The sequence below is a fragment of the Massilia haematophila genome (assembly GCF_042647645.1).
GTDB lineage: Bacteria > Pseudomonadota > Gammaproteobacteria > Burkholderiales > Burkholderiaceae_D > Telluria > Telluria haematophila.
The window spans coordinates 4615893-4672400 of sequence record NZ_JBHRVV010000001.1; the positions used below are offsets into that span (position 1 = coordinate 4615893).

Consider the following 56508-nt stretch of genomic DNA (forward strand, 5'->3'; position numbering starts at 1 on the left):
GCACACCACCGCCCCGGCCAGCGCTTTCACCCCCCGAATGAAAGTGCTATCCTGCTCAGCTGTCCTCCCCGGCGCCAGACCGGGCCGCTTCACCATCGACGAGACACCATGAAAACCACCTCCCTGCTGCGCGCCACCGCGTGCGCCATCCTCGGCACGTGGAGCGCGCATGCCTTCGCGCTCGACCCCCTCAGCTACGCCAACTACGACCAGGTTCGCACGCGCGCCCTGCACATGGACCTGAAGGCCGACTTCGCGAAGAAGACGCTGTCCGGCTACGCCGAGCTCTCCCTCGACTGGCTCGACAAGTCGGCGCGCACGCTCGACCTCGACACGCGCGAACTCACCATCGCGAAGATCGAGGCCCAGGACGCCAAGGGCCTTTGGTCCCCGGTGAAGTACACCCTGGACAAATTCGACGAGGAGAAGGGACAGGCGCTGCACGTGCATCTCGCCAGCCAGGCGCCCAAGGTGCGCATCCACTACCGCACCGCGCCCACCGCCAGCGCCCTGCAGTGGCTGACGCCGGCCCAGACCCTGTCCGGCAAGCGTCCCTTCATGTTCAGCCAGTCGCAGTCGATCAACGCGCGCTCCTGGGTGCCGGTGCAGGACACGCCGTCGGTACGCTTCACCTATACGGCGCGCATCGAGGCGCCCGAGGGCCTGCGCGTGGTGATGAGCGCCGACAACGACCCGAAGGCCACCGGCAAGGGTGGCTGGAAGTTCAACATGCCGCAGCCGATTCCATCCTACCTGCTGGCGATCGGCATCGGCGAGCTGGAAGCGCGCACCCTGGGCGGCCGCACCGGCGTCTACGCCGAACCGCAGCGCATCGAGGCCGCCGCCTATGAACTGGCCGACACCGAGAAGATGGTCGAAGCCGCCGAGTCGCTCTACGGCCCGTATCGCTGGGGGCGCTACGACATGCTGGTGCTGCCGCCTTCGTTCCCGATCGGCGGCATGGAAAACCCGCGCCTGACCTTCCTGACGCCGACCATGATCGCGGGCGACCGCAGCCTGGTCGACCTGATCGCCCACGAGCTGGCGCACAGCTGGTCGGGCAACCTGGTGACCAACGCCTCGTGGAAGCACTGGTGGCTGAACGAAGGTTTCACCACCTACGTCACCACGCGCATCCTCGAAGTCCTGTACGGCGAAGAAGTGGCGCTGATGAACCTGCAGCTCGAGCAGGAAGAGGCGATCGAGTCGCTGAAGGACATCCCGCCGGCGAAGCAGGCGCTGCTCACGCGCGACCCGGACAACGGATCCGCCACCTACACCGACGAAGGACTGGCCTATCCGAAGGGCGCCTGGTTCCTGCGCACCCTCGAAGAGCGTGCCGGCCGCGCCGTGTTCGATCCCTTCCTGCGCGGCTGGTTCGACGGCCATGCCTTCCAGAGCGTCACCACCGACCAGTTCGTGGCCTACCTGCGCACCAACCTGCTGGCCAAGCATCCGCAGGTGATGAGCGAGACCGAACTGGCCGAGTGGCTGCACGGCCCCGGCATCCCGGCCAGCGCGAAGTACGCGAAGTCGCAGCGCCTCAGCGCCCTCGACGCGACCACCGCCGCCTGGCTGAAAGGCGAGCTGCCGACCGTCAAGCTCGACACCAAGGGCTGGACGGCGGCTGAATGGATGAAGTTCCTGAACGATATCGACAACAAGACGGATGCCGCGCGCCTGAAGGAGCTCGACGCCGCCTTCGGCCTGGCGAAGACCGGCAACAAGGAGGTCGCGTTCCGCTTCTACCGCGCGGCCGTGCACGCCGGTTACCGCGACGTCCGCCCGCAGATGCAGGAGTTCTTGATGAGTGTCGGCCGCCAGAAGTTCGTGGTGCCGCTGTACACGGCGCTGCGTGCTAATACGGAAGATCGCGCCTGGGCGGAAACGGTCTATAAAGCGGCGCGCGAACGCTACCACCCGGAGACGCAGAGCAGCGTCGACAAGACGATGGCCAAACAGTAAAAAAGGACACCAGAGTGCAGAACATGAAACACCTCGCAGCCGCGATCCTGATCGCCTTTTCCGCCGCCGGCGCCTGCGCGTCGGCTACCGCGCAAACGGCGGTCGCGCCGCCGATCGCGCGCCCGGCCGCGTCAAACTACAACCTCGAACAGGACGTCAACCGCACCATGAAGGCCTTCGACGTGCCGGGCATCGCGATCGCCGTGGTCAAGGACGGACAAGTGATCGCAGCGCGCGGCTTCGGCGTGCGCAAGCTCGGCGAGCCGGCGAAAGTCGACGGCAAGACCCTGTTCGAGATCGCCTCCAACTCGAAGGCCTTCACCGCCGCCGCGCTGGCGATGCTGGTCGACGAGGGCAAGCTGAAATGGGACGACCCGGTCGTCAAGCACCTGCCGGACTTCCAGATGTACGACGCCTACGTCACGCGCGAGATGACCGTGCGCGACCTGCTGACCCACCGCAGCGGCCTGGGCCTGGGCGCCGGCGACCTGTTGTGGTGGCCGACCACCACCTTCAGCACCGACGAGATCATCGAGAAGCTGCGCTACATCCGCCCGGCGACGAGCTTCCGCAACAGCTACGCCTACGACAACCTACTGTACATCGTCGCCGGCAAGATCATTGCCCGGAAGTCCGGCAAATCCTGGGGCGACACGGTGCGCGAGCGCATCCTCGCACCGATCGGCATGAACACGACTACCACCAGCCTGCTTGAGAACGAGGGCAACCCGAACGCCTCGAACGCGCACAGCAAGGTCAAGGACAAGATCACGGCCGTCAAATCGATGCCGGTGGCGAACGCGGTCGGCGCGGTGGGCATCAACACGAATGCCGAGGACATCGCCAAATGGATGCAGGTGCTGCTCGATAACGGCCGCGTGGCCGGCGCCAAGGGCGCGGACGGCAAGGAGCTGCGCCTCTGGTCCGACGCCCAGGCGCGCGAGATGTGGACCGCGCAGACGCCGATGAAGATCAACACCCCGAAGCCGCCCCTGGCTGCAACGAAGCCGAACTTCTACGCCTACGGGCTGGGCTTCCAGCTGCGCGACTATAAAGGCCAGCTGGTCGCCATGCACGGCGGCGCGCTGCAGGGCTTTTATTCGCGCGTGCTGCTGGTGCCGGAATCGAAGCTGGGCATTGCCATCCTGACCAACGCCGAGAGCGGCGGCGCACTGAGCGCCCTGCAGTACCGCCTGCTCGACCAGTACATGACCGGCGCTACGCCGACCGACTGGATCAAGCTGGTCGCCGACCTCGAAGAGGAAGCGCATGCCAAGGAACTGGCGCGCCTGAAATCGGCCACGGATACGCGCGCGTCGGGCTCGAAGCCGTCGCTGGCGCTGGCGTCGTATGAAGGCCAGTACGAGGACCCGTGGTATGGCATCATGAACATCAAGCGCAACGGCAACAAGCTGCGCATGTCGTTCTCGCGCACGCCGGACCTCACCGGCGAGATGGAGCACTTCCAGCACGACACCTTCATCGTGCGCTGGAAGGAGCGCAACTTCAACGCCGACGCCTACGTCACCTTCTCGCTCGACCACGACGGCAGCATCGACAACGTCAAAATGAAGGCGGTGTCCGAGGAAACCGACTTCAGCTACGACTTCCACGATTTGCTGTTCAAGCCGGTGAAGGCAAGCGCGAAGAAATAAAGTGAAACGGGCCGATGGCCCGTTTTTTTATTGTTGGTGTTTCCCTGTAACGTCGCTTCATCGGTGAACGTGCTTGGAACGCTTTGCGGACCGTAGGGTGGGCACCCCGTGCCCACGCGGAACGCGATGTCATCGGCGGCCGTGTTCTGGACGCGCTGCGGGTGTCGAGACAGCGTGTCTCATGGAGCACACGCTAACGCCTCTCCCGGGAGACTGCCAACTCTGCGCGGAATGCCGGCATCAAATAGGAGCAGCACGCATCACGCTTCCGCGTGGGCACGGAGTGCCCACCCTACGCCATCGTCACCGCCATATCGAAAACGGGGCCATCGGCCCCGTCCTCTTTACTGCTTCACGAACTTCAGCGTCATGCGATCGCTCTCGCCGACCGCCATGTATTTTTCGCGGTCCTTGTCCTTGTTTGCCAGCACCGGCGGCAGGGTCCACACGCCTTTCTCGTGATCCGCCTTGTCCTTCGGATTGGCGTTCACTTCCGACTTGCCTGCCAGCTTGAAGCCGGCGCTTTCGGCCATCCGGATCACATACGCTTCGTGCACGTAGCCGCTCGAGGCCTTGTCGTCCTGCTTCATCGAAGCAGGCAAACGGTGGTCGACCACGCCCAGCACGCCGCCCGGTTTCAAGACCTTGTGGATTTCCTTGAAGGTGGTCTTCACCGCCTCGTCGCCGTTGCCGACCCAGTTATGCAGGTTGCGGAAGGTGAGCACCATGTCGACGCTGTTCGGCGCGGCGATGTCGTAGCGGGTCGGCGGCTCGAACACGCTGGTGACGACCTTGTCGTACAGCGCCGGGTTCGAGTCGAGCTTCTTCTTGAACGCTTCCCCGTAACGGTTGCCGGGCGCAATCGCCTGGCCCGCGCCGATCAGCTTGCCCTTGTCGCGCAGGTAGGGCGCGAGGATCTCGGTGTACCAGCCGCCGGAAGGCACCAGTTCCACCACCGTCATGTTCGGCTTGATGCCGAAGAAGGTGAGGGTTTCGTAGGGATGGCGGTAGACGTCGCGTGCGCGGTTGCTCTCGGCGCGGTGCTCGCCGGCGATGGCGGCTTTCAGCGCGTCGTCGGCCTGGGCGGCGCCGGCGATGCCGGTGGCCAGCAGGGCGGCCAGGATCAGTCGTTTCATGGGTCTAGGTCTCCGTGTGGTTGCGTGTGCTTGCAAGTGGTTGCGGGCCCGGCAGCGCCGTCGCCGTCGCGCCCGATGATCCGGCAAGCCATCTTGCCAGTCAAGCAAATCCACGCGCGCACCCCAGGCGCATGTCAATACGCCAGATAGGACGTATGTACTGTCCGCATCCCGTACGAGCGGACACTCGGACACGCCATGGACGTCCGCATGGACTGGACATTTCGAAATACGCCCGGCTGGTACAAAGATTGCCTATCCAAAATCTTTAGTTGCTGATAATGTTTAGCAGTTTGCCGTCGCGCTCGCCGCGACGACAGCCACGAGTTCTACATATACATACGCGGCTTGCCCGTGTGCGCGCCGCCCCCGAAGCAGGTTGAATTCAGGAGACACAATGGAACGTCGTACCTTTCTCAACATCGGCACCATCGCATTTGGTTCGATGCTCATCCCGGTCGCCGGACGCGCGATCGCGGCCGAGGAACTGATCAATCCCATGGCCGCATCGGCCAAGAAGGCGCTGGCCGACATCGCGCTGAACGCCGCCACCAAGGCCGGCGCTTCCTACTGCGACGTGCGCATCGGCCGCTATCTGAACCAGTTCGTCACCACCCGCGACCTGAACGTCGAGAACGTCGTCAATACCGAGTCGGCCGGCGTCGGCGTGCGCGTGATCGCCAACGGCGCCTACGGTTTCGCGGCCACGTCCGACATGACCGCGGACGGCATCGCCGGTGCCGCGCGCCAGGCGGTCGCGATCGCCCGCGCCAACGCCAAGCTGCAGTCCGAACCGGTGCAGCTTGCACCAGTGAAGGGCATCGGTGAAGTCGCGTGGAGCACGCCGATCAAGAAGGACTGGCGCACCGTGCCGATCAAGGAGAAGGCCGACCTGCTGATCGCCGCCAACAAGGCTGGCATGGACGGCGGCGCCAACTTCATGCAGTCGATGCTGTTCCAGGTGAACCAGCAGAAGTATTTTGCCTCGACCGACGGCTCCTACATCGACCAGGACCTGCACCGCCTGTGGGCCCCGATCAGCGCCACCGCGGTCGACAAGACGACCGGCAAGTTCCGCTCGCGCAGCGGCCTGGGCGCACCGGTCGGCATGGGCTACGAATACCTCGACGCCCGCCCCGAGCACAAGATCAAGGCCGCCGGCGGCGTCGCCACCCTGTACACCGATTCCTACGACATCATCGAGGATGCGCGCGCCGCCGGCCGCGACGCCAAGAAGAAGCTGACCGCGAAATCGGTCGCCCCGGGCAAGTACGACCTGATGCTCAGCCCCGAGCACCTCTATTTGACCATCCACGAATCGGTCGGCCACCCGACGGAACTGGACCGCGTGCTCGGCTACGAGGCGAACTACGCCGGCACCAGCTTCGCCACCCTCGACAAGTGGCAGTCGAAGAACTTCAAGTACGGTTCGCCGATCGTCAACATCGTCGCCGACAAGACCACCCCGGGTTCGCTCGGCGCGGTCGGCTACGACGACGAAGGCGTGCCCTGCAAGAAGTGGGACATCGTCAAGGACGGCATCCTGGTCAACTACCAGGCCACGCGCGACCAGGCTCACATCATCGGCGAGAAGGAATCGCACGGCTGCTCGTACGCCGACTCCTGGAGCAACGTGCAGTTCCAGCGCATGCCGAACGTCTCGCTGGCCGCCGGCAAGAAGAAGCTCACACCGGACGAGATGGTGAAGGACATCAAGAAGGGCATCTACATCGTCGGCGAGGGTTCGTTCTCGATCGACCAGCAGCGCTACAACTTCCAGTTCGGCGGCACCCTGTTCTACGAGATCAAGGACGGCAAGATCGGCCAGATGCTGGAGGACGTCGCCTACCAGGCCAACACCCAGGAATTCTGGAATGCCTGCACTTCCATCTGCGACGAGCGCGACTGGCGCATGGGCGGCTCCTTCTTCGACGGCAAGGGCCAACCGCCGCAGATCAGCATCGTGTCGCACGGTTCGTCGACCGCGCGCTTCAACGGCATCAACGTGATCAACACCGCTCGCAAGATCGGCTAAGGCAGGGAACGACATGACCATCTTGACCCAGGAACAAACCAAACGCATCTGCGACCGCGTGATGTCGCTGTCGAAGGCCGACGAGTGCATCGTCAGCATCGGCGGCAAACGCGCCGGTAACATCCGTTTCGCCCGCAACGCCGTTTCCACCGCCGGCCTGACCGACGACACCAGCCTGACCGTGCGCGTCGCCTTCGGCAAGCGCCAGGGCACCGCCAGCATCAACGAGTTCGACGACAAGTCGCTCGAGCGCGTGGTGCGCCGCGCCGAGGAGCTGGCGCGCCTGGCGCCGGAAAATCCGGAATTCATGCCGGCCGTCTCGAAAGCCGAATTCCGGGCCTCGAACACCTTCGTGCAGAAGACCGCCGACATCGACCCCGAGATCCGCGCCCAGGCCGCCGCCTACAGCATCGAGGCCTGCCGCAAGAAGGGCCTGGTCGCCGCCGGCTTCCTGCTCGACACCACCTCGTTCGAGACCATCGCCAATTCCAACGGCGTGTTCGGCCACCAGGCCCTGACCTCGCTCGACTTTACCTGCACCATCCGCACCGAGGATGGCCGCGGCTCCGGCTGGGTCAAGCGCTCGGCGCGCGACCTGGCCCGCTTCGACCCGCGCGAAGCGGCCGACGTCGCCATCGAAAAGGCGCTGCGTTCGGTCGATGCGAAAGCGCTGGAACCGGGCCGCTACACCGTGGTGCTGGAACCGGCCGCCACCAGCGATTTACTCGCCTTTATGTTCAACGGCTTCGACGCGCGCCGCGCCGACGAGGGCCGCAGCTTCCTGTCCAAGGCCGGCGGCAAGAACCGCCTGGGCGACAAGCTGTTCGACGAGAAGGTGAACATCTGGACCGACCCGTGGAACCCGGACGTGCCCGTGCTCCCCTGGGACAACGACATGCGCGCGCGCGAACGCGCCGCCCTGATCAAGGACGGCCGCGTGGCCGCGATGGATTATTCGCGCTACTGGGCCCAGCAGAAGAACGCGCGCTCGATCGGCAGCCCGGGCAACTTCATCATGGGCGGCACGGACAAGACCACGGCCGAGCTGATCGCGAATACCAAGAAGGGCGTGCTCGTTACCCGCACCTGGTACATCCGCATGGTCGACCCGCAATCGGTGGCGCTGACCGGCCTGACCCGCGACGGCACCTTCTACATCGAGAACGGCAAGATCAAGCACCCGATCAAGAACTTCCGCTTCAACGAAAGCCCGGTCACGCTGCTCAACAACATCGAGGAGATCGGCAAGCCGGTGGTGATCGGTGGCGACGAAGGTCCGGACCCGATGGTGATCCCGTCGATGAAGGTGCGGGATTTCAACTTCACGTCCCTCTCGGACGCGGTGTAAGAGTAGGCGCTGGCGCGCTTTTGTAGGGTGGGCACTTGTGCCCACGCGGATTGAACTTCAGAACAGCCGCGAATTCATTAGCGCCGATACGGGCGCCATGCGGAACGGTTTCGACATGCAAGCGCCGTACCGCGTGGGCTCAAGAGCCCACCCTACGAAAAACGCGGTCGCACCGACCGCCCCAACGGAGAAAAGATGGAACGACGTAGCTTCCTCAAAATCGGCGCCGGCACGGCGGGCGCCATGCTGGTACCGGTGTTCGGCAACGCGATCGCGGCCGAAGACCTGCTGAACCCGATGGCGGTCAGCTTCAAGAAAGCCCTGGCCGACGCCGCCCTGAACGCGGCAACGGGCGCCGGCGCGACCTACTGCGACGTGCGCATCGGCCGCTACCTGAACCAGTTCATCACGACGCGCGACCTGAACGTCGAAGGCATCACGAATACCGAATCGACCGGCGTCGGCGTGCGCGTCATCGCCAACGGCGCCTACGGCTTCGCCGCGACCAACAGCATGAACCCGGACGCCGTCGCCGGCGCCGCACGCCAGGCCGTGGCGATCGCGAAGGCCAACGCCCGGCTGCAGCTCGAACCCGTGCAGCTGGCGCCCGTGAAAGGCGTGGGCGAGGTCAGCTGGGCAACGCCGTTCACGAAGGACTGGCGCGCGGTCCCGGTCAAGGAAAAGGCCGACATGCTCCTCGCCGCCAACAAGGCCGGCCTGGACGCGGGCGCGAGCTTCATGACCGCGAACCTCTTCCAGATCAACCAGCAGAAGTATTTCGCCTCCACCGACGGTTCCTACATCGACCAGGACATCCACCGCCTGTGGGCGCCGATCACCGCCACCGCGGTCGACAAGGCGACCGGTAAATTCCGCTCGCGCGGCGGCCTCGGCGCCCCGGTCAGCATGGGCTACGAGTACTTCGACGTGCGCGCCCAGGACAAGGTGCGCGCCGCCGGCGGCGTCACCACGCTGTACACGAAATCCTATGACGTGATCGAGGATGCGCGCCTGGCCGGCAAGCAGGCGCGCGAAAAGCTGTCGGCGAAATCGGTCGAGCCGGGCAAGTACGACCTGGTGCTGGCGCCGGAACACCTGTTCCTGACCATCCACGAGGCCGTCGGCCACCCGACCGAACTGGACCGCGTGCTCGGCTACGAGGCGAACTACGCCGGCACCAGCTTCGCCACCCTCGACAAGTGGCAGACGAAGAAATTCAAGTTCGGCGCCGATCGCGTGAATTTCATCGCCGACCGCACCACGCCGGGCTCGCTGGGCCTGATCGGCTACGACGACGAAGGCGTGCGCGCGAAGCAGTGGGACATCATCAAGGACGGCGTCCTGGTTAACTACCAGGCCACGCGCGACCAGGCCCACATCATCGGCGAAAAGGAATCGCACGGCTGCTCGTATGCCGACTCGTGGAGCAACGTGCAGTTCCAACGCATGCCGAACGTGTCGCTGGCCGCCGGCAAGGCAAAGCTGACGCCGGACGAGATGGTTGCCGACGTCAAGAAGGGCATCTACATCATCGGCCGCGGCTCCTACTCGATCGACCAGCAGCGCTACAACTTCCAGTTCGGCGGCACGTTGTTCTACGAGATCAAGAACGGCAAGATCGCCGGCCCGCTGGAAGACGTGGCCTACCAGTCGAACACCCAGGAATTCTGGAATGCCTGCAGCGCGATCTGCGACGAACGCGACTGGCGCATGGGCGGCTCCTTCTTCGACGGCAAGGGCCAGCCGAGCCAGGTCAGCGCGGTCTCGCATGGCTCGAGCACCACGCGCTTCAACGGCATCAATGTCATCAACACCGCACGCAAGATCGGTTGAGGAGAGAAACGATGAAACAGCTGAACCAGGAAGAAGCAAAACGCATCTGCGACCGTGTCCTCTCGTTCTCGAAGGCCGACGAATGCAGCGTCGACATCAGCGGCAACCGCTCGGGCAACGTGCGCTTCGCGCGCAACAGCATCTCGACCGCCGGCCTGAACGAGGACATGGTCCTGACCGTGCAGGTCGCCTTCGGCAAGAAGTCCGGCATTGCACAGGTCAACGAGTTCGACGACAAGTCGCTGGAAAAGGCGGTGCGCCGCGCCGAGGAACTGGCACGTCTTGCGCCTGAAAATCCGGAATTCATGCCGGCGATCGGGAAGCAGCAGTACAAGCCCACGCCGACCTTTGTCCGCGCGACGGCCGACATCGATCCGGAATTCCGCGCCCAGGTCGCCGCCTACAGCATCGAGGCGGCGAAGAAAGCGGGCCTGGTCACGGCCGGCTTCTTCAACGACAACACGCGCTTCAACGCGATCGCCAACTCGAACGGCGTGTTCGGCTTCCAGGAACTCACCGATCTCACCTACACCTGCACCGCGCGCACCGAAGACGGCCGCGGCTCGGGCTGGGTGAGCCGGGCGGCGGTCGATGCGCGCCGCTTCGATGCGCGCGAGGCGGTCGGCGTGGCGATCGAGAAGGCGCTGCGCTCGGTCGATGCGAAAGCGCTGGAACCGGGCCGCTACACCGTGATCCTGGAGCCGGCCGCGACGTCCGAAGTGCTGGGCAATATGTTCTCCGCTTTCGACGCGCGCGACGCCGACGAGGGCCGCAGCTTCCTCACCAAGGCCGGCGGCAAGAACCGCCTGGGCGACAAGCTGTTCGACGAGCGCATCAATGTCTGGGCCGACCCCTGGAACCCGGAGGTGCCGGTGATGCCCTGGGACGGGCAGTCGGGCCTGGCGCGCCAGCGCACCGACATCATCAAGAACGGCCGCATCGCTTCGCTCGAGTATTCGCGTTACTGGGCGCAGAAGAAGGGCGTGACGCCGACCGCGGGCCACGGCAACATGATCATGGCCGGCGGCACCAAGTCGCTCGAGGAACTGATCGAATCGACCAAGAAGGGCGTGGTCGTCACCCGCACCTGGTACATCCGCATGGTCGATCCGCAGTCGCTCCTGATCACGGGCCTGACGCGCGACGGCACCTTCTATGTCGAGAACGGCAAGATCAAGTACCCGATCAAGAACTTCCGCTTCAACGAAAGCCCGGTCACCCTCCTCAACAACGTCGAGGAACTGGGCAAGGCCGAGGTGATCGCGCCGGACGAGGTGCAGTACCAGATGGTGCTGCCGCCGATGAAGGTACGCGACTTCAACTTCACCTCGCTCTCCGACGCGGTGTGATGGCGACCTGACGATGGCACGGTACGACTTTTACTTCACGCGCCTGATCTACGAATCGGGCGACTGGGACGTGGACATCCGCATGCCCAGCAACGTGCTCAATTCGCTGGTCGAGTACACCACCCTGAAGGTGGACCCGGCCGAGCGGATGGTGGCCTTGAGCGACCCGAAGATGCTCGAGGCCCCGTTCTGCTACCTGGCGGGGCACAAGCTGGTGCAGTTCACGCCAAGCGAGCGCAAGAACTTCGAGCGCTACGTGAAGGGCGGCGGCTTCGTGTTCGTGGACGACTGCAACCACGACATCGACGGCCTGTTCGCCAAGAGTTTCGAGGCCGAGATGGCGAAGATATTCGGACCCTCGGCCTTGAAGAAGATACCGAACAACCACCCGATCTACTCCAGCTTCTTCAAGTTCGACGGCCCACCGAACACCTCGGTGGAGCTGAACGGCTGGGGCGACGACCTGGTGCACGAATACCTGAAGGCGATCGAGGTGGGCGGGCGCGTGCGCGTGCTGTACTCGAACAAGGACTATGGCTGCGAGTGGGACTACGACTTCCGGAATAAACGGTTCCTCGCGGTCGACAATACCCGCTTTGCGGTGAACATCATTCAATATGCGTTGGGAGCTTGAGCGGTGGCTGAACAGGATGTAGTAGCGTGGAGTGAAGCGGAAGTGGCCGAGCTGGTCGCGAAGACGGCGGCCCTGAAGGCCAGCATGGGCCGGGTGATCATCGGCCAGGAACAGGTGGTCGAGCTGCTCGTCACCTGCCTGCTGGCCGGCGGCCACGCCCTGGTCGAGGGCGTGCCGGGTCTCGGCAAAACCCTGCTCGTAAAATCGCTGGCCCAGGCCACCGACATGCAGTTCCGCCGGGTGCAGTTCACGCCCGACCTGATGCCCTCGGATATCGTCGGCACCGAGATCCTGGAAGAGGACCAGGCCACGCGCCAGCGTTCCTTCCGCTTCCAGCCGGGCCCGGTGTTCACCCAGGTGCTGCTGGCCGACGAGATCAACCGCGCGCCGCCCAAGACCCAGTCCGCGCTGCTGGAAGCGATGCAGGAGCGCTCGGTCACCTTCGCCGGCCAGACCCACAAACTGCCGCGCCCCTTCTTCGTGCTGGCGACCCAGAACCCGATCGAACAAAGCGGCACCTATCCGCTGCCCGAAGCCCAGCTCGACCGCTTCCTGCTGCGCATCGACGTCGGCTACCCGACCGAGGACGAAGAGGTCATGATGGTCGCGAAGACCACCCATGCCGGCCTGCAGGATGCGGAAGCCGCGATGGACCTGGCTTCGCTGCTGCGCCTGCAGCAGCTGGTGCGCGACATCGAGATCGGCGACCACCTGGTGCGCTATGCCACCCGCCTGGTGCGTGCGACGCGGCCGCAGGAAACGACTGTCGCGGCAGTGAAAAAACACGTCGGCTGGGGCGCCGGTCCGCGTGCCGGCCAGGCGCTGGTGCTGGCCTCCAAGGCGCGCGCGCTGATGCAGGGCCGCCTGGCGGTCACGCGCGACGATATCGGGGCCATGCTGCTGCCGGTGCTGGCGCACCGCGTGCTGCGCAACTTCGAGGCCGAAGCCGACGGCGTGGCGATGGCCGACATCCTGCAAGCCCTGCGCAACGAGATCAAGGTCGACTGAATTGACGGCATTGGCTGGCTCGGCGCTGATCGCGCACACGACCGACCTCGACCTCGTGGTCCGCCACGTGCTGGCCGGACTGGGGCAGGGCATCCATGCCGGCCGCGAACGCGGCGCCGGCGTCGAGTTTTCCGAATACCGGGCCTATGCGCCGGGCGACGAGTGGCGCCGCGTCGACTGGAAGCTGCTCGCGCGCGCCGACCGCTACTACGTGCGCGAGGCCGAGCGCGACAGCCACGTCGCCGTCTGGCTGGTGCTGGACGCCAGCGCCTCGATGATGGAACCGAGCCGCAGCATTCGCGGCCTGGACAAGCTGGCCTACGCGCGCACGCTGCTGGGTTGCGTGGCGGCGATCGCCCAGCGCCAGGGCGACGCCTTCGGCCTGGTCGTGCTGTCCGGCGGCCGCTCACAGCTCGTGCCCGCCGCGCGCGGCCCGCGCCAGCTCCAGCGCGTGCTGGCCAAACTGGACGCGGCCAAGGCCGAGGGCGAGCTGCCCGACGCCGCCTTGTTGAAATCCAGCCTGCGTTTCGCGCAGTCGCCGGCGCTGGTGTTCGCCGCCAGCGATTTCCTCGACTTTCCCTCGCCGCTGTCGGAAGCATTAATACGCCTGCGCCACATGCGCCATGACGTGAGGCTGGCCTGCCTGCAGACCGAGGCCGAGTGCACGGGTGGCTTCGACGTCGATCCGGCCTACCGCGACCCCGAACAGGATGGCGGCGTCTTCCGTTTCGGCGCCGACCTGCGCGAGGGCTATCTGCGCAACCGCGAACAGCATTTCGCGGCGGTGACGGCCGCCTGCCGCGCCAGTGACGTGCCGATGATCGAAGCGCGCATCGAACAGGCGCCGGGCGAAGTGCTGCGCCAGTTGCTGCGTCAGGCGGGCCGGCAATGAACAGCCTGTGGTGGTTCGCCTTGCCGACCCTGCTGCTGCCGATCTGGTGGCACAGGAAGAAGCGCGTCCAGGTTGCAGCCGAACCGCTGGCCAGCGCGCGCTTCCTGCCGCGCACCGAGCCGCGCCAGATGCGCGTCTGGCGTTGGAAAGACGTGGTGCTGCTCATCCTGCGCTGCCTGCTGCTGGCCTGCCTGATCGCCTGGCTGGCCGATCCGGTGCTGCCGTGGCGCGGCAATACGGTGGTCGTCGCCGAAGGGACCGATCCGCAGTGGGTCGAGCGCCAGGTGCAGCAGGCCGGCTTCAAGGAGGCGGCGCGCCTGCCGCTACCGGCCGGCGACGCGCTGGCCTGGATCCGCGCGCACGAGCGCGAGTGGAAGCCGGACGCGCGCCTGCTGGTGCTGGGCGACATTCCGATGCCGGCGGCGCTGCCGCAATTCATCCATCCCCTCGAGCTGCGCACGCTGGGCAAGCCCGCTGCCCCGAGCGAGGTGCGCGTCGCCATCGTCGGCGAGGCGGGGCCGTGGCGCCGCATGTTCGCCGCATTGACCGGCCCGCTGCGCGTGGTGGTCGACGATGCGCCGAACGCGAAGACCGAACTGGTCGTCTGGAACAAGCCCGAGGCACCGCCGGCCGCGCTGCGCGCGCCGCTGTGGTGGGCCGCCGATGCCGGTGCTTTCCCGGAACTGGCGCAGGCGAAGGCCGTCGACGGCATCCGCTACGCCGACAGCGCGCGTGGCCGCGTGTGGACGGCCAGTGCCTGGCCGCCGGCCGACCCGGCCGCCGCGCGCCGCCTGCTCGAAACCTGGCGCCGCCTGCACTATGCGCCCGTCGCCCACACCGCGCCCTCATATACCTTCGCGCCGTCGAAAGTGCCCGCCGCCGAACACGCCGGCGGCGCCGTGCGCGACTTCCTGATGCTGGCGCTGATTGTCTTGTTTGCACTCGAAAGGATCCTGACCCATGCACGCCGACGCTGACATCGCGCAGCGCCTGTGGCGCGCCGCCGTGCTGCGGCGCCTGCCGCTGTGGGTGCTGGGCGCCTTGCCCTGGCTGTCGCTGCGCTTGTTGCCCGGCGTGCTGGCCTGGGTCGCCTGGTGCATGTGGGATGGCGCACGCCTGCGCCAGCGCGTCGACCGCGGCTGGATCGGCTGGCTGGACGCCGCCGTGCCCGAATTGGAGGACAGCGCGGCCCTGCTGGTCGATGCCGACACTCCGATCGCGAAGATGCAGCGCAGCCGACTGCTGGCGCGCATCGACGCCAGCCTCGACAAGAAAGCCGTGCGCGCCATCGTGCGCCGGCATGTCGACCTGGGCCTGAGCTGGCTCGCGCCCTGGCTGGTCTTTGCCTTTGTCGTCTGGTTCGTGGGCCAGCAGCCGGCGGCGTCGCAGCAGGCGGCACCGAAGGCCCCGGCACAGGCCGCATCCGCCGCCGAGGCGCCGGTACTGCTCGTCACCGCCACGCCGCCCGCCTACACGGGCGTAGCGCGCTCGACCGGCGCGCCGCGCCATCTCGAACTGCCGGAAGGAAGCACGGTCGCGTGGTGCCTGAAGAATCCCGAGGCCGGCGAAACCATCCTCGAACTGAGCGACGGCCGCACGCTGAACGTCGACGCGAAATGCGCGACCTTGAGCGTGACCGAATCCCTGTTCTGGCGCTGGCGCGGCGCGCGCTACACGCTGAAGGTGACGCCGGACGCGGCGCCGCAGATCACGATCACGCAGCCGACCCAGATGATCCAGGAACTCAAGCTTGACGCGCAGTCCGCCGCCATGGCGATCTCCGTGCGCGACGACTATGCGGTGCGCCGCGCCACCCTGCACCTGACGCTGGCGCGCGGCAGCGGCGAGAACATCAAATTTACGGACCGCGAGATGCCGCTGCCCGCCTCCTCCGACCCGCGCGTGCGCAACTGGGCCAAGAAATGGACGCTGGCCGAACTCGGCATGGAGCCGGGCGACGAGCTGTATTTCTTCGTGCGCGCCGTCGACAACGCCGCCAAGCCGCACACGGTGCAGTCGCCGACCTATACGCTGCGCCTGCCCGCACCGGAACAGGAAGACGAGGAAGTCACCTCGGCGATGCCGGTGCTGGTCAAACCCCAGAGCCTGCGCAGCCAGCGTCAGATCATCATCGACACCGAGCAGCTGATCGCCGACATGCGCTCGACCCGGATGGGCCAGGCGGAGATCCGCGAGCGCAGCGAGGCGATCGCCGCCGACCAGGGCCAGCTGCGCCGCCGCTACGGCCAGTTCCTGGGCGAGGAATCGACGCTGTTCGGCGGCGAGGAAGAGCACGACGATCACGACGACCACGGCAAATCGGGCGGCCAGATGGACGTGCTGCACGAGTTCGGCCACGCCCACGACGAGGCCGAGAATGCCACGCTCTACGACGAGGGCACGAAAAAGATCCTGCGCCGCGCGCTGGTGGCAATGTGGGATGCCGAAAAGGCGCTGCGTGCGATCACGCCGAAGACCGCGCTGGCGCCCGAGCACAAGGCCCTGGAAGCGATCAAGGAACTGCAGCAGGCCGACCGCATCTACCTGCACAAGACCGCCTTCGTGCCGCCGCCGATCAAGGAAGAGATCCGCATGACGGGCGACGTGGTCGGCGCCGCCAGCTACCGGCGCGAGCAGGGCGAAGCGCAGGATGCGATCCCGGCCCCGCTGCGCGAGCTGGTGCAGGCGCTGTCGCAGGACGGTCCGCTGCCGGCGCTGTGGACGCGCACCGCCCACGACTGGGTGCGCGAGCGCCTGGGCGAAGACGAGCAGCGCCTCGCCGCCCAGCGCGCGATCCAGGACGTTGCTGACGGATGCCTGCGCTGCCGCCCGGCCCTGCGTGCCTGGCTGCGCGCCGGCATCGCCCAGGCACCGGTCATCTTGCAGGCGAAACCGGTGGCGCGGACGCCGTTCACCCGCGCCTGGGGCGAAGGAGACAAGCCATGAGCATCGCCATCCTCGTCATCGGCGCGGCCAGCCTGCTGCTCTACCTGTGGCGCCGGCGCTGGTTCGAGGCGCTGCTGGTGCTGGTCGCGACCGCGGCGCTGTTCCTGCTGGTCACCGGGTGGAAGCTGCCCGGCGAACTCGGGACCACGCTGGCGATCGACCCGGCCAAGCCCCCGGCAACGCTGGACGGCGTGCGTGCGCTCACCCTCACTGGCGACGGCCTGCGCGCCGCCCAGTGGCAGGATTTGCCGGCGCGTCCGCTGGCATGGACGATGCCGGCTTCGAACACGCTGCGCCTGGACTTCCCGCGCCGCCTGGCGCTGGGCCGCATGTTCACGCTCACGGTCCAGCGCGGCGACAAGGCGCCGGCGCGTCTGCAGCTGCTGGCGGAAAACGGCCAGGTGCTGGCCGAGGTGCGCGGCGACGGCGATCTGACGGCCCAGTGGTTGCCGCCGCTGGCCGAGACGCTGGAACTGAAGGCGCGCCTGCTCGACGGCAAGGACAAGCTGCTGGCCGAGGGACCGGTCCCGGTCGTGGTCGAGGAAACCTTGCCGCTGCAGGTACGCGGCCGCTTCAGCGCGCCGTCGTTCGATGTGCGCGTGCTGAACGACCTGCTGGCCGGCAGCCGCGCCGTGATCGACTGGCAGGTCACGCTGGGCAAAACCGTCACCCGCAGCGAGACCGCGCGCGAGAAGATGGACAAGCCCGATTTGCTGGTAATCGACGCGGCCTGGTTCGAACGCGCATCCGGCGCCACCCGTAGCGCACTGCTGGAACAAGTAAAGGAGGGCGCCGCGCTGCTGGTGCTGGGCGGGAACGCCAACGACAGCGCCGTCTGGTCGCGCAGCGTGCAGCTCGCCCTGCGCCCGCAGTCCGCCGACGCCACGATCGGTTCGCTGGCCTTGACGGCCGCGCCCCTGAACCCGGCCGCCGCGCAAGCCGGCGCCTGGCTGGGTAGCGACGCCGTGTGGTCGCGCCAGTGGGGCCAGGGCCGCATCGGCTGGCTTGGCGCCGCCGACTGGCACCGCCAGGCGATCAAGGAGCCGCGCGCGCTGGCGCTGTGGTGGCAGGGCGTGCTCGATACGCTCGGCGTGCAGCGCAACGAAGAGGTCAATTGGCTCGCGCCCGAGGAAATGCCGCTGCCGAACCAGCGCCTGGAAGTGTGCGCCCAGGGCGTGCAGGGCAAGGTGCATTTCCCGGGCCTTGGTCAAACCCTGGAATGGCGGCGCCGCAGCGACCGGGTCGATGCTTCCTGCGTGGCCGTGTGGCCGCGCCAGCCTGGCTGGCTGCGCATGGAGACGCAGGGCGCCAAGCCGATGAGCGCGCAGCTTTACGTCTACGCGCCGAGCGACTGGCCGCTGTGGCAGGCGGCAGAGCGGCGCGATGCGACCGCACGTTATGCGGCGCGTACCTTGGCGCCTGCTACCCAGAATCAGGGCGCGCTGCCGCGCTGGCCTTTCGCTGTCGTGTTCGCGCTCGCCATGCTGTGCTTGTGGTGGCGCGAGCGGCGCTGAGGCGCCTGCCACTTCGAGCTGCCTGAACAGCTTCTACCGCCGGAGAAAGCCAGGTCATGAAAGTCGCATTCCATGCAAACGTCGTTGACGAAGATACCCGGGCATTAGCCGCTGCACTTGAGCCCGTATTGAAGAGCTTGGGGCAGGGGCTTGACGGCGATTATGGCGGCTCCATCGAACACCTATGGATCCAGATCGAAATGCTCGCGTATCTGGCAAGGGAAGACGGGCGGGCCCGTCATCCATTCCGGTTCCAGAAGCGCGTCTCTGGCCGTTCACATTTCGGGGTTCCGGCGAACCCTGACTGGTTCAATGTCGGCCATTTCAGCGTACGGCCGGACTTTGCGCTGCTTGCTTCGCGTCCTGTGGAACATGTGATCGAACATGTCTTGCAACGCGTTTATTGCGAATCCGCTGTGCTGTTGGAAAAGCAGAAAAAGCTCGGTGGTTTCGATGCCGGACTGTTTCGCGAACGCTTCCTGGTCGAGTGTGCCTCGCTTGGCTATCCCTTGATTCCCGAGCGGTGTTGAGCTCGGCGTCAGGCTGATCAGTCCATTTCCCAGCGCGAGGCGATGGTGGCAAAACGACTTGGTAAATGGGCGGTTGAGTCACCGGGCACGCTCGAGGCGGAGATTTAACCGCGCTCGCTCAGCGTGCCGCAGCCGCCATCGCAGCCCCCGGCTGCACCAGCTGCAAGTTAGCAGCCCCGCCTCGCACCGGTGTCGCCGTCTCGCCAAACTGATATGCCCCCGCCTCGTGCATTTCCCACGCGCCGTCCCCCAACAGGCGCAGCACATGGGTATGGTGGCGCAGTACGGCGGCGCGGTGCGCGATGCTGATCAGGGTGGTGCCGTTGGCGCGCAGGCGCGCATACAGCGCGGCTTCGTTGGCGCTGTCGAGCGCGCTGGTCGCTTCGTCCAGGATCACGATGCTCGGCTTGTGCACCAGCACGCGGGCGAAGGCCAGGCGTTGCTGTTCGCCGACCGACAGCAGCTTTTCCCAGTCGTGCACGGCGTCCAGGCCGCCCATCCGTTCGGTCAGGCGCGGCAGGTGCACCTCTTCCAGGATGGCCAGCAGCTGGGCGTCGCTCAGGTCGGTGTGCGCGCTGGGATAGATGAGCTGGCTGCGCAGCGTGCCCGTTTGCAGGTAAGGCTGCTGCGGCAGGAAGAAGAAGTTTTCCTGCGGCGGATGATGGATCACGCCGCTGCCGGTATTCCACAGGCCCGCGATCGCGCGCAGCAGCGAACTTTTGCCGCAGCCGCTCTCGCCGGTGATGAGCAGGGCGTCGCCCGGCTTCAGGCTCAGGTTCAGGTCCTTGATGAGCACCCGGTCCGATTGCGGCGGGTGCAGGGTCAGGGATTCCAGCGCCAGTTGCGCACCCGGACGCATCTGGATGCGCGGCTGCGTGCTCTCGGCGGCCGGCGCTTGCGCTTGCGGTTCCGGCAGCATCAGCCTGGACAGGGCCTGCAAGCGGTCGATGCCGGCCACGAAGCGGCTCAGGCTCTCGAAGTTATCGACGATCAGCCCCACGGCGGCCAGCACGGCGGTAAACGCTCCCGCCGCCTGGACCGCCCGGCCCACTTCCAGTTCGCCCGACAGGACGCCCTGCGCCAGGATCACGAAGGGCAGCACCAGGGTGAGCTGGCTGAAGGTGCGCTGGAACAGGTTGAGCGAGCACTGCTTGCGGATCAGCTGCCCGAAATTCTGGATGACCTGCTCGAACTTGCCGTCGATGTGCGCGCGTTCCTGGGCTTCGCCGCGGTAGAAGGCGATCGATTCGGCGTTTTCGCGCAGGCGCATCAGGCTGAAGCGGAAGTCCGCTTCGCGCCGCAGCTGCCGGAAGTTCAGCTGGATCAGCGGGTTGCCGTAGATGTAGAGGGCGACCACGGTACCCGCCAGCGCGTACACGGCCAGCACGCCGACCAGCACCCGCGAGATCGACCACAGCACGGCGCTGAACGCCACCAGTTGCATGATCGAGCCCAGGAAGATCAGCAGGAAGTGGATGGAGCGACCGGTAAAGGTGTTGATGTCCTCGCTGATGCGCTGGTCGGGGTTGTCGATCTCGCTGTCGCCACGCAGGCGATAGTATTTGCGCCCGTTCAGGTAGCCGTCGAGGAAACGGCCGGTCAACCAGCGCCGCCACTGGTTGGCGAAGCGGTCGCGCATGTAGTAATAGAAGGCGTAGACCGGTATCGCGAAGGCCAGCACCAGCAGGCAGGCGCGCACCGAGGTCCAGAAGCGGTCGCCGTTCCTCGCCGCCAGCGCCGAGGTCATCTCGCCGGCCTGGTCGTTCAGCATGACCGCCAGCTTGGTCTCGACCAGCATCAGCGCGATCAGCAGCAAGAGCAGGGTCCAGGCCGTCCTTTTTTCCTCGCCCAGCCAGTACGGTTTCGCCACATTGACGAACTGCTTCCAGGCCGCGAGCGACAGCGGCGCTGCGCGGCGCCCCTTGCCCTGTGCCGCGGGAGTGTCCCCGGAAGTGGCGCCGCTGGCGGCGGAGGTCGGCGCAGAGGCAGGCGCGAGCTTAGGTGCGAGCTTAGGTGTGAGCTTAGGCGCGAGGGTAGGCGTAGTCATGGTCATTCGGTATCGGTGATCGCCTGGGTTTCCAATGCCCGGCGCGAGCGATGTCGATGATCCCGAAGAATGTGCAGGAAAGCGTGCCGGAAGGCGTTCCGGAGCGCTGCATGCCCTCGCTCGTGCCGTCGTTCCACGGCCGGGCGCATGGTATTGCCCGAGCCGTACGCTCAGCATACGACCGGGAATCGGGCTGTTCCGTTCGAAAACGGACATAGCGCTCGCTGCCCTTTCTGAACAGGCCAGGGCGCGGTCGCTATTGAAACGGCAGCGTCAGCGCTGCCGGTATTCAGAACGCATATTCGGCGCGCGCATACATGGTCCGCCCGTTGATCCCGAACGGGCAGGTCTCCCAGCAATGCGTGAAGCCCATCTGCGGGAAGGGCGCCGCGCGTTGCGGATCCCAGCGCGTCGGATAGGTGTCGAACAGGTTGTTCACGCCAGCCGAGAAACTGAGCGCCTTGCTGAGCGCATAGCGGCTAGAGAGGTCGAGCAGCCACTTCGCTTTCCAGGTCTGGATGAAGGGCGCCGTGAAGCCCTGGCCCTGCACCTCGCCGTAGTAGTTGGCGCGCAGGTTCGCGTTCCAGGCGCCGCGCGAGAAGTCGGCCGCCACCACGTGGTGCTGGCGCGGCTGGCCGCGTTCGATCAGGGTCACCTGGGCGTCGTCGAACAGCTGGGCGCCGGTGAGAACGGCCGATTGCGAATGGCGCGACTTCACTTTCGTCCTGTTCAGGCCCAGCTGGCCGGACAGCACCAGTGTGCCGCCGGCGACGCCGCGTGTCGTGTGTTCGGCGACGATGTCCAGGCCGCGCGTCTCGGTGTCGATCGCGTTCGTGAAAAACTGGGCCTGGCCGACGCGCAGCGGCGCGAGGATGGCGCGGATCGGGCAGGCCGCGGGCGTGGGGCAGGCGCCGCTCTCGGGAGCGATCGTGCTGGAGAAGACGATGCGGTCATCGATGTCGGTGCGGTACAGGTCGGCCGTGATGCTGAAGTTGGGCGCCGGACGCAGCACGATGCCGGCGCTGGCGCTGCGCGAGGTCTCGTCCTTCAGCGGTGCGATGCCGAAGGCGCGGGTGACGGCGCTGCCTTCGCGCGCGGTGAGGGTGTCGGTCAGCACGCCGGCGCCGTTCAGGTTGGTCGATACCGAGCTGTAGAACTTCTGCTGCACCGACGGCGCGCGAAAACCCGTGGAGGCGCTGGCGCGTAGGCCGATCGTGCGGCTCGGGTCGTAGCGCGCGATCAGCTTGCCGGTGGTGGTGCTGCCGAAGTCGGAATAGCGCTCGCGCCGCAGGGCCGAACCGAGCGTGAGCCGGTCGCTCCACTTGTGCTCGGCGTCGATGTAGAAGGCGGTGTTGTGGCGGCCGTCGTAGACCTGGGTCGCCGGCGTGTAGCCCGGGAAGCCCTGGATGCCGGCCTGGGCGATGCCGCCGTGCTGGTCGCGGATGACCAGCGCCGGGTTGTTCGTGCGGCCGTACTGGTAAGAGGCCGGTTCGCCGGCCTCGATGCGGTAGCTGTCGCGCCGGTATTCGAAGCCGGTGCCGATGAAGATCGGCTGGCCGGCGAAGCGCACCGAGCCCTTGAAGTCGAGGTTGAAGGTCGACTGGTGGAAGCCCAGCGTGCCGGTGTAGGCCGCGAAGGGCGACTCGCATTTACACGGGTTCTCGTACCAGTAGCTGACGTTGATCGAGTTGCGCTCGTTGAACACCAGTTCGCTGCGGCCGTGGTTGAAGCTGGCATCGTATTTCCAGTCGCCGGCGAGAATGCCGCGGTAGCCGACCGCCAGCGAGGCGTCGCGCACCTCGGTGCGAATCTCCGGCAGGAAGCCGTTCGGGTACACGGCCGGCACGTTGCGCGCATCCTCGCGCGGACGGAAGAAACCGGCCGCCTCGCCGGTGCGTTTCGACGCGCCGCCGAACAGGTACAGTTCGCCGCCGCCCAGCGGCAGCGCGGCGTTGGTCCACAGGTAGCCGTCCTTGGCGCGGCTGTCGCCGATGCGCTGGGTCACGCGCGCCGGCGTCACGCGCAGGGTATCGAGGCCGGCGCGGTTGGTTTCGCCGCGCTTGCGCGCTTCCATCGCCAGCGACAGGTAGCCGCCGTTCGAGCCCAGCGCGAAGCCGTGGTAGGCACTGGCGCCGTAAGTGTCGCCGTCGCCCTCGGAGGTGGTGCCGGCGCTGGCGCTGACCAGGCCCTTGCCCACGCCTTCCTTCAGCACGATGTTGATCACGCCGGCGATCGCATCCGACCCGTACTGGGCGGCGGCGCCGTCGCGCAGCACCTCGATGTGGTGAATGGCCGACATCGGGATCGCATTGATGTCGGTGCCGGCCGAGCCGCGCCCGACCGTCTGCTGCACGTTCACCAGCGCCTGCTGGTGGCGGCGCTTGCCGTTGACCAACACCAGCAGCTGGTCCGGCCCCAGGCCGCGCAGCGTCGCCGGGCGGATGATGTCGGTGCCGTCGCTGATGAAGGTGGTGCTGAAATTGAACGAGGGGTCGAGCTCCTGCAGGGCCTTGCCCAGTTCCAGCGTGCCGGTCGAGGCAAGGTCCCTGGCGCCCACCAGCCCCACCGGCACCGAGGTGTCGAGGGCCGAGCGGGCGGCGCCGCGCGAGCCGACCACGACGACCGTCTGCGTGTCCGCATCGCTCGCCGCGGCCGTTTGTGCTTCTGCATGGGGAAAGGCGGCCAGCAGCGCAGCGGCCAGCAGGGTGGGGTGGAAGGTCGGGTGGGGCATCGTGATTCCTTATTGAAAACGGTCATTGACCAAGGAATCTTGCTCGCGGTTACTCTGCTGGACTTGAGCTAAGGCAATACCAGCCGGAGAACACTTCATATTGTGTCGAACCGGCAACACCTAGTTGAGCTAACTGTACGTTTCCTTTTGACAATAATGTAGAGTTGTCTAGTTGTAATTACAAACGGACAATCGAAAGGTCAGGAAATGGATTTGGTGTACAAAAACGAGAAGACACTGTTCGTGCTGATGCTGGTGCTCTCGCTCCTCGTCTGGGCCGGGCTGGTGCTGGGCCTCGGCTGGGCGGTGCTGAGCTATGCGCTGATGTTCTTCCTGTTCTACTGCTTCGCGCAGTCGGCGCTGATTTCCTATATCAAGGGCACCGGCGTGCGCATCACCGCCGAGCAGTTTCCCGACCTCGACCGCCAGATCCTGGCCTGCTGCGCCAAGCTGGGCCTGGAGCGCGAACCCGAGGCCTACCTGCTGCAGATGGGCGGTTCGCTGAACGCCTTTGCCACCCGCTTCCTGGGGCGCGACTTCCTGGTGCTGTACACCGACGTGGTCGATGGCCTGCACGACAATCCGGATGCGCTGAATTTCTACATCGGCCACGAGATCGGCCACATCAAGCGCAAGCACCTGAGCTGGGCGACCGTGCTGCTGCCGGCCTCGATGCTGCCGCTGGTCGGCGCCGCCTATTCTCGCGCCCGCGAGTACACCTGCGACCGCCACGGCCTGGCGGCCTGCGAGCAAGCGATCAACGCCGAATTCGGCATGGCCGCGCTGGCGGCCGGCGGCAGGCGCTGGCGCACCATGAACAAGAGCGCATACATCGAGCAGTCGCGCGAGACCGAAGGCTTCTGGATGTCCTTCCATGAGCTGGTCGGCGACTACCCCTGGCTGGTCAAGCGCATGGCCGCGGTGCGTGCCCTGGCCGCCGGGCAGGAAGTACAACAGCCGCGCCGCCACTGGCTGGCCGCGCTGATGGCCCTGTTCGTGCCGCGCATGGGTGCCGGCGGCGCAGGCGGCGTGGTGGTGCTGGCGGTGATGGCGGGTATCCTGGCGGCGGTCGGTATCCCGGCCTACCAGGCCTACCAGCAGAAGGCCGTGGTGGCCAGTGCCTATGCCGCCGGCCAGGGCGCCAGCGCCAAGGTCGAGGCCTATCTCGTCGAGCACGGCAGCATCCCGACCCTGGCCCAGGCCGGCGTGCAGGCCAGCGCCGGCGCTCCCGCCGTGCGCGAACTGGAAATCGACCCGAAGAACGCGACCCTGCGCGTGCTGACCAGCATCGAGACGAAAGAGGGCGCCGGAGTGCTCGTGTTCGAGCCTTCGATGGACGAGGAGAAGAACATCTCCTGGGCCTACAGCGCCGAAGGGATCATGCCGGATGCGCTGCCCGAAGATTGCCGCTAGAGCACCTGAAAAACCTCATGGCGCTCTAGAACCCAGCTACTCTTGCTGGTCGCGCATCCACTCCTTCAAGCCATTGACCCAGTCCTTGGCCGGCAGGTTGTAGCGCCGTTTGATCTCGCCGGCGCGCTCGTAGAGCACCGAGAAATCGATCTCTGGTGCGTTCTTGAAGGCGAGGACGACGATGTTCGCGTCGTGCACCTCGGGCAGCCATACCACGGCGTCGAACACCTCGCGCATCGCGTCCAGGTTCCTGTCGTAGCAGGAGATGTCGCCGAACACGTTTGTGATCATGATGCCGTCCCGGCCCAGGCAGTCGAAGCAGGCTTGATAGAACGCCGGCGTATCGAACACCGGCCCGCGCGCCTCCTCGTCGTACAGGTCGACCTGCAGCACGTCGACCTTGCCGTGGTTGGCCGGGTCGAGCACGAAGTCGAGGGCGTTCATCTCGCGCACCTGCAGGCGCGCGTCGTTCGGCGGCAGTTCGAACAGGGCGCGGCAGATCGCGATCACGTTCGGGTTCAGCTCGGCCGCCGTCACCTTCGCTTCGGGAAAGCGGCGATGGCAGAACTTGGTGAGTGCCGCGCTGCCCAGGCCCAGCTGCACGATGTGCCGCGGCGCGTCGAGAAACAGCATCCAGGCCATCATCATCTGCACGTAGGTCAGCTCGATCGCATCCGGACGCGCCAGGCGCATCGCGCCTTGCTCCCACGAGGTGCCCAGGTGCAGCGAGCGTACGCCGTCGAATTCGGTGATGGTGGCGGGAGGATGGCCCGGCTGGGCGAAACGGGGATCGAAAGGAGGGGGCTTGCTTGGCATGGCGGGATCGGCGGTGATGAAGGCCGATCTTACCAGAGCCGCCGCCGACGGCGCGTCAGGTCGCCGGCAGGAGCAGGGTCACCACCAGGCCGCCGCCCTCGCGGTTGGCCAGCAGCACGCGCCCGCCGTGCGCCTCGGCGATCTCGCGCACCAGCGCCAGGCCCAGGCCGGTGCCGCTGCGCTTGGTCGAGTAAAAGGGCACCAGCGCATTGGTCAGCACCGCTTCGCTCATGCCGCTGCCCCGATCGAATACGTCGATGCGCAGCATGTCCTGGACGCGCCGCACCTGCAGTTCCACGTCCTCCGGCCGGGAGCCCGATTCGTGCGCGTTCTTGAGTAAATTGAGCAGGGCCTGCTCCATCTGCGCGGTGTCGAATTGCGCGGCTTCCTCGGTCAGTTCGCCGGTCACGCGGAATGCGACCTGCGTTCCCAGGCGCGCCACCAGGGCCGGCCAGGGACAGCGCTGCAGGCGCGGCGAGGGCAGCTTGGCGAAGCGCGCGTAGCCGAGGATGAAGCTTTCCAGGTGGCGGGTGCGCTCGCCGATGGTTTCCAGGATCTGCGGCAGGCGCTCGGTCTGGCCGCGCCGCACCAGCTCCGCGCCCGAGTGGGCCAGCGAGGCGAGCGGCGCCAGCGAGTTGTTCAGCTCATGGCTGATCACACGGATCACCTTTTTCCAGGTCTGCACTTCCTGGCGCCGCAGCTCGGCCGTCAGGTGGCGCAGCAGCAGCAGTTCGTGGCGCCGGCCGTTCAGGCTGAAATGGCTGCGCGCCAAGTGGTAGACCTCCTCTTCTTCTCCTTCGCCGGCGGTGAACAGGCCGTCGCCGCCGCGCGCCAGCGCTTCCTTCAGCGCGGGCGACGCCTCGGCCAGCAGCGCGTCGAGACGGTGGCCTTCGAGCTTGCGGCCGTCGGCCAGCAGCTGGCGCGCGGCCAGGTTGGCGTAGACCACGGCCGCGCCGCGCTGGGGCGCATCGGCCAGCAGCAGCATCGCCACCGGCGTGTTCTGCACCATGGTGTCGAGCAGCAGCTCGCGCTGCACCAGGTCGCGGCGCTGCTCGCGCAGCACGTGGCCAAGCGCGTTGTGGGCAGCGATCAGGTCGGCCAGCTCGTCGTTCTGCGGCCAGTGCAGGCTGAAGGAAAAGTCACCGTCGCGGTAGCTCGTCACCGTGCCTTCCAGCGCCCGGAACAGCGACAGGATGGGCTGCACCTGCGAGCGCACGGTGATGATGGCGGTCGGCACCACGCAGGCCAGGCAGAGCGCGAACACCAGCAGCGGGCGGCCGGGGAAGTAATGGTCGAGCGCGAGGGCGATCAGGATGCCGACCGCGAGCAGGGTGCCGACCAGGGCGGAGAAGCGGGTGACGAGGGAGAGGCGCATGGGTGTGTGGATTCGAAGCGCGAAGGGAGCGGCCGTGCCAGCGGCAGTTGAACGCGTGGGCAGGAAACCTGCCCACCCTACGGCCGGGCGATGCCCAGGCGCTCCATGCGCCGGTACAGGGCCTGGCGCGACAGGCCGAGTTCGGCCGCGGCTTGCGCGACCACGCCGCCGGCACGCGCCAGCGCGCCGGCGATGGCGTCGCGGTCCGGTTCCGCATCGGGTGCCTGCGCCGGAGACGAAACGGCCGCCACCGGCAGCCCGAGGTCGGCCGCGCGGATCACGTCGCCCTGGGCCAGCAGGTTGGCGCGCGCCATCACGTTCTTCAGTTCGCGCACGTTGCCGGGCCAGGCGTGGGCCAGCAGCGCGCTCTCGGCGCCGCGGTCCAGGCGCCTGCCCGACGCCAGGAAGCCGTTCGCCAGGGGCAGGATGTCGCCCGGGCGCGCCGCCAGCGGCGGCAAACGCAGCTCGATCACGTTCAGGCGGTAGAACAGGTCCTCGCGGAAGGTCCCCTGGCGGATCATTGCCGCCAGGTCGGCGTTGGTGGCGCTGATCACGCGCACCTTGACCTGGCGTTCGCGGTTCGAGCCGAGCCGCTCGAAGCGCCCGGTCTCCAGCACGCGCAGCAGTTTCATCTGCCCGGCCAGCGGCAGGTTGCCGATCTCGTCCAGGAACAGGGTGCCGCCGTCGGCCGCCTCGAACTTGCCCTCGCGCGCCCTGGAGGCGCCGGTGTAGGCGCCGGCATCGGCGCCGAACAGCTCGGCCTCGATCAGTTCGGACGGCAGGGCGCCGCAGTTCAGCACCACGAAGGGGCCGTCCTTGACTTGCGAATTCGCCTGGATGATCTCGGCGATGCGCTCCTTGCCGGTGCCGTTCGGGCCCGTGATCAGGACCGGCACGTCGGCGCGCGCCACCTGGCAGGCCAGTTGCAGCACGCGTTCGGTGGCCGGGTCGGCCCAGACCAGGCCGCGCAGGTCGTACTGGCTTTCCAGTTCGCGCCGCTCGCGCCGCTCGCGTCCGACCCGCTGCAGCAGCGCGCGGTTGGCCTGGCCGAGTTCGACCAGGTTGGTCACGGTCGCCAGCAGGCGTTCGTCGTTCCAGGGCTTGGGCAGGTAGTCGGCGGCGCCGGCCTTGACCAGGTCGACCGCCGCATCGAGGTGGGTCCAGGCGGTGAGCAGGATCACCGGCAGGTCCGGGTACAGCGCGCGGATGCGGCGAAACAGCGCCACGCCTTCCTCGCCCGAGGTCGTCTCGAGCGTGAAGTTCATGTCCTGGATGACCAGGTCGACCGGTTCGCGGGCCAGCACCGCCAGCCCTTCCTCGGGCGAGGCCGCGTGCAGCGCCGCGATGTCGTGCAGCGAGAACAGCACGTCCAGGGCGACGCCGACGGCGGCGTTGTCGTCAATGATGAGTACGGTGGGCATGGGCGCTAGCATAGCATTGGCGGGTAACCATCAGGTACTGCGTCAGGTACTGCATCAGGTACTGCGGGTGGCCAGCGCCGGCGAGGTGCTGGCCGCGCGCCAGGCCGGTCCGTACACGGCCAGCACGCCGAGCGCCCACAACAGGATGGCGCCGCCGCCGAGGTAGCCGAGCGGCAGGCGCGCCATCTCCAGCTTGCTCACCAGGAGCTGGTTCAGGCCGACGCCGAGCAGCACGCCGCCGAACACGCCGGCGCTGGTGATCAGGAAATTCTCTGTCAGGAAGTAGCGCAGGATGTCGATCCTGCGTGCGCCGAGCGCGCGCCGTACGCCGATCTGCTTGCGCCGCTGCGTGACCCAGAGGCTGGCCATGCCGACGATGCCGCTGGCGGTGATCAACAGCAGCAGCACGCTGACCGTCACCAGCATCCACGACAGTGCCATGTCGGCGCGGTAGCGCGACTTGCGCAACCCCTCGACGGTGCGGGTCTCGAGGATGACCGGCGTGGCGGACGACTTGCGCAGGACCGCCTCCGCTTCGCGGATCACGCGGTCGCGCTGCCCCGGTTCGGTGCGGATGGTGAAGGTATAGGCCTGGTTGCTGCCGTACAGGCGCACCGGTGCGATGCTCGAGAGCTCGCCGCGCGCGCTCACCTCGGCGCCATGGCTCTGCAGGCGCTCGACCACGCCGACCACCCGCACCTCCATCGCGTCTTCGCCGGTGCCGAAGTACATGATCCTGCCGACCGCGCCCTGGCCCGGCCACAGCTTCGCGGCCAGGGCCTTCGACAGGATCACCACGTGCGGCACATCGTTCTTGTTGATGTCGATGTCCTGGGCTTCGCCGGGCAGGAAGTCGCGCCCTTCGACGATTTTGAGGCCCCAGGCCTTGACCAGCGAGTCGGGCGAGAAGTAGGCCGAGGAGGGCGAGGACTCGTCGGTCTGGCGGCGGTCGAGCGCGACGCTGTTGTTCCAGCCCGACTGCGACATCGGCACCTGGTTGACCTGGGCCACGGCGGCCACGCCCGGCACCGCGCGCAGCAGCTCGCTTTCGCGCTTCATCGTCGCCAGCTGCTGCTCCGGGCCGTCGCTGGACAGGTGACTGACGTCGATCTTGAACACCGCCGTTTCATCGGCGATGCCGCTGGGGCGGGCGGCGGCGGCGCGGCGTTCGCTCACGATGTGCACGGCATTGGCCAGGATCGCCAGGCTGAGCGCGACCTGCAGCGCGACCAGGATCGCGCCGGTCTTGTTGCGCAGGAGCGCGGAGAGGATGGGACGGATTTCCATGATGGCTCCTTATTGCGACTTGAGTTGGATCGCCGGCGTCACCTGGCAGGCGCGCCAGGTCGGGAACAGCCCGGCCAGCACCGCGGCCAGCACCGACAGCAGGAAGGTGAATGCCAGCATGGTCAGGTCCATGCGCGCCACCGCGGCCGCTTCCCGGTTCTGCATGCCGATCAGGGCCAGGGCGCCGAAGGCCAGCAGCAGCCCGAGCAGGCCGCCGGCCAGGCCGATGACGGCGCTCTCGGTCAGGAACTGGCGGAAGATCTCGCGGCGCGAGGCGCCCAGGGCGCGGCGGATGCCCACTTCGCTGGCGCGCACCGAGAACTTCGCCAGCAGCAGGCCGATGGTATTGACCAGGCACAGCGCCAGGAAGCCGAAGGCCAGCCAGACCGACAGTTTGTTGTCCTTGCCGACCACCTTCTCGTGCTCCATCCACTGGTTGACGTCGTACAGCTCGGCCGGCGTGCCGCGGCGCATGCGGCCGAGCTTGCGCTGCTCGGCGGCGTAGCCGTTCAGGTAATCGTGCAGCGCGCCGCGTTCGACGCCTGACGCGGTCTCGAACCAGAACTGCAGCCAAGTGCATTCCGAGCGCATGACGCCCTGGAAGCCTGGCTCCGGACGCGCGCTGCAGCTCATGCCGCCGTTGCGCGAGGCTTCCAGGCGTACGGCGGTGGCGAGCGGGATGAAGATTTCTTCGCGCACGCCGAAGTAGTCGCCGCCGACCAGCTTGTAGTAGCGCGGCTGCGGCTCCCAGTCGTCGACCACGCCGACGATGGTGAAGGGCTGGCCCATCACGTTCAGGCGCTGGCCGACCGGGCTGGCGGCGCCGAACAGCTTTTCCGCCACCTGGCGGCCGAGGATGGCGACGTTGGCGCCGCGCGCGTCGTCGGCTTCGCTCCAGGGCTGGCCGTGCAGGAAGGGCACTTCGAACATGGCGAAAAAGTCGCGCGTCGGCGCGATGCCCGGCGCGGTGAAGGCGCCGATGTCCTTGCGCAGCGGCTCGACCGAGGGCGCGATGCCGTACAGCGCGGTGCGGCGCACGCCCTGGCGGCTTTTCAGGAGGTTCATCGCATCGGTGTAGGTGACCTGCTGCTCGTCCGACGGCGTGCCGGGCACATAGCCCTCGGCCGGCTGGACGTCGAAGATCGGCACGAACAGGCGGTCGCTCTTGTGCGGGATCGGGTCACCCGACATCATGTGCAGGATGGTCAGGGTCGAGACGCTGGCCGCCACGCCGACGGCCAGGGTCAGCACCATCAGGGCGGTCAGCGCCGGGTTGCGGCGCAGGGTGCGCACGCCGAGCTTGATGTAGTAGGCGAACATGGGACGCTCCTCAGACCGCGGCCTGGGCGTTGCGCTCGCCGGCCAGCGTCGGCCCCTTGCGCACCAGGTCCGACACCTGGCCGTCGATGATGTGCACGTTGCGGTGGGTGCGCACGGCCAGCTCCGGATCGTGGGTGACCATCAGGATGGTGGTGCCGGCGGCGTTGATCTCCTCCAGCAGTTCCATCACGCCGCGCGCCATTTGCGTATCCAGGTTGCCGGTCGGTTCGTCGGCCAGCAACAGTTTCGGCGAGCCGGCCAGCGCGCGCGCGATCGCCACGCGCTGCTGCTGGCCGCCCGACAGCTCGGCCGGGAAGTGCTTCATGCGCGAGGCCAGGCCGACTTTCGCCAGCGCGTCCTCGATGCGTTCCTTGCGCTCGGCCTTGTTGAAGCCGCGGTAGCGCAGCGGCACGTCGACGTTGTCGAACAGGTTCAGGTCGGGGATCAGGTTAAAACCCTGGAAGATGAAGCCGAGCTTCTCGTTGCGCAGGCGCGAGCGCGCATTGTCGTCCATGCCCTTCACGTTCACGCCGTCGAGGATGTACTCGCCGCTGGTGAATTCCTCGAGCAGGCCGGCGATGTTCAGGAAGCTGGTCTTGCCCGAACCCGAGGGGCCGGTGACGGTCACGAACTCGCCCTGGTTGACCTGGATCTCGAAGCCGCGCAGCGCGTGGGTCTCGATCATGTGGGTGCGGTACACCTTGGAGAGGTTGGTCATGCGCAGCATGGGATGTCCTTTCAGGAGGGTTCTGGTTCTGTTGTCAGTTGATGGAGACGCTCGCCGCGTTCTCGAATGCGTCGGTGCCGGCGACGACGATCCTGTCGCCGGGCTTCAGGCCGGACAGGATCTCGACCGCCGAGACGCTGGTGGCGCCGATCCGGATCGGCGTGCGGGTGGCGACGCCGTCGCGCACCACGTAGGCGAAGCGTCCGCCCTCGCTCTCGACGAAGGGGCCGCGCGCCACCATCAGCACGTTCGGCTTTTCCTCGATCAGGAGGCGCGCCGTGACGCGCTGGCTCTGGCGCAGGCCTTGCGGCTGTTCGCCGTCGAAGCGCACGCGCGCCAGCACCTGGTTCTTCACCACTTCGGGCGAGAGCGCGGTCAGCTTGCCGGTGGCCGTGCCGGCGGGCAGGGCGATCTCGGCGTTCATGCCCCGGCCGAGGTCGGACACGTAGGTCTCGGGCACCTCGAGTTCGACCTCCAGGCGCGACAGGTCGACCAGGGTCATCAGGGGCGCGTTGGCGGCCACCATCATGCGGTTCTGGACGTTGAGGGTGCCGATGAAGCCGTCCACCGGCGCACGCACGGTCAGTTCGTCGACGCGGCGCTGTGCATTGGCCATGGCCAGGCACGCGCGCTCCATCTCGCCGGTCTTGGTGCGGATCGCCAGCGCCACGTCGTCGCCTTCCAGGTTCGCCGCCTGGGCCGCGTGGCTGGCGCGGATCTGGGCCGAGTTCAGCGCGTCCTTCGCCTTCTGGTAGTCGATCTTGGCAATGATGCCGACCTGGCCCACGCTGTCGTAGCGTTCCAGCGTGCGCTGGGCGGACAGGCGCTCGATCTCGGCGGTGTCGGCTTCGCGCTGGGCCAGCAGTTTCTGCTTGCGCGACAGGATCTGCTGGCGCGCCACCTCGGCCTTCAGTTGCTCGTAGGTCGACTGTTCGCGCTTGAGGGCGTCGGACAGGTCGGGCGACTCGAGCACGGCGAGCACGTCGCCCTTCCTGACGGTGTCGCCGGCGGCGACCTTCAGGTTGACGATGGCCGGCGCGGTGGCGAACAGGGTCGGGCTGACGGCGGCGACCACGCGGCCGTTGACCGAGGCGTCGCGCACCAGGGTGCCGCGGCCGACTTCGGCGATGCGCAGGCGGCTGGCGCTGACCGAGCGCTCGCTGGCGCTCCAGTTCGAAAGCAGTGCAATGGCCACCGCGGCCAGCGCGACGGCGGCGCCGACCAGCAGGGCGCGGCGCTTGGCCTTTTGCGCCGGCGGCGGCGTGAGCAGGGCGTCTTGCAGGGATGTATCGCGGATCATGGTGTGTCCAGTAACGACGTTGGTGCCGTCGTTATTGCACGATCCGTGCCAGGCGCTAAGTGCTTGATTTTATGAAGAGCGGACGCGCGTACAGCGTGTCCGGACTGTCCGTCCGGCGTGGTCCGACCGTACGCGGACACAGCCGCGATCGGCCCGGACCGGCTATCGGGCGCCGTCTTTTCCGGCGCCCTGCAGCAGGAATGTGGCCAGCGCGTGATAAGCGGGCAGCGAAGTCGCGTCGTTGGCCGCGTTGGCGGCGGTCGGATGGCTGGCGAAGCGCGCGATGACCATTTCCGCCTTCGGATCGATGTACAGCGCCTGGCCATGTACGCCGCGCGCCATGAAGGCGCCATGCTCGTTGTGGGTCACCCACCACATGTTGCGATAGGTCCAGCCGTCGAGCATCTTGTAGCCCGCCTTGGCGAAGTCGTCGCGCTTGCCGCCCTTGCGGATATCCTCGACCGCCGCCCTGGGGACGATCTGCTGTCCGTTGTAGCGTCCCTCGTTGCGGATCATCTCGCCGAAGCGCGCCAGGTCGCGCAGCCCGGTGTTGAGCCCGCCGCCCGCGAACGGCGTGCCGATGGAATCGACCGACATGTAGGCATCCTGTTCGGCGCCCAGCTTGCTCCAGATGCGTTCCGAGAGCAGTTGCGCCACCGAGCGCCCGGTCACGCGTGCAAGGACCCAGCCGAGGGCGTCGGTGTTGGCGGTGCGGTAGTGGAAGGCTTCGCCGTGCACGCCTTCGGGCTGCACCGTTTGCAGGAATTCGTAGTACGAGCGCGGACCGCTGTAGTCCTTCGGCTTGGGCAAGGGGTTGCCGGCGGCGGCGTGCATCCAGACCTCGGCCTTGGGATCGGCGTAATCCTCGCTGAACTTGATCCCGGTCGTCATGTCCATGAGCTGGCGCACGGTCGCATTGCCGAAGGCGGAACGCCCCAGTTCCGGGACGTATTGCGCGACCTTGCGCCCGGGGTCGAGCGTCCCCTCGGCCACCATCATGGCGGCCAGCGTGCCGACGAAGGTCTTGGTGACCGACATGGCGCCGTGCTGGCCTTCCGGCTTGAGCACGCCGAAGTAGCGCTCATAGACCACGCGGCCCCGGTGCAGCACGACGATGCCATCGGTATAGTTGGCCAGCAGCGACTCCTGCCAGGTCATCGCTTTGCCGCCGCCCAGGGGCTGGAAGCTGAGGCCATCGATATCGTCGCGCAGGAACCGCCCGAGCGGCGCCGGCGCCTCCAGCCCGCGCGACACGTTCACGGTCGGCATCAGTTGCCTGAAGTTCGACACGCTCCAGCGTAAAGCGGGGAAGCGGAAATAACTGCCGTCGTCGAAGCGCAGGATGCGGTCGGGCGGCGGGGGAGAGCCGACCATCCAGCCAAGCCGGGCCGGGTCGGATGCGATGGCGTCAGGGAATTTTTCAGCGCCGTGCGCGAGCCCGGGGAGGAGGATTGCCATTAACACGGCAGGGATGACACAGGGCGTCGATCTGCGATTCATGTTCCAGCCTCCGTCTGATTCTGATGATCAAAGGGTCTTTGGGCGTTGCCGGCAGCGTCCGAATAATCTCGCTGCCGGCCAATGTAGCGCATTCCGGCCAGTCGGCGCGCGCCGTCGGGGCTGTTGCCTGTGGCGTTATTGGTCCGCATGATCCGCGTGGGCTCGAGAGCCTAGCGCGGCCCGGCCCACCCTACGGTCACCGCCAACAGCGAGTTCATACGAAACCGGGATACGCAGCGTGTCCCGTAGGGTGGGCTCTCGAGCCCACGCGGATCCAGAACACCGATAACGCCACAGGCAACAGCCCCACAACGCCCGCACCCCCGGTCCTGACGCACACTCACCTGCGCGGCAGCGGCGTCCCCTTGTCGATCACCTCGCGACAGTCACCCTTGAAGCGCGCATTGTCGTAGTCGGCCCAGCCGTAGCTGTCGACGTAGCGCTTGTGGCGCTTCAGCTTGTCGCTGGCGATGCTGCGCTCGAGGCGCTCGTCGGGATAGCGGATGTCGCCCAGGTCGACCAAGGTGTGGAACACGTTCTCGGTCGACAGGCGCGCCTTGCGGTGGCGCCTGAGCTGTTCCACCTTGCCAGGGAAGCGCTCGCCGTACAGGTTCGAATACCAGACAAAGGCCGGTACGTGGAATTCGTATTGGGTGTTGTGGCCGTGGAAGGCGAGCTTGCAGGACTTGTCGTACAGCGTCTGGCCGTGGTCGGCCACGTACATCAGCGCCGCCGCCTTCTCCGGCGCCTTCAGCTTGGCGATCACCTGGGCCAGGAACCAGTCGGTGTACAGGATCGCGTTGTCGTAGCTGTTGCTCAGCAGCGGTTCGATCGCGTCGTCGGTGACGACCGGCTTGTCGACGCCGCGCAGCGAGGGCGTCCATTTGTCGAAGCGGGCCGGATAGCGGTGCGCGTAGTTCCAGTGGCTGCCGAGCGTGTGCAGGACGATCAGTTTTTTCGGGGCCGGATCCGCCAGCGCCCGCGCGAAGGGCGCGAACAGCACCTCGTCCAGGTTCGAGCGGGTGGTGAAACCGCCCAGGTTCAGGAATTCGACCCGGTCGGCCTCCTTGGCGAACACCGACACCGGCGTGTCGAACTTGCCGAACGAGATCTGGTTCGACAGCCAGAAGGTTTTATAGCCGGCCTCCTTGAACGCGGTCAGGAAGGATTTTTCGTTGAAGCCGTCCTTCAGGCTCTGCATGGCGGGCTTGCGCGAGATGATCACCGGCACCGACAGGCGCGTCGCCGACACCGAGGTGATCAGGTCCTGCAGCGGCACCAGGTTCTCTTCCTGCTCGAGCTGGGGATTGGTCTGGCGCGCATAGCCGTTGATGCTCCAGCGGTCGTAGCGCGCCGATTCGCCCAGCACCATCACCAAGATGTCCGGCGCCTGGTCCGGGTCGGCCTGGCGCGCATCGAAGCGGAAGGCGGCGCTGCGTCCGTTCAGTTCGGCGAGATAGACCCGCTCCTTGTAGAAGTCGACGCCGCGCGCGACCAGGCCGAAGGGCCAGGAACGGGCAAAGGCGTCGAGCTCGACCGGCAGCTGCGCCCAGTGCGGCAGGCGGGGCAGGGCGGTGGCCGGGGCGGCGGGCGCGGACACGGCCTTGCCGGCGGCAACCAGGTGGACCCGGGCGGCCGGCGCCGCGCGCGTAACCGGGACGGGATCGGGGGCGACGCCGTATTTCTTCCCGTAGGCGAACAGCGCGGCGGCCAGCGCCAGCACGGCCAGCACCACCCAGCGCGAGCGGTCGTCCCAGTCGAGCTCGCGGGTGCGCAGCGCGGCGCGCCAGCTGCTGGCCCACCAGGCCAGCACGCCCGCCAGCGCCGCGCCCGCCAGCCAGACCTTGCTGCCCATGAACTCCAGCGCTTCGGCGGGACTGGTCTCGGCGATGATCCCCAGGTGGTGGGTGGAGATGCCCTGGCCATAGTAGATATACAGGTAGAGTTCGGTCGGCAGGGCGAGGAAGGCCGGCAGCAGCAGCGGGTGGAACCAGGCCGGGCGCTTGAACAGGGCCCAGGCGGCGATCCAGGCGATGACTTCGACGCCCAGCACCTGGCTCGGACGCGGCACCGGCAAGCCCACCAGCAGCGGGAAGAAGGGCATCGCCGACAGCACCAGGTAGGTCAGCACGAGATACAGGTGGGCGGGACGCGGCAGCGGGCGCATGGGAGACGGACGGCAGGGAAAAGTCGGCTATTATCCAATCTTTATCGCCGGAAAAGCTATTCCTGCCCTGGAAGGGGGCAATCGTGCGCGCCGCCGCTTGTATCCGGACAGCCACAGATCGCGCGGCTTCGCCGTTTTTCCGGCCCGGAACTGCCTACGCAGCGAGCAAATCGGTTGACCGCCCCTTGTGAGAAGTCTATACTCGCGAGTTCTCGAATTTATTCTGCACATCGTATACGCACTCGCTGCCGCTCATCCGCTGAGTGGCTTTCGTCGCCTCCGCTGTCAGTCTTGAGTCGGGACTAGGTTTCAGTCCCCGGGCCGCGCTGTATCTGGTCTGGGTCATCAACGGTAGTAACTTTGTTGGATTAGGAACGATGCCAACCATCAATCAACTGATTCGCAAGCCGCGCATTGCTGCGGTTGTGAAGAGCAAGTCGCCGGCACTTGAAAACTGCCCGCAAAAGCGCGGTGTGTGCACCCGTGTTTACACCACCACCCCGAAGAAGCCGAACTCGGCACTGCGTAAAGTCGCCAAAGTGCGCCTGACCAACGGTTTCGAAGTCATTTCGTACATCGGCGGTGAAGGCCACAACCTGCAAGAACACTCGGTCGTGCTGCTGCGCGGCGGTCGTGTGAAAGACTTGCCGGGTGTGCGTTACCACATGGTCCGCGGTGCACTGGATACCCAGGGCGTGAAAGACCGTAAGCAAGCTCGCTCGAAGTACGGCGCGAAGCGTGCCAAGGCTGCGAAGAAGTAATTTTTTCGTCGGTCACACGGTCTCGACACATCGAGGTCACATTAAAAAGTTAAGTTGAGCCGGCCGGAAGGCCGAGTAAGTGAAAGATCATGAGGGTCTTTCGCGAGTGCGGTTCAAGCACTCAACTGAAGATAGGAAGGAATTGAAATGCCACGTCGTCGTGAAGTACCCAAGCGCGAGATTCTGCCGGATCCAAAATTCGGCAACACCGATGTCGCCAAGTTCGTCAACGTTCTGATGCTGTCCGGCAAGAAGTCGGTCGCTGAAAACATCATCTACGGTGCGTTTGAATACATCCAGACCAAATCGGGCAAGGACCCGCTGGAAGTGTTCGCGGCCGCGATCAACAACTGCAAGCCGATGGTCGAGGTGAAATCCCGCCGCGTCGGCGGCGCCAACTACCAGGTGCCAGTGGAAGTTCGTCCGGTCCGTCGTATGGCGCTGTCCATGCGTTGGTTGCGCGAAGCCGCAAACAAGCGCAGCGAAAAATCCATGCCACAACGCCTGGGTGGTGAACTGATGGAAGCGGCCGAAATGCGCGGTGGCGCAATGAAGCGCCGTGACGAAGTGCACCGCATGGCTGAAGCGAACAAGGCGTTCTCGCACTTCCGCTTCTAAGCACATGGCCAAACCCTTCAGGGGGCGCGGCCAACGCAGTATCCGTTGTTCAGGCCGGGCGCGTTTTGATCTCAAAATGCCGTCCGGTTTTGTCCATTCAAAGATTTAGGAAAAATTATGGCACGCAAGACCCCCATTGAGCGCTACCGCAATATCGGTATTTCCGCTCACATCGATGCTGGTAAGACCACCACCACCGAACGCGTCCTGTTCTACACGGGCGTGAACCACAAGCTGGGCGAAGTGCACGACGGCGCCGCCACCATGGACTGGATGGAGCAGGAGCAGGAACGCGGCATTACCATTACCTCGGCAGCGACGACCTGCTACTGGAGCGGTATGGCCAAGAACTTCCAGCCTCACCACATCAACATCATCGACACCCCGGGCCACGTTGACTTCACCATTGAAGTCGAGCGTTCGATGCGCGTGCTCGACGGCGCTTGCATGGTTTACTGTGCAGTCGGTGGCGTGCAGCCACAGTCGGAAACCGTGTGGCGTCAAGCTAACAAGTACAAAGTCCCACGTCTGGCATTCGTCAACAAGATGGACCGTACCGGTGCGAACTTCTTCAAAGTGTACGAACAGATGCGCGCACGCCTGAAGGCGAACCCAATCCCGGTCGTGATCCCAATCGGCGCGGAAGAGAACTTCCAAGGCGTAGTCGATCTGGTCAAGATGAAAGCAATCATCTGGGACGAGGCTTCGCAAGGCATGAAATTCGAATACGCTGACATCCCGGAGCACCTGGTTGAGCAGGCGAACGAATGGCGTGAAAAACTGGTCGAGACCGCTGCTGAAGCGAACGAAGACCTGATGAACAAGTACCTGGAAGAAGGCGATCTGTCGGAAGAAGAGATCAAGACCGCCCTGCGCCAGCGCACCATCGCATCGGAAATCGTGCCGATGTTGTGCGGTACCGCGTTCAAGAACAAGGGCGTGCAAGCCATGCTCGACGCCGTGATCGAATACCTGCCATCGCCAGTCGACATCCCGCCAGTGGCAGGTACCGATGAAGACGACCAGCCGGTCACCCGTAAGGCTGACGATAACGAGAAGTTCTCGGCACTGGCGTTCAAGATCATGACCGACCCGTTCGTCGGCCAGCTGATCTTCTTCCGCGTCTACTCGGGCATGATCAATTCGGGCGATACCGTCTACAACCCGATCAAGGGCAAGAAAGAACGCCTGGGTCGTATTCTGCAGATGCACGCCAACCAGCGCGAAGAAATCAAGGAAGTCCGCGCCGGCGACATCGCCGCTGCAGTCGGCCTGAAAGAAGCGACCACGGGCGAAACCCTGTGCGATCCTTCGGCTGTCATCACCCTGGAAAAGATGGTGTTCCCGGAGCCGGTCATTCAGCAGGCTGTCGAGCCGAAGACCAAGGCCGACCAGGAAAAAATGGGCCTGGCGTTGAACCGCCTGGCACAGGAAGATCCGTCGTTCCGCGTGCGTACCGACGAAGAATCGGGCCAGACCATCATCGGTGGTATGGGCGAGCTGCACCTGGAGATTATCGTTGACCGCATGAAGCGCGAGTTTGGCGTGGAAGCAACCGTCGGCAAGCCGCAGGTTGCCTACCGCGAAACCATCCGCAAGGCAGTCACCGACGTCGAAGGCAAGTTCGTCAAGCAGTCGGGCGGCCGCGGCCAGTACGGTCACGCTGTCCTGACCATCGAACCGCAAGAGCCGGGCAAGGGCTTCGAGTTCGTCGACGCCATCAAGGGCGGTGTCATTCCTCGCGAATACATCCCGGCAGTCGAGAAGGGTGTGCGCGAAACCCTGACCACCGGTGTCCTGGCTGGCTACCCGGTCGTTGACGTGAAAGTCACCGTGACCTTCGGTTCGTACCACGACGTCGACTCGAACGAGAACGCGTTCCGTATGGCCGGTTCGATGGCATTCAAGGAAGGCTGCCGTAAAGCGTCGCCGGTCATCCTCGAGCCGATGATGGCCGTGGAAGTGGAAACGCCGGAAGACTACGCCGGTTCCGTGATGGGCGACCTGTCGTCCCGCCGCGGCATGGTGCAGGGCATGGACGAAATCCCGGGCGGCGGCGGCAAGATCATCAAGGCCGAAGTTCCGCTGTCGGAAATGTTTGGTTACTCGACCTCGCTGCGTTCGGCGACCCAGGGCCGTGCAACCTACACGATGGAATTCAAGCACTACTCGGAAGCGCCGAAGCACGTCATCGACGCAATCGTGACCGCCAAGGCCAAGTAATAAAACATGATGGCTGCGGCACTCAGGCGCCGCAGCTACAATAACAACACAGTAAAAAAGTTGTTCTTTTAAAGGAAGATCAAAATGGCAAAAGGTAAATTCGAACGGACCAAGCCGCACGTCAACGTCGGCACCATCGGTCACGTTGACCACGGCAAAACCACCCTGACGGCTGCAATCGCAACCGTTCTGTCGAAGAAGTTCGGCGGCGAAGCCAAGGCGTACGACCAGATCGACGCGGCTCCGGAAGAGAAGGCACGCGGCATCACCATCAACACCGCGCACGTCGAGTACGAAACCGAATCGCGTCACTACGCGCACGTCGACTGCCCAGGCCACGCCGACTACATCAAGAACATGATTACCGGTGCTGCGCAGATGGACGGCGCGATCCTGGTGTGCTCGGCCGCTGACGGCCCGATGCCACAGACCCGCGAGCACATCCTGCTGGCGCGTCAGGTTGGCGTTCCGTACATCATCGTGTTCCTGAACAAGTGCGACCTGGTCGACGACGCAGAACTGCTGGAACTGGTCGAAATGGAAGTCCGCGAACTCCTGTCGAAGTACGAGTTCCCTGGCGACGACCTGCCGATCATCAAAGGTTCGGCACGTATGGCCCTGGAAGGCCAGCCTGGCGAAATGGGCGAAGAGTGCATCATCCGCCTGGCAGAAGCCCTGGACACCTACATCCCGACGCCAGAGCGCGCTGTTGACGGCGCCTTCCTGATGCCAGTCGAAGACGTGTTCTCGATCTCGGGTCGTGGTACCGTCGTGACCGGTCGTGTCGAGCGCGGCATCATCAAGGTCGGCGAAGAAATCGAAATCGTCGGCATCACCGATACCGTCAAGACCACCTGCACCGGCGTGGAAATGTTCCGCAAGCTGCTGGACCAGGGTCAGGCAGGCGACAACGTCGGTCTGCTGCTGCGCGGCACCAAGCGTGAAGACGTCCAGCGCGGCCAGGTTCTGGCCAAGCCGGGCTCGATCAAGCCGCACAACCACTTCACCGGCGAGATCTATGTGCTGTCGAAAGACGAAGGTGGCCGTCACACCCCGTTCTTCAACAACTACCGTCCGCAGTTCTACTTCCGTACCACCGACGTGACTGGCTCGATCGAGCTGCCGGCGGACAAGGAAATGGTCATGCCAGGCGATAACGTGTCGATCACCGTCAAGCTGATCAACCCGATCGCGATGGAAGAAGGCCTGCGCTTCGCAATCCGCGAAGGCGGCCGTACCGTCGGCGCCGGCGTGGTTGCCAAGATCATCGCCTAATTAGCGTGTGATCACTGGGCAGGGCAAGCGTCCTGTCCAGACAACAGAGGGGGCAGAATTTCGATTCTGCCCCCTCTGCACGAGTAGGAACAGTGTTATACTCCCGCTCTTGTGCTGTACCGAAGTAACCGAATACATGATTGCCGGCGACAAGCCGGTTCGTTCTTTTTTAAGGAAATAGCATGTCCACTCCAAACCAGAAAATCCGCATTCGCCTGAAAGCGTTCGACTACAAGCTGATCGACCAGTCCGCACTGGAAATCGTCGACACCGCCAAGCGCACCGGCGCTGTGGTCAAGGGCCCGGTCCCGCTGCCGACCCGCATCCAGCGTTTCGACGTCCTGCGTTCCCCGCACGTCAACAAGACCTCGCGCGACCAGTTCGAAATCCGTACGCACCAGCGTCTGATGGACATCGTGGACCCGACCGACAAGACCGTTGACGCACTGATGAAGCTGGACCTGCCGGCTGGCGTCGACGTCGAAATCAAGCTGCAGTAATTCTTTCGACAGACGCGGAGCGATCCGCGAGCGTTGAATTAATCGGGGCCGGGAAGGGCCGCCACATTGGCGAACCTTCCCGGCCCCGATGCTTTTCCGGGTTCGTTTTTTGCCAAGCGCATCAGCACTTAAATTGCCCAGCGTTAATCATGCTAAGATCGATGGTGATTTTGATAACGCGACGGGCGGAGGGGAGATGAACGCGGCTTGGGCTGCCGTCACCGGGTATGCGCGACAGTTGAACGACACCAGCTGGACAAGGGTGCTGACCTATGCCTGGGCGGCCTTCATTACCCTGGCAATGCTGCTGCCCTTCGTCCCTGAGCAATGGCGTGGCACGGCCAAGTCCATCGGGTTCGCGCTGCCGTTGCTGCTTCTGGCGGCAAAGGATTTCGCCCAGCTCCCCGACCTTGCCGCCCGGCTGCGTGCCCTGCATCGGCAGGGCGCAGGCGCACTTGCCATGCTGGCGGCATGCCTGCCGCCCGGCCTGATCGGCCTGGCGCGTCTCGACCGCGAACTCTGGCGCAGCTTTTTCTGCTGGCTGCGCCGCCAACCCAGGCCGGCACGTCCGGACGGCCTGAGACTCACCTACCTCGAGCAGGGCGCCTATTCGACTGCGATTGCCTTCGGTCTGTTTTCCGTACTGGTGGAGCTGCCGCTCGATGCGGCGCTCGTGCCGCTGTTCGTCGACGATCCCGATGCGGTCAGGGACATCCATATCGCGGTCGCGCTGGGCAGCGCGTACACCCTCGTGTGGCTGCTGGGCGACCGCTGGCGCGTGCGCGACGGTTGCCACGTCCTGACCGCCACCCATCTCGACCTGCAGGTCGGCGCCCGCGCCAGCGCCCGCATCGCGCTGGCCTCGATCGCGGACGCACAGCCGCTGCGCGAGCCGGTCGCGCAATGGCGCCGCAGGCACCCGTTCCGCGACAAGGAAGCGGTGACGATCACCCCCTTCGACAAGCCGAACCTGATCTTGCGCCTGCACCCGGACGCGGACTGCACGATCACGCACCACGGGCTCGAGCGCAACGGCGTGCGTTACGTGTTTCTCTACCTTGACCGCCCGGAGCGTCTCATTGCGGCGCTGGCATCACGCGCCTGACGCCATGCGGCGGGCCCCCCACGCATCTCGATAAAGGACATCATGAAACGCATCTGGTCGGCTGTCGTGGCTTGCCTGCTCCTTTTACTGGTACTGCTGTTCCTCGGATTCGGGGGGTACGCATCCAGGCCGCTGCCCCTCAAGCTCGGCGCTGCCGCCCTCGGGCTTTGTTTTCTGGTCACGTTCTTCAACGTGGTCTTGCCCGACGGACGGATCGCCAACAATGTCGTGAAGGTCCTGAATTTCTGTGCCGGCGCCTTGTTTTTCGCGGCGATGCTGCTAGTGCTGCAGCACTATTTCAATACCATGCATCTGGCCTGAACGTCGTCGCCCAGGCCCCCGGGTCAGTCCTTCGACCCGGTCTTCCAGCGCAGCCCGAAGCCGAAGCGCTGGTCCATCAGTTCGTGCGCACTGGTGCGGCCCTGCTGCTCGAAGTACTCGACCATCTTGGTCACCTGCAGGCGTCCGCCCTGGTTCTCGATCATCGCGATCGCGCACATCATCTGCCTGCCGCCCTGGTCGAGCCGCACTTCGATCGGCGCCTGGTTCGGCACTGCCACCATCACCACGCCGTCGGTCGCCGACCAGTTCGGCACGCCCTCATAGATGAAGGAGAAGATCAGCGCGCGCCGGATCTGGTCGAACTGGTCGCCGTTGATCCACAGGTTCTCGCCGCCGGTCGATGCGCCGGTACGGTCGTCGGCGTCGAGCTTGATGTAGGGGAGGCGGTCATAGTCGCCCCAGGCATTCCCGAGCGCCTGCACCAGGCCCTTGCGGCCGTCGGCCAGCTCGAACATGCAGCCGAGATCGAGGTCGATGCCGCCACCCGGACGGCGCGGGCGGCCGGCGTTACCCAGGGCGCCGCTCAGGCGGCCGAGGAAGCCGGTCTTCTCCGGCGCCGGCGCCGGCGTCGGCGAGACGGAGGACTGGTTCCAGTTCAGGTTGACGTGGATGCGGCCGTAGCCGCGGCCGGGCGCCTTGTCGAGCGAGACCTTGTCGCCGCGTTTTTCTAGCGTGATCTTCGACAGCGAGACTTTCGGCGCTGCGGGTGCCGCAGGTGCCGCAGATGCGGCAGCAGGCGCGGAAACCGGCGACGACGCGGGCGAGGCCGGCTTGGCCTCGGTGCCGCCGAAGTGCGCGAGCAGCGCCGACAGGCCGCCATTGAAGCCCTGGCCGACCGCGCCGAAGCGCCACTGGCCGTCGCGCCGGTAGATCTCGGCCACGATCACTGCCTTCTCGTCGCCGAAGTCGGTGCCCGACCAGGGGAAGCGGACTGCGTCGCCCACGGTGAGCGAACTGGCGCCGAGCGCGCGCATGGTCTGGGCGCCGTCGATCGCGGCCACGAACACCAGCTTGGCGATCGAGGCCGGCAGGGCGTCGAGGTCGACGGCAAAGCGCGCCTTGCCGCCCGCCAGGTTCAGCGTCACGGCGTCGCCCGGACTGGCGAGCTGGTTGTAGAAGACCATGTAGCGGTCGTCCGAGAGCTTGTCGGAGGCGTCCAGGCCGAAGCAGGAGACGTCGACCGACGTGCCGGGCGCGTTGATGTCGACCTCGACCGGGAAGCGGGTGCCGGCGCCAAGGTCCGCCAGTTTGCCTTTCTGGCCGCGTGCAAAGTTGTTCATGTGTAGTCCTTTCTATAAAGCCGCCGGCCAGTGCGGAGCATCGAGCTGTTGTGCGCCGAACAGGCGCGACTGCGCGACCATGCGCTCGGCCCAGGCACGGTGGGTGGCGACCTCGCACATCGATTCGTGCATCTTGAAGACGGCAGGGCTGTTTTCGTCGAGGATCGCCTGGGCGGCGGCCAGGTCCTGCGGCCTGACCTTGTAGTGCTGCTCGATCGGCGCGATCTGGCTCGGGTGAATGGCGGTCTTGCCGACCATGCCGTAGGCGATGTCTTCCTGCACCTCCTGGTCCAGCAGTTCGGGCACGTCGAGGTGCTCGAACACCGGCGCGGTGAGGGCGAAGCCGTAGGGGCGGAAGATCGTCACCAGTTTCGCGATGACGGGGCCGAGCGGCGTGCGGTAGATCGTCATGCCGCGCGGGCGCCGCAGCCCCAACAAGGCCAGCAGGTCGTTGCCCCCGATGCGCAGCGCCAGGATGCGGTTGCGCACGCCCGGCGACTGCAGCAGGTCGCGGAAGGCTTCCATCTCGCGCTCGCCGAAGACCTCGGCCGTCTCCAGCGTCGGCATCAGCATGTGGTCGGTGTCGCGCACCAGGCGGTAATAGGATTCGAAGTTGTGGCGCGTCGCCTTCGGGATCACGAAGCCGGTCAGTTTATCGGCGCCGCGCATGGCCAGCACGCGCGCCAGCACCTCCGGATTGCGCACGCGGACGAAACGCTCGGCCGCGACGTCCGTGCGCATGTGTTCCAGCACCACGGACAGGTTGAACAGCGCCCAGCTCAGCTCGCGGTCGGCGACCGCGTCCTCGGTGCAAAAGATCAGCGAACGCGCTTGCGGCAGCTTGTCGCCGTTCGCCACGTCCAGCAGGTGTTTGTGATTGGCCGGCACGTACAGCGACGCGCCCATCGATTTATGCATCCGATGCACTCCTGATCAGGGAAACAGCTTGGTAAGGCAGTGCCGGGTCGATCTCGACCGGCACTTGTTTTTCTTCGGCCAGCAGGCGCAGGTGCGCCACCGCCGCCACCTGCGGGTCGCGCAGCACCATGAGGCGCGGCGCACGGCGCAGCAGCACCCGCGTGGCCTCGCCGATGCCCGGCTTGACCAGGTTGACGTCATGGATGCCGTAGCGCGCCATGGCGGCCGCGATATAGGCCTGCGAGCGGCTGGCCGCCGCGCGCGCATCGACCGCCTCCACCGCGCCGGTTTCGCCGGCGAGCGCGAGCGCGCGGCGCTCCAGGTCGTCGACGAAATCGCGCGAGCGGTCGTGCGCGGCGAAATCGCTGTACAGCACGCAGCCGTGGAAGTCCTGCGGGCCGAGCGCCTTGGCGAGCACCGAGCGGCTGACCAGCCCCGACACCGTCGCGTTCAGGATGCTCGACGGGATCAGGTAGTCTTCGCCGGAGGCCGCGCAGGCCGCCGCGCCGGCCAGGTCCGACAGCACGAACAGGCCGCTGTCGATATCCGTGCCGTGTTCCTGGTTGAAGCGCTCGATCGAGGTGGCCAGCTCGCGCGCGATCACGCCCTTGCCGGTCCAGCCGTCGACGAACACGATCGATGCCGGCGCGTGGCCCTGGGCCAGGATATGGCGCAGGGCATTCGCGTCGATGCCGCGGTCGCGCACGATCGACACCGAGTAATGCGTCGCCACGCGGCCTTGCACGCGCTCGAGCAGGCGTTTCAGGACCACGCCGACCGGCGTGCCGCCGCGCGCCAGTGACACGACCGCAACCGGGCCCGGGCCGTTATGGCGCTGCGCGACCAGCTGCGCCAGGCGCAGGCAGTCGCGCGCCATGCGCTCGCCGTTCGCGCGGCAGGCTTCGTCGAACACGGCGACATAGCGCGCCGAGGGCAGGCGTTCCGGCGACAGCATCTCGCTGTAATGGCGCCGGCCCGACTGGATCAGGCGCTCCTTTTCGCCGACGTCGTCGACGAAGTCGCACAGCGGCAGCGGCTTCAGGAGGAAAGTCACGTCCGCGCCGTGGTAACTGCCGGAGAAGTTCACAGCGCCTCCACGGTGAGTTTAGCGAGCTGGGTGCGGCGCGGAATGATGGCGTAGTCGCAGTCGGCCATGAAGCGCGCATCCGAACGGCTGTCGCCCATGCCGAAGGTGATGATGTCGCCGTGTTCGCGGCGCAAGCGCTCGGTCACCCAGGCGACCGCATTCGCCTTGTCCAGGCAGGTCGGCAGGATCGCCAGGTTGTTGCCGTTGCGGTGCACGCAATAGTCCTCGTGGCCGTCCGCGATCCAGGGATACACGACGTCGTCCTCGACCGGCAGCAGGTTCGCCGCGACCTTGCCCGGATCCTTGACCACCACGAAGAACGGCGTGCCGGCATCCTCGACCAGGCGTGCGCGGCCCTTGAAACCGGTGCGTTCGGCCCAGGCGTCGATGCGATCCGCCAGTTCGCGCAAACCGGGCAGGGCGGCGCTCATCTTGGCGTGCATGGTGCCTTGCCAGTCGCGGTCGATGCTGCCGTCGGGCAGCAGGATCACGCCGCCGAAGTTCAGGATCGCGTAGCTGCTGAAACCCAGGTCGACGCGGCGGAAGGCGTCCAGGCTGCGCGCGGTGGTCGGGATCACCGTCATGCCTTCGCTGGCAAAGGCGAAAAACGCGCGCTGCGCCGGCGTGGTCAGCGAACAGACGCTGCCGTCGCCGTAATAGGCGGCCGGCTCGAGCCCCTCGCGCACCGCGCATTTTTCCAGGGTCTGGAACAGGGTGTCGTCCAGGTCAGCGAACAGGAACTTCTTCAACGTCATCCTCGGTGTGGTAGTGGAACAGGCGCGCGCCGAGCTGGCCGGCGAGCTCGCGCAGCGCCGCATTCGGCGGCGTCTCGTGGCAGGCCAGCACGTGCGCGTACTGGCCGGGCGCGACGTTGTACAGGAAGTTGGCGATCCCTTCGCCGTAGTTGTCGGGGAAGCTCAGCGCGTGCCCGACGGCGCCCCAGGTCAGGATCGGCGAGCGCGTGGTCGACTGCACGACGACGTCCAGGCCATGGGCTTCGAGCGCCGCGCCCAGCAAGGTGGACGCATGCATGAATTCGCCGGTGCCGAGCACCAGCACCTTGTCGCCGGGCGCGATGCTGTCCGCCAGCCGGCGCGCCAGCGCTTCGGGGGCGCGCAAGGGGCGCGCGAGGCCGAGGCGGCCGAAGGCGCTGCTGGCGCCGCGCTCGGCCTGCGCATCGAAGCGCTGGGCCGGCGCCGCATCGACCGGGATGTTCGCCGCCTCGAAGCGGTATTCGCCGTCGATCAGCGCGCCCAGGGTGGCGGGCATGCCGAAACGCGCGGCCAGGCCGCCGGTGGCGCGCTGGCCCATGAAATTGGCGATGACGGCCAGGTGCACGCGCTCGATCGCCGGGTTCAGGCGACGGCAAGCCTGGGCCAGGTTGACGAAGGTGTTGCCGGTGCTGGCTTCGTCGTCGACCAGCACGATGGTCTGCGCCCGCAGCAGCAGCTCCTGTTCGTGTTGGCTTGAGGGCATGTGCAGGAACTGGCGCGGCGCGTGGCTATGGGCTTCCTCGAATTCGATGATGGGACCCGTGCCGACGCGGTAGCGCGTGGTGTGCAGGAACAGGGCGTCGCGGCCCGGATTGGCGCGCAGCCAGGCTTCGAACACGCCCTGGCCCAGGCCCACGGCCGTCTCGGCCATGGCGATGAAGAGCACCGGGCCGCTGCCGTCGGGCACGCCGGCGGCCAGGCGCGTGTGCACCTCGAGCATGGTCGAGGGACGCACCGGCCAGTGCTTGCCCAGCACCTTGCTGAGGAACAGGAAACCGCGCTTGGCGTTGGCGCGCGCGGCAAAGCCGAGCAGCGCGTCGAGTTCGTCCGCGCCGTTATACAGATCGATGTCGAGCAGGCCGGTGGGCAGGCGCTCGCTGCGGCGGACCGGCAGGCCGGCCTCATGGCGCGCGTTCATGCCAGCTCCACGGCGCGGCTCAGTTCGCCGACGCGGATGCCGTTGCGCACCGGCGCGACCTCGACCTTGTCGAAACCGTCGGCGAAGCCGGCAAGCGCAATGTACGGCAGGTTGGGGCCGGCCACGCAGGCCATGCCGATGCCGCCCGACATGCGCGGATTAATCTCGAGCAGGCGCGCGCGTCCTCCCGCTTCGCGGAACTGCACGTTGAACAGGCCGTTCAGGCCATAGGCCTGCGCCAGGCGCGCGGTGGCGTCGAGGATCTCGGCGCGCTGGTCGATGCGCTGGCCGGCGCCGGCTTGCGTGCCTTTGCGGCGCGCGACGGCCGCCACCAGGCGGCCATTGTCGCCGACGCAGTCGACGCTGTATTCGCGCCCGTCCAGGTATTCCATCAGCAGCATGTCGCGGAACTCGCCGAGGGCGGGCAGGGCGCGCCGGAAATCGTCGAGCGAGACGTGGTATTCGGCGCCGGCCATCAGGAGCTCGGCGCTGCTGCGCGTCTCGTCCAGCACGGCAAAGCCGAGGCCATAGATCGAGCGCGAGGGTTTCACGCACAGTTTGGCGTGACGGCGGCGCAGCTGGTCGTAGGCATCTTCGAAACCGGCGGCGTCGCGGAAAGCGCGGAACTCGGCCACGGGGGCGTCGGGCAGGTCGGCTTCGCGGTAGAAGCGGCCCTTGTCGTGGATCAGCTGCAGGTTTTCTTCGGAGGCGCAACTCAGGACGCGGGTGCCGACCGCGGCGAAGCGCGCGTGGGCGCCGGCCAGCAGGGTGGCTTCGCGGCCGGGGACGAAGATGGCGACCGCGTGCGTGCGGCAAAAGTCCAGGCACCAGTCGAGGTAGGCCTGTCCTTCGAGCCCGGTCGGCTCCGGGTGGAATTCGTGGGCGGCGCGCGCCACCGGCGATTGCGGATTCGGATTGCTGTGGATGATGTGGAAGCGGCCGTCGACGTCATCGCGGCGGATCAGCTCGATCGCAGCGTGGACGGACGAGAACGTACGGTTGAACCAGACGCGCATGAAGTCCTTGTATTACTGAGGAAGATTGCCCCGCGCAGGGCGGGGCAGGGCGGGGGCGGGGGCGGGGAGCAGGGGAGAGGACTTCCCTGCGATCCGGACACCGGGCCCGGATTACACGTTGACGCCGAACGAGCGCGCGAGTGGGCCCAGGCCGCCGTTGTAGCCCTGGCCGACGGCGCGGAATTTCCAGTCGCCGCCTGCGCGGTACAGTTCGCCGAAGATCATCGCGGTCTCGGTCGAGCTGTCTTCCGACAGGTCGTAGCGCGCGATCTCGCCGTTGGTGCCGGCGTTGACGCAGCGGATGAAGGCCTTGCCGATCATGCCGAAGTTCTGGCGGCGCGCTTCGGCATCGTGGATGGTGACGCAGAACGAGATCTTGTCGACGTCGGCCGGGACCTTCGTCAGGTCGACGGTGACGGTTTCGTCGTCGCCGTCGCCCTGGCCGGTGGTGTTGTCGCCGTTGTGGACGACCGAGCCGTCGGTCGACTTCAGGTTGTTATAGAAGATGAAGTCGGCGTCGCCGCGCACCTTGGCGTCGGACTTGAGCATGAAGGCGCTGCCGTCCAGGTCGAAAGCCGCGCCGTCGGTCGAGCGCGGGTCCCAGCCGAGGCCGATGAGGACCTTGGTGAGGTTCGGTGCTTCCTTGCTGAGGTTGACGTTGCCGCCTTTTTGCAAACTGATTGCCATTACAGCTCCTTTCGTTGGAGTGAATATTGCAGTGGATACCGCCGTCCCTGACGGCGGCGGCCTAGATTCCCGCCTGGCCTGGAGTCGATTTGCATCGACTGCCAATATAGGCGTTAATTATTCGATTGTACACAGCTGGCCTTATGGCAGGCTTAGGCGGGGTGAGCGGTTTCCTAGCGCACGGTGCGCGGCGGGCGTGGGGCTGTTGCCTGTGCCGTTATCGGTATTCATGATCCGCGTGGGCACAGGTGCCCACCCTACAGGACAGGCCGCCGACTCGCGGCGGCAAACACCGAAACCGCTTTCGCCTTTTCCGGCCGCGAGTCCGCGGCGCCTCCCGTAGGGTGGGCACTCGTGCCCACGCGGATCATGCGAACCGCGGACAGGGGAGGCAACAGCCCCACAAACGCCTGCGCACCTGAAGGCAAGCGCCCCAAAAACATTTCTCAAACTCAGCTATTGCAAACCGCCGATGCCTTCCCTATAATGCGGGACCTCGGGCGGTTAGTTCAGTTGGTTAGAATACTTGGTCGACATCCAAGGGGTCGCAGGTTCGAATCCTGCACCGCCCACCAAACACTTCAACTATGCGCAGAGCCCTTCGCGGTTCTGCAGAGAAAAGGCGCATTGGTGCCTTTTCTGTGCTGGCCAGCTAGGCCAGATTCCTTCTTCTCCACGCTACTGCGAAAAATGCGCAACAGGGGTCACATACCCCCGATTAACTTGTTGCGTCAAGCCCTTTTGCGCGCTATACTAGCCGGCTTCGGTATGGATTCATCCTTTTAGATCCGTACTTTTTCTAGTAGTTAAACAACCCCCGCCCAATCGTAGGTGGGAATGGAGAAAAAATGAGCCTGGGCCTTCTCGGTCGCAAGGTTGGCATGATGCGCATCTTCACGGATGACGGGGATTCGATCCCAGTCACCGTGCTCGACGTATCGAACAACCGTGTTGCGCAAATCAAAACTCCTGAAACCGACGGCTATGCCGCAGTTCAGGTCGCATTCGGTCAACGTCGCGCTTCCCGCGTGACCAAGGCTGTTGCGGGTCACCACGCTAAAGCTGGCGTGGAAGCCGGCACGATGCTGAAGGAATTCCGCGTCGAAGCCGCCAAGGCAGCCGAACTCAAAGCCGGCGACGCCGTCAACGTTTCGCTGTTCGAAGTCGGCCAGAAAATCGACGTGCAAGGCACCTCGATCGGTAAGGGCTACGCCGGTACCATCAAGCGTTACAACTTCGCATCGGGCCGTGCAACCCACGGTAACTCGCGTTCGCACAACGTTCCTGGCTCCATCGGTATGGCGCAGGATCCGGGCCGCGTGTTCCCTGGCAAGCGCATGACCGGTCACATGGGCGACGTTACCGTCACCACCCAGAACCTGGAAATCGCTCGTATCGACGCTGAGCGTCAACTGCTGCTGGTGAAAGGTGCCGTTCCTGGCGCCAAGAACGGTCAAGTGATCGTCAAGCCGGCTGTCAAAGTCAAAGCCAAGAAAGGAGCTTAAATATGGAACTTCAGCTCCTGAATGAGCAAGGTCAAGCTGGCGCCGGCGTTGCCGCCGCCGATACCGTGTTCGGCCGCGAATACAACGAAGCCCTGATTCACCAGGTCGTGGTCGCCTACGCTGCTAACGCACGCAGCGGCAACCGCAAGCAGAAAGACCGTGAAGAAGTCAGCCACACCACGAAGAAGCCATGGCGCCAGAAGGGTACCGGCCGCGCTCGTGCTGGTATGTCGTCGTCGCCTCTGTGGCGCGGCGGTGGTCGTATCTTCCCGAACACCCCGGACGAGAACTTCTCGCATAAGGTCAACAAGAAGATGTTCCGCGCAGGTATCTGCTCGATCTTCTCGCAGCTGGCCCGCGAAGGCCGTCTGAACGTTGTCGAAAACCTGTCGATCGAAGCTCCGAAGACCAAGCTGCTGTCGCAAAAGCTGCAGGGCATGGGCCTGGAATCGGTCCTGGTGATCACCGACACCATCGATGAAAACCTGGAACTGGCATCGCGCAACCTGCCGAACGTGCTGGTCGTCGAGCCGAAAGCGGCCGATCCGATGTCGCTGGTGTTCTACAAGAAAGTCCTGGTCACCAAAGCTGCTCTGGCCAAGATCGAGGAGATGTACGCATGAGCACCGCAATCAAATTTAGCGAAGAGCGCCTGATGAAGGTGCTGCTGGCTCCGGTCATTTCCGAGAAGGCCACCTTCGTCGCGGAAAAGAACGAGCAGATCGTGTTCAAGGTTCTGCCGGACGCAACCAAGCCGGAAATCAAGGCTGCCGTCGAACTGCTGTTCAAAGTCGAAGTGGAATCGGTGCAAACCGTGAACCGCGAAGGCAAGCAGAAGCGTGCAGGTCGTTTCACCGGTCGCCGCAACCACACCAAGCGCGCTTTCGTGTGCCTGAAGCCAGGCCAGGAAATCAATTTTGTCGAGGAGGCTAAATAATGGCACTCGTTAAGATGAAGCCAACCTCCCCAGGCCGCCGCGGCATGGTGAAGGTTGTGAACGCCGACCTGTACAAAGGTCGTCCGTTCGCAGCCCTGGTTGAGAAGAAATCGAAGACCGCTGGCCGTAACAACAACGGTCACATCACCACCCGCCACATCGGCGGTGGTCACAAGCATCACTACCGCCTGGTTGACTTCAAGCGCAACAAGGACGGTATCCCGGCCAAGGTCGAGCGTATCGAATACGACCCGAACCGCAGCGCGCACATCGCTCTGGTGTGCTACGCCGACGGTCATCGTGCGTACATCATCGCCACCAAAGGCATGGCTGTGGGCGATACCGTCATGAACGGCTCGGAAGCGCCGATCAAGTCGGGTAACTGCCTGCCGATCCGTAACATCCCGGTCGGCACCACCATGCACTGCGTCGAAATGCTGCCAGGTAAGGGTGCCCAGATGGCCCGTACCGCCGGCGCCGGCGTGGTCCTGATGGCCCGTGAAGGCACCTACGCCCAGGTTCGCCTGCGCTCGGGTGAAGTGCGCCGCGTGCACATCGAGTGCCGCGCGACGGTTGGCGAAGTCGGCAACGGCGAGCACAACCTGCGCAAGATCGGTAAAGCTGGTGCGATGCGCTGGCGCGGTGTTCGTCCGACCGTTCGCGGTGTGGTCATGAACCCGATCGACCACCCGCACGGTGGTGGTGAAGGCCGTACGGCTGCCGGTCGTCATCCGGTGTCGCCATGGGGCCAGCAGACCAAGGGCAAGAAGACGCGTTCGAACAAGCGCACTTCGTCGATGATCGTCTCGCGCCGCGGCAAGAAATAAGGATAAATCATGACTCGTTCATTGAAAAAAGGGCCGTTCGTTGACGCCCACCTGGTGAAAAAAGTCGAAGCCGCGCAAGCGACCAAAGACAAGAAGCCAGTCAAAACCTGGTCGCGCCGCTCGACGATCACTCCGGACTTCATCGGTCTGACGATCGCTGTCCACAACGGCAAGCTGCACGTGCCGGTGTACGTCTCGGAGAACATGGTCGGCCACAAGCTCGGCGAATTCGCGCTGACCCGTACGTTCAAGGGCCACGCTGCTGACAAGAAGGCGAAACGATAATGGAAACTAAAGCAATCCTCAAAGGCGTTCGCCTGTCGGAACAGAAGGGCCGCCTGGTTGCGGACCTGATCCGTGGCAAGAAGGTTGACGCAGCACTCAACATTTTGCAGTTCAGCCCGAAGAAGGGCGCGACCATCATCAAGAAGGTTCTGGAGTCGGCAATCGCCAACGCGGAACACAATGATGGCGCCGACATCGACGAGCTGAAGGTCACCCAGATCTACGTCGAAAAGGGCCCGATCCTGAAGCGCTTCACCGCACGTGCGAAGGGCCGCGGCGATCGTATTTCGAAACAATCCTGTCACATCTACGTGACTGTCGGTAACTAAGGGGTCACACGATGGGTCAGAAAATCCACCCAACCGGCTTCCGCCTGGCGGTCACCCGTAACTGGGCGTCGCGCTGGTACGCTGGCAACGGCAACTTCGCCGACATGCTGAAGGAAGACCTGGAAGCTCGCGCTTTCCTGAAGAAGAAGCTGAAGAACGCTTCGGTCGGCCGTATCGTCATCGAGCGTCCTGCCAAGAACGCACGCTTCACGATCTACTCGTCGCGTCCAGGCGTCGTGATCGGCAAGAAGGGCGAAGACATCGAAGTGCTGAAGTCGTCGCTGACGAAGATCATGGGCGTGCCTGTGCACGTCAATATCGAAGAGATCCGCAAGCCGGAAATCGATTCGCAGCTGATCGCCGACTCGATCTCGCAGCAGCTCGAAAAGCGCATCATGTTCCGTCGCGCCATGAAGCGCGCGATGCAGAACGCCATGCGTCTGGGCGCTGTCGGCATCAAGATCATGTCGTCGGGCCGCCTGAACGGCATCGAGATCGCACGTACCGAATGGTACCGCGAAGGCCGTGTGCCTCTGCACACCCTGCGCGCCGACATCGACTACGGCACCAGCGAAGCATCGACCACCTACGGCATCATCGGCGTCAAGGTGTGGGTCTACAAGGGCGATCGTTCGGCAACGGGCGAAGCACCTGTGATCGACGTCCCGGCCGACGAGAAGAAGCCACGCGGCCCGCGTCGCGATGATGGCAAGCCGGGCGGCCGTCCGCGCCCAGGCGCCAAACCAGGAGCCGCTCCAGCAGGTCGTCGCGCCGCTGCCAAGCCGGCTGAGAAAGCAGGAGAATAAAGATGCTGCAGCCATCCCGCAGAAAGTATCGTAAAGAGCAGAAGGGCCGTAACACCGGCATTTCGCACAGCCGCGGCACCGCTGTGTCGTTCGGCGAATTCGGCCTGAAGGCAGTTGCCCGCGGCCGTATCACCGCACGCCAGATCGAAGCCGCACGTCGTGCGATGACCCGTCACATCAAGCGTGGCGGCCGTATCTGGATCCGTATCTTCCCGGACAAGCCGATCTCGAACAAGCCGGCCGAAGTCCGTATGGGTAACGGTAAAGGTAATCCGGAGTACTACGTCGCTGAAATCCAGCCAGGCAAAGTCCTGTACGAGATGGACGGCGTTGCTGAAGAACTGGCGCGCGAAGCGTTCCGCCTGGCCGCTGCCAAACTGCCGCTGGCGACCACTTTCGTGGTCCGTCAAGTCGGCCAATAACAGGAGTTGAATATGAAAGCATCGGAACTCCGCGGCAAGGACCAGGAAGCGCTGCAGAAGGAGCTGAATGAGCTGCTGAAGGCCCAGTTCGGCCTGCGCATGCAAATCGCTACCCAGCAGCTGGGCAATACCGCGCAGCTCAAGAAAGTACGTCGCGACATCGCGCGTGTGAAGACTGTGATGAACTCGAAGGAAGCCAAATGAACGACACCACTAAAACGGCGCTGAAGCGTACGCTGGTCGGCAAGGTCGTGTCCGACAAAATGGACAAGACGGTGACCGTCCTGATCGAGCGTCACGTGAAGCACCCGCTGTACGGCAAGATCATCGTGCGCTCGAACAAGTACCACGCGCACGACGAGACCAACCAGGCCAAGACCGGCGACACGGTCGAGATCCAGGAAGGTCGCCCGATCTCGAAGACGAAGGCGTGGACTGTGACCCGTGTTGTACAGGTCGCACAGGTTCTGTAAAGCCTGAAAATTTGTCTTGCGGGGCCCGCTGGTATCTGAGATACTAGCGGGCTTCGTTCATGTGTTGCCGCAGTTTGTCCCCCTCGGTAACTGCGGCCTGTACGAAGCTATTGGAAAGTCCAATCACCCAATCGGACGCTCATGCATTGAGCGGACGGCGGGACCAAGACTGACCGCAGGCCTACGGTTCGCCGTGGGGTTTCTTCGGCTTAAGTTGGGAAAGAAAATACTATGATTCAAACTGAAAGCCGG

At 65.5% G+C, this 56508-nt stretch carries 51 protein-coding genes and 1 tRNA gene (1 of these 52 cut by a window edge); 33 read left to right on the forward strand and 19 right to left on the reverse strand.

Features of this window, described 5'->3' with window-relative positions:
• The first annotated feature begins 108 nt into the window (after window positions 1–108).
• Entirely contained in the window at window positions 109–1965 is a 1857-nt protein-coding gene (locus ACFOPH_RS20405) for a M1 family metallopeptidase (protein ID WP_379737082.1), read from the forward strand.
• A 23-nt stretch (window positions 1966–1988) separates the two neighbouring features.
• Window positions 1989–3620: a serine hydrolase gene (locus ACFOPH_RS20410; protein ID WP_379737083.1), complete on the forward strand. Its 1632-nt coding sequence runs from the start codon at window positions 1989–1991 to the stop codon at window positions 3618–3620.
• 344 nt (window positions 3621–3964) lie between these two features.
• Here ACFOPH_RS20410 and ACFOPH_RS20415 read toward each other — a convergent pair whose 3' ends face one another.
• Entirely contained in the window at window positions 3965–4756 is a 792-nt protein-coding gene (locus ACFOPH_RS20415) for a class I SAM-dependent methyltransferase (protein ID WP_379737084.1), read from the reverse strand.
• 397 nt (window positions 4757–5153) lie between these two features.
• Here ACFOPH_RS20415 and ACFOPH_RS20420 point away from each other — a divergent pair, with 397 nt between their 5' ends.
• The 11 genes from ACFOPH_RS20420 to ACFOPH_RS20470 all read left to right on the forward strand — a co-directional run bounded on the left by ACFOPH_RS20420 (window position 5154) and on the right by ACFOPH_RS20470 (window position 18845).
• Window positions 5154–6791: a TldD/PmbA family protein gene (locus ACFOPH_RS20420; RefSeq protein ID WP_379737085.1), complete on the forward strand. Its 1638-nt coding sequence runs from the start codon at window positions 5154–5156 to the stop codon at window positions 6789–6791.
• A 13-nt stretch (window positions 6792–6804) separates the two neighbouring features.
• On the forward strand, window positions 6805–8139 hold the full coding sequence (locus ACFOPH_RS20425) for a TldD/PmbA family protein (RefSeq protein WP_312548315.1): 1335 nt from the start codon (window positions 6805–6807) through the stop codon (window positions 8137–8139).
• Window positions 8140–8334: 195 nt separating this feature from the next.
• Window positions 8335–9972: a TldD/PmbA family protein gene (locus ACFOPH_RS20430; protein ID WP_312548316.1), complete on the forward strand. Its 1638-nt coding sequence runs from the start codon at window positions 8335–8337 to the stop codon at window positions 9970–9972.
• Between the two features lie 11 nt (window positions 9973–9983).
• On the forward strand, window positions 9984–11321 hold the full coding sequence (locus tag ACFOPH_RS20435) for a TldD/PmbA family protein (protein ID WP_312548317.1): 1338 nt from the start codon (window positions 9984–9986) through the stop codon (window positions 11319–11321).
• Between the two features lie 13 nt (window positions 11322–11334).
• Window positions 11335–11955, forward strand: a complete 621-nt coding sequence (locus tag ACFOPH_RS20440; protein ID WP_312548318.1) for a DUF4159 domain-containing protein — start codon at window positions 11335–11337, stop codon at window positions 11953–11955.
• Window positions 11956–11958: 3 nt separating this feature from the next.
• Entirely contained in the window at window positions 11959–12963 is a 1005-nt protein-coding gene (locus ACFOPH_RS20445; protein ID WP_379737086.1) for an AAA family ATPase, read from the forward strand.
• 1 nt (window position 12964) lies between these two features.
• Complete coding sequence (locus tag ACFOPH_RS20450) at window positions 12965–13855, forward strand: DUF58 domain-containing protein (RefSeq protein WP_379737087.1); 891 nt, start codon at window positions 12965–12967, stop codon at window positions 13853–13855.
• Window positions 13852–14832, forward strand: coding sequence for a BatA domain-containing protein (locus tag ACFOPH_RS20455; RefSeq protein ID WP_379737088.1), 981 nt, complete (start codon window positions 13852–13854; stop codon window positions 14830–14832). Before ACFOPH_RS20450 ends, ACFOPH_RS20455 begins: the two co-directional genes overlap by 4 nt.
• Window positions 14816–16801, forward strand: a complete 1986-nt coding sequence (locus ACFOPH_RS20460) for a DUF4175 family protein (RefSeq protein ID WP_379737089.1) — start codon at window positions 14816–14818, stop codon at window positions 16799–16801. The genes ACFOPH_RS20455 and ACFOPH_RS20460 overlap by 17 nt, the downstream gene beginning before the upstream one ends.
• Window positions 16798–18315, forward strand: coding sequence for a hypothetical protein (locus ACFOPH_RS20465; protein ID WP_379737091.1), 1518 nt, complete (start codon window positions 16798–16800; stop codon window positions 18313–18315). The genes ACFOPH_RS20460 and ACFOPH_RS20465 overlap by 4 nt, the downstream gene beginning before the upstream one ends.
• 56 nt (window positions 18316–18371) lie before the next feature.
• On the forward strand, window positions 18372–18845 hold the full coding sequence (locus ACFOPH_RS20470) for a hypothetical protein (RefSeq protein ID WP_379737092.1): 474 nt from the start codon (window positions 18372–18374) through the stop codon (window positions 18843–18845).
• 118 nt (window positions 18846–18963) lie between these two features.
• On the opposite strand, the gene ACFOPH_RS20475 is transcribed toward ACFOPH_RS20470, so the two are convergent.
• Both ACFOPH_RS20475 and ACFOPH_RS20480 read right to left on the reverse strand, forming a co-directional pair.
• Window positions 18964–20892, reverse strand: a complete 1929-nt coding sequence (locus ACFOPH_RS20475) for an ABC transporter ATP-binding protein/permease (RefSeq protein WP_379737093.1) — start codon at window positions 20890–20892, stop codon at window positions 18964–18966.
• Between the two features lie 289 nt (window positions 20893–21181).
• A complete protein-coding gene (locus ACFOPH_RS20480; protein WP_379737094.1) occupies window positions 21182–23623 on the reverse strand; it encodes a TonB-dependent receptor plug domain-containing protein in 2442 nt (813 codons plus the stop codon).
• Between the two features lie 207 nt (window positions 23624–23830).
• Between ACFOPH_RS20480 and ACFOPH_RS20485 the strand changes: the two genes are divergently transcribed.
• A complete protein-coding gene (locus ACFOPH_RS20485; protein WP_379737095.1) occupies window positions 23831–25036 on the forward strand; it encodes a M48 family metalloprotease in 1206 nt (401 codons plus the stop codon).
• A gap of 36 nt (window positions 25037–25072) precedes the next feature.
• Here ACFOPH_RS20485 and ACFOPH_RS20490 read toward each other — a convergent pair whose 3' ends face one another.
• The 9 genes from ACFOPH_RS20490 to ACFOPH_RS20530 all read right to left on the reverse strand — a co-directional run bounded on the left by ACFOPH_RS20490 (window position 25073) and on the right by ACFOPH_RS20530 (window position 36949).
• Window positions 25073–25852, reverse strand: a complete 780-nt coding sequence (locus tag ACFOPH_RS20490) for a spermine/spermidine synthase domain-containing protein (RefSeq protein WP_379737096.1) — start codon at window positions 25850–25852, stop codon at window positions 25073–25075.
• Window positions 25853–25907: 55 nt separating this feature from the next.
• Entirely contained in the window at window positions 25908–27227 is a 1320-nt protein-coding gene (locus ACFOPH_RS20495; protein ID WP_379737097.1) for a sensor histidine kinase, read from the reverse strand.
• Between the two features lie 77 nt (window positions 27228–27304).
• Window positions 27305–28648 (reverse strand): sigma-54-dependent transcriptional regulator, encoded by a 1344-nt coding sequence (locus tag ACFOPH_RS20500; RefSeq protein WP_379737098.1) that lies wholly within the window; start codon window positions 28646–28648, stop codon window positions 27305–27307.
• A gap of 54 nt (window positions 28649–28702) precedes the next feature.
• Entirely contained in the window at window positions 28703–29935 is a 1233-nt protein-coding gene (locus ACFOPH_RS20505) for an ABC transporter permease (protein WP_312548333.1), read from the reverse strand.
• Between the two features lie 9 nt (window positions 29936–29944).
• The gene (locus tag ACFOPH_RS20510; protein WP_379737099.1) at window positions 29945–31255 is read right to left on the reverse strand and encodes an ABC transporter permease; all 1311 of its coding nucleotides are present in this window, start codon (window positions 31253–31255) and stop codon (window positions 29945–29947) included.
• 10 nt (window positions 31256–31265) lie between these two features.
• Window positions 31266–31982, reverse strand: coding sequence for an ABC transporter ATP-binding protein (locus ACFOPH_RS20515; RefSeq protein WP_379737100.1), 717 nt, complete (start codon window positions 31980–31982; stop codon window positions 31266–31268).
• A 34-nt stretch (window positions 31983–32016) separates the two neighbouring features.
• Entirely contained in the window at window positions 32017–33282 is a 1266-nt protein-coding gene (locus ACFOPH_RS20520) for an efflux RND transporter periplasmic adaptor subunit (protein WP_379737101.1), read from the reverse strand.
• 162 nt (window positions 33283–33444) lie between these two features.
• Window positions 33445–34740, reverse strand: a complete 1296-nt coding sequence (locus tag ACFOPH_RS20525; RefSeq protein ID WP_379737102.1) for a serine hydrolase domain-containing protein — start codon at window positions 34738–34740, stop codon at window positions 33445–33447.
• Between the two features lie 382 nt (window positions 34741–35122).
• Window positions 35123–36949, reverse strand: a complete 1827-nt coding sequence (locus ACFOPH_RS20530) for a phosphoethanolamine transferase (protein WP_312548339.1) — start codon at window positions 36947–36949, stop codon at window positions 35123–35125.
• A 377-nt stretch (window positions 36950–37326) separates the two neighbouring features.
• On the opposite strand from ACFOPH_RS20530, the gene rpsL reads away from it, so the two are divergent.
• The 7 genes from rpsL (at window position 37327) to ACFOPH_RS20565 (ending at window position 43752) form a co-directional block, all read left to right on the forward strand.
• The gene (gene rpsL / locus ACFOPH_RS20535; protein WP_312548341.1) at window positions 37327–37710 is read left to right on the forward strand and encodes a 30S ribosomal protein S12; all 384 of its coding nucleotides are present in this window, start codon (window positions 37327–37329) and stop codon (window positions 37708–37710) included.
• A gap of 147 nt (window positions 37711–37857) precedes the next feature.
• On the forward strand, window positions 37858–38328 hold the full coding sequence (rpsG, locus tag ACFOPH_RS20540; RefSeq protein WP_312548342.1) for a 30S ribosomal protein S7: 471 nt from the start codon (window positions 37858–37860) through the stop codon (window positions 38326–38328).
• 117 nt (window positions 38329–38445) lie between these two features.
• The gene (gene fusA, locus ACFOPH_RS20545; RefSeq protein WP_312548343.1) at window positions 38446–40551 is read left to right on the forward strand and encodes an elongation factor G; all 2106 of its coding nucleotides are present in this window, start codon (window positions 38446–38448) and stop codon (window positions 40549–40551) included.
• Window positions 40552–40635: 84 nt separating this feature from the next.
• Window positions 40636–41826, forward strand: a complete 1191-nt coding sequence (gene tuf, locus ACFOPH_RS20550; RefSeq protein ID WP_312554551.1) for an elongation factor Tu — start codon at window positions 40636–40638, stop codon at window positions 41824–41826.
• A gap of 182 nt (window positions 41827–42008) precedes the next feature.
• Window positions 42009–42326 carry a 30S ribosomal protein S10 gene (gene rpsJ / locus ACFOPH_RS20555; protein ID WP_130186563.1) on the forward strand — a complete coding sequence of 106 codons (318 nt, stop codon included), beginning with the start codon at window positions 42009–42011 and terminating at the stop codon, window positions 42324–42326.
• A gap of 196 nt (window positions 42327–42522) precedes the next feature.
• Entirely contained in the window at window positions 42523–43431 is a 909-nt protein-coding gene (locus ACFOPH_RS20560; protein WP_379737103.1) for a hypothetical protein, read from the forward strand.
• A 42-nt stretch (window positions 43432–43473) separates the two neighbouring features.
• Complete coding sequence (locus ACFOPH_RS20565; RefSeq protein WP_379737104.1) at window positions 43474–43752, forward strand: hypothetical protein; 279 nt, start codon at window positions 43474–43476, stop codon at window positions 43750–43752.
• 23 nt (window positions 43753–43775) lie between these two features.
• On the opposite strand, the gene ACFOPH_RS20570 is transcribed toward ACFOPH_RS20565, so the two are convergent.
• The 7 genes from ACFOPH_RS20570 to ACFOPH_RS20600 all read right to left on the reverse strand — a co-directional run bounded on the left by ACFOPH_RS20570 (window position 43776) and on the right by ACFOPH_RS20600 (window position 50672).
• Complete coding sequence (locus ACFOPH_RS20570; protein WP_379737105.1) at window positions 43776–45053, reverse strand: TerD family protein; 1278 nt, start codon at window positions 45051–45053, stop codon at window positions 43776–43778.
• A 12-nt stretch (window positions 45054–45065) separates the two neighbouring features.
• On the reverse strand, window positions 45066–45971 hold the full coding sequence (locus ACFOPH_RS20575; RefSeq protein ID WP_379737106.1) for an HpcH/HpaI aldolase/citrate lyase family protein: 906 nt from the start codon (window positions 45969–45971) through the stop codon (window positions 45066–45068).
• On the reverse strand, window positions 45964–47058 hold the full coding sequence (locus ACFOPH_RS20580; protein WP_379737107.1) for a cysteine protease StiP family protein: 1095 nt from the start codon (window positions 47056–47058) through the stop codon (window positions 45964–45966). The genes ACFOPH_RS20575 and ACFOPH_RS20580 overlap by 8 nt, the downstream gene beginning before the upstream one ends.
• Window positions 47055–47807: a hypothetical protein gene (locus ACFOPH_RS20585; protein WP_379737108.1), complete on the reverse strand. Its 753-nt coding sequence runs from the start codon at window positions 47805–47807 to the stop codon at window positions 47055–47057. Before ACFOPH_RS20585 ends, ACFOPH_RS20580 begins: the two co-directional genes overlap by 4 nt.
• Window positions 47785–48969, reverse strand: a complete 1185-nt coding sequence (locus ACFOPH_RS20590; protein ID WP_379737109.1) for a phosphoribosyltransferase domain-containing protein — start codon at window positions 48967–48969, stop codon at window positions 47785–47787. The genes ACFOPH_RS20585 and ACFOPH_RS20590 overlap by 23 nt, the downstream gene beginning before the upstream one ends.
• Window positions 48966–49985: an ATP-grasp domain-containing protein gene (locus ACFOPH_RS20595; RefSeq protein WP_379737110.1), complete on the reverse strand. Its 1020-nt coding sequence runs from the start codon at window positions 49983–49985 to the stop codon at window positions 48966–48968. Before ACFOPH_RS20595 ends, ACFOPH_RS20590 begins: the two co-directional genes overlap by 4 nt.
• Window positions 49986–50096: 111 nt before the next feature.
• Window positions 50097–50672: a TerD family protein gene (locus ACFOPH_RS20600; protein ID WP_312550056.1), complete on the reverse strand. Its 576-nt coding sequence runs from the start codon at window positions 50670–50672 to the stop codon at window positions 50097–50099.
• Window positions 50673–51170: 498 nt separating this feature from the next.
• Here ACFOPH_RS20600 and ACFOPH_RS20605 point away from each other — a divergent pair.
• The 12 genes from ACFOPH_RS20605 to rplN form a co-directional block, all read left to right on the forward strand.
• Window positions 51171–51247 (forward strand) — tRNA-Val (locus tag ACFOPH_RS20605).
• Between the two features lie 273 nt (window positions 51248–51520).
• Window positions 51521–52177, forward strand: a complete 657-nt coding sequence (rplC, locus tag ACFOPH_RS20610) for a 50S ribosomal protein L3 (protein ID WP_312550058.1) — start codon at window positions 51521–51523, stop codon at window positions 52175–52177.
• 2 nt (window positions 52178–52179) lie between these two features.
• A complete protein-coding gene (gene rplD, locus ACFOPH_RS20615; RefSeq protein WP_036246292.1) occupies window positions 52180–52800 on the forward strand; it encodes a 50S ribosomal protein L4 in 621 nt (206 codons plus the stop codon).
• Complete coding sequence (gene rplW, locus ACFOPH_RS20620; protein ID WP_312550063.1) at window positions 52797–53114, forward strand: 50S ribosomal protein L23; 318 nt, start codon at window positions 52797–52799, stop codon at window positions 53112–53114. Before rplD ends, rplW begins: the two co-directional genes overlap by 4 nt.
• Window positions 53114–53941, forward strand: a complete 828-nt coding sequence (gene rplB / locus ACFOPH_RS20625) for a 50S ribosomal protein L2 (protein WP_312550064.1) — start codon at window positions 53114–53116, stop codon at window positions 53939–53941. The genes rplW and rplB overlap by 1 nt, the downstream gene beginning before the upstream one ends.
• 9 nt (window positions 53942–53950) lie before the next feature.
• Complete coding sequence (gene rpsS, locus ACFOPH_RS20630; protein WP_312550065.1) at window positions 53951–54226, forward strand: 30S ribosomal protein S19; 276 nt, start codon at window positions 53951–53953, stop codon at window positions 54224–54226.
• On the forward strand, window positions 54223–54555 hold the full coding sequence (rplV, locus tag ACFOPH_RS20635) for a 50S ribosomal protein L22 (RefSeq protein WP_174348348.1): 333 nt from the start codon (window positions 54223–54225) through the stop codon (window positions 54553–54555). The genes rpsS and rplV overlap by 4 nt, the downstream gene beginning before the upstream one ends.
• An 11-nt stretch (window positions 54556–54566) precedes the next feature.
• Window positions 54567–55361: a 30S ribosomal protein S3 gene (gene rpsC, locus ACFOPH_RS20640; RefSeq protein WP_312550066.1), complete on the forward strand. Its 795-nt coding sequence runs from the start codon at window positions 54567–54569 to the stop codon at window positions 55359–55361.
• Window positions 55362–55363: 2 nt separating this feature from the next.
• On the forward strand, window positions 55364–55783 hold the full coding sequence (gene rplP / locus ACFOPH_RS20645) for a 50S ribosomal protein L16 (RefSeq protein WP_312550067.1): 420 nt from the start codon (window positions 55364–55366) through the stop codon (window positions 55781–55783).
• Window positions 55784–55795: 12 nt separating this feature from the next.
• Window positions 55796–55987, forward strand: a complete 192-nt coding sequence (gene rpmC / locus ACFOPH_RS20650; RefSeq protein WP_027867254.1) for a 50S ribosomal protein L29 — start codon at window positions 55796–55798, stop codon at window positions 55985–55987.
• Window positions 55984–56256, forward strand: coding sequence for a 30S ribosomal protein S17 (gene rpsQ, locus ACFOPH_RS20655; RefSeq protein ID WP_135191947.1), 273 nt, complete (start codon window positions 55984–55986; stop codon window positions 56254–56256). Before rpmC ends, rpsQ begins: the two co-directional genes overlap by 4 nt.
• Before the next feature lie 231 nt (window positions 56257–56487).
• Window positions 56488–56508: the 5' portion of a 50S ribosomal protein L14 gene (rplN, locus tag ACFOPH_RS20660; RefSeq protein WP_211519064.1), read on the forward strand. The gene runs 348 nt beyond the window's last position; the window shows 21 of its 369 coding nt (coding positions 1–21); the start codon lies at window positions 56488–56490; the stop codon falls past the right edge of the window.

What these genes read in the sequence shown, in the direction of transcription:
- ACFOPH_RS20405 (WP_379737082.1), top strand. Translation starts at nt 109, where the DNA reads ATGAAAACCACCTCCCTGCTGCGCGCCACCGCGTGCGCCATCCTCGGC.
- ACFOPH_RS20410 (WP_379737083.1), top strand. Translation starts at nt 1,989, where the DNA reads ATGAAACACCTCGCAGCCGCGATCCTGATCGCCTTTTCCGCCGCCGGC.
- ACFOPH_RS20415 (WP_379737084.1), bottom strand. Translation starts at nt 4,756, where the DNA reads ATGAAACGACTGATCCTGGCCGCCCTGCTGGCCACCGGCATCGCCGGC.
- ACFOPH_RS20420 (WP_379737085.1), top strand. Translation starts at nt 5,154, where the DNA reads ATGGAACGTCGTACCTTTCTCAACATCGGCACCATCGCATTTGGTTCG.
- ACFOPH_RS20425 (WP_312548315.1), top strand. Translation starts at nt 6,805, where the DNA reads ATGACCATCTTGACCCAGGAACAAACCAAACGCATCTGCGACCGCGTG.
- ACFOPH_RS20430 (WP_312548316.1), top strand. Translation starts at nt 8,335, where the DNA reads ATGGAACGACGTAGCTTCCTCAAAATCGGCGCCGGCACGGCGGGCGCC.
- ACFOPH_RS20435 (WP_312548317.1), top strand. Translation starts at nt 9,984, where the DNA reads ATGAAACAGCTGAACCAGGAAGAAGCAAAACGCATCTGCGACCGTGTC.
- ACFOPH_RS20440 (WP_312548318.1), top strand. Translation starts at nt 11,335, where the DNA reads ATGGCACGGTACGACTTTTACTTCACGCGCCTGATCTACGAATCGGGC.
- ACFOPH_RS20455 (WP_379737088.1), top strand. Translation starts at nt 13,852, where the DNA reads ATGAACAGCCTGTGGTGGTTCGCCTTGCCGACCCTGCTGCTGCCGATC.
- ACFOPH_RS20460 (WP_379737089.1), top strand. Translation starts at nt 14,816, where the DNA reads ATGCACGCCGACGCTGACATCGCGCAGCGCCTGTGGCGCGCCGCCGTG.
- ACFOPH_RS20465 (WP_379737091.1), top strand. Translation starts at nt 16,798, where the DNA reads ATGAGCATCGCCATCCTCGTCATCGGCGCGGCCAGCCTGCTGCTCTAC.
- ACFOPH_RS20470 (WP_379737092.1), top strand. Translation starts at nt 18,372, where the DNA reads ATGAAAGTCGCATTCCATGCAAACGTCGTTGACGAAGATACCCGGGCA.
- ACFOPH_RS20475 (WP_379737093.1), bottom strand. Translation starts at nt 20,892, where the DNA reads ATGACTACGCCTACCCTCGCGCCTAAGCTCACACCTAAGCTCGCACCT.
- ACFOPH_RS20480 (WP_379737094.1), bottom strand. Translation starts at nt 23,623, where the DNA reads ATGCCCCACCCGACCTTCCACCCCACCCTGCTGGCCGCTGCGCTGCTG.
- ACFOPH_RS20485 (WP_379737095.1), top strand. Translation starts at nt 23,831, where the DNA reads ATGGATTTGGTGTACAAAAACGAGAAGACACTGTTCGTGCTGATGCTG.
- ACFOPH_RS20490 (WP_379737096.1), bottom strand. Translation starts at nt 25,852, where the DNA reads ATGCCAAGCAAGCCCCCTCCTTTCGATCCCCGTTTCGCCCAGCCGGGC.
- ACFOPH_RS20495 (WP_379737097.1), bottom strand. Translation starts at nt 27,227, where the DNA reads ATGCGCCTCTCCCTCGTCACCCGCTTCTCCGCCCTGGTCGGCACCCTG.
- ACFOPH_RS20500 (WP_379737098.1), bottom strand. Translation starts at nt 28,648, where the DNA reads ATGCCCACCGTACTCATCATTGACGACAACGCCGCCGTCGGCGTCGCC.
- ACFOPH_RS20505 (WP_312548333.1), bottom strand. Translation starts at nt 29,935, where the DNA reads ATGGAAATCCGTCCCATCCTCTCCGCGCTCCTGCGCAACAAGACCGGC.
- ACFOPH_RS20510 (WP_379737099.1), bottom strand. Translation starts at nt 31,255, where the DNA reads ATGTTCGCCTACTACATCAAGCTCGGCGTGCGCACCCTGCGCCGCAAC.
- ACFOPH_RS20515 (WP_379737100.1), bottom strand. Translation starts at nt 31,982, where the DNA reads ATGCTGCGCATGACCAACCTCTCCAAGGTGTACCGCACCCACATGATC.
- ACFOPH_RS20520 (WP_379737101.1), bottom strand. Translation starts at nt 33,282, where the DNA reads ATGATCCGCGATACATCCCTGCAAGACGCCCTGCTCACGCCGCCGCCG.
- ACFOPH_RS20525 (WP_379737102.1), bottom strand. Translation starts at nt 34,740, where the DNA reads ATGGCAATCCTCCTCCCCGGGCTCGCGCACGGCGCTGAAAAATTCCCT.
- ACFOPH_RS20530 (WP_312548339.1), bottom strand. Translation starts at nt 36,949, where the DNA reads ATGCGCCCGCTGCCGCGTCCCGCCCACCTGTATCTCGTGCTGACCTAC.
- rpsL (WP_312548341.1), top strand. Translation starts at nt 37,327, where the DNA reads ATGCCAACCATCAATCAACTGATTCGCAAGCCGCGCATTGCTGCGGTT.
- rpsG (WP_312548342.1), top strand. Translation starts at nt 37,858, where the DNA reads ATGCCACGTCGTCGTGAAGTACCCAAGCGCGAGATTCTGCCGGATCCA.
- fusA (WP_312548343.1), top strand. Translation starts at nt 38,446, where the DNA reads ATGGCACGCAAGACCCCCATTGAGCGCTACCGCAATATCGGTATTTCC.
- tuf (WP_312554551.1), top strand. Translation starts at nt 40,636, where the DNA reads ATGGCAAAAGGTAAATTCGAACGGACCAAGCCGCACGTCAACGTCGGC.
- rpsJ (WP_130186563.1), top strand. Translation starts at nt 42,009, where the DNA reads ATGTCCACTCCAAACCAGAAAATCCGCATTCGCCTGAAAGCGTTCGAC.
- ACFOPH_RS20560 (WP_379737103.1), top strand. Translation starts at nt 42,523, where the DNA reads ATGAACGCGGCTTGGGCTGCCGTCACCGGGTATGCGCGACAGTTGAAC.
- ACFOPH_RS20565 (WP_379737104.1), top strand. Translation starts at nt 43,474, where the DNA reads ATGAAACGCATCTGGTCGGCTGTCGTGGCTTGCCTGCTCCTTTTACTG.
- ACFOPH_RS20570 (WP_379737105.1), bottom strand. Translation starts at nt 45,053, where the DNA reads ATGAACAACTTTGCACGCGGCCAGAAAGGCAAACTGGCGGACCTTGGC.
- ACFOPH_RS20575 (WP_379737106.1), bottom strand. Translation starts at nt 45,971, where the DNA reads ATGCATAAATCGATGGGCGCGTCGCTGTACGTGCCGGCCAATCACAAA.
- ACFOPH_RS20590 (WP_379737109.1), bottom strand. Translation starts at nt 48,969, where the DNA reads ATGAACGCGCGCCATGAGGCCGGCCTGCCGGTCCGCCGCAGCGAGCGC.
- ACFOPH_RS20595 (WP_379737110.1), bottom strand. Translation starts at nt 49,985, where the DNA reads ATGCGCGTCTGGTTCAACCGTACGTTCTCGTCCGTCCACGCTGCGATC.
- ACFOPH_RS20600 (WP_312550056.1), bottom strand. Translation starts at nt 50,672, where the DNA reads ATGGCAATCAGTTTGCAAAAAGGCGGCAACGTCAACCTCAGCAAGGAA.
- rplC (WP_312550058.1), top strand. Translation starts at nt 51,521, where the DNA reads ATGAGCCTGGGCCTTCTCGGTCGCAAGGTTGGCATGATGCGCATCTTC.
- rplD (WP_036246292.1), top strand. Translation starts at nt 52,180, where the DNA reads ATGGAACTTCAGCTCCTGAATGAGCAAGGTCAAGCTGGCGCCGGCGTT.
- rplW (WP_312550063.1), top strand. Translation starts at nt 52,797, where the DNA reads ATGAGCACCGCAATCAAATTTAGCGAAGAGCGCCTGATGAAGGTGCTG.
- rplB (WP_312550064.1), top strand. Translation starts at nt 53,114, where the DNA reads ATGGCACTCGTTAAGATGAAGCCAACCTCCCCAGGCCGCCGCGGCATG.
- rpsS (WP_312550065.1), top strand. Translation starts at nt 53,951, where the DNA reads ATGACTCGTTCATTGAAAAAAGGGCCGTTCGTTGACGCCCACCTGGTG.
- rpsC (WP_312550066.1), top strand. Translation starts at nt 54,567, where the DNA reads ATGGGTCAGAAAATCCACCCAACCGGCTTCCGCCTGGCGGTCACCCGT.
- rplP (WP_312550067.1), top strand. Translation starts at nt 55,364, where the DNA reads ATGCTGCAGCCATCCCGCAGAAAGTATCGTAAAGAGCAGAAGGGCCGT.
- rpmC (WP_027867254.1), top strand. Translation starts at nt 55,796, where the DNA reads ATGAAAGCATCGGAACTCCGCGGCAAGGACCAGGAAGCGCTGCAGAAG.
- rpsQ (WP_135191947.1), top strand. Translation starts at nt 55,984, where the DNA reads ATGAACGACACCACTAAAACGGCGCTGAAGCGTACGCTGGTCGGCAAG.